The sequence below is a fragment of the Alteromonas sp. 76-1 genome (assembly GCF_900654235.1).
Classification (GTDB): Bacteria; Pseudomonadota; Gammaproteobacteria; order Enterobacterales; family Alteromonadaceae; genus Alteromonas; species Alteromonas naphthalenivorans.
Genome location: NZ_LR136958.1, coordinates 1 through 57671 on the forward strand (window position 1 = coordinate 1; position 57671 = coordinate 57671).

Genomic DNA, 57671 nt, shown 5'->3' on the forward strand with positions numbered 1-57671 from the left:
ATGTCTTTATGGAATCAATGTCTTGAACGTTTGCGTCAAGAATTACCCACGCAACAATTTAGTATGTGGATCAGACCTTTGGTTCCTCAAGAGGAAGAAGGTGTTGTGGCTTTATTTGCCCCTAACCGTTTTATTCTTGATTGGGTAAGAGATAAGTATCTTGACAATATTACCGGGTTACTGCGGGAATTTGCAGGTCCAAACGCACCTCAGTTACGTCTTGATGTTATGAGCAGGGAAAGCTTGAGCCGCAGTAGAGCTGCTGCTTCACCTGCGCCGCAGCAAGCGCAAAACCAAAATCAGGGGCACAACGAAAACCAAGGCCAAGCTGTTAGTCAGTCGTATAACCAAGCACCTAGTCAGTCATTTAGTCAAAGTTCAGGTCAATCGTCTAACCCATATTCAGGGCGATCGTCGGGAAATATGACTGGGCAAGCGGGAACCGATCAGCAATCTATTGATAATAACAGCAATACTGCGCCATCACCTGTTCAGGCGAGTGCCCGCTCTGCCATGCCCCAAACGGGCTACAGTCAGCAAAGCCACTCTGCGTCTAATCATGACAATAGACAGTATGATCAACGAAGTGCTGGATCTAACACAATGCGATCTGCGCCTCAGCAGCCTAAAGTGATCCCGATCCCAGAAGCGGCCAAGCATAAAAGTAATATTAACCCGACTTATCAGTTCGATAATTTCGTAGAAGGTAAATCTAACCAATTGGCTCGTGCCGCTGCTACGCAAGTAGCGAATAACCCGGGTAGTTCTTATAATCCGTTATTTATTTATGGCGGAACTGGTTTAGGTAAAACCCACTTATTGCATGCAGTAGGTAATGGCATTGTCGCGAATAATGAAAATGCCAAAATTGTGTATATGCACTCTGAGCGCTTTGTTCAAGATATGGTTAAGGCACTACAAAATAATGCGATAGAAGACTTCAAACGCTTCTACCGTTCAGTGGATGCGTTATTAATTGATGACATTCAATTCTTTGCTAATAAAGAACGTTCTCAAGAGGAATTCTTTCATACCTTTAATGCGTTACTTGAAGGTAATCAGCAAATCATACTCACGTCTGATAGGTACCCTAAAGAAATTGATGGGGTAGAGGACCGTCTTAAGTCTCGTTTCGGTTGGGGTTTAACCATTGCTATAGAACCCCCTGAATTAGAGACTCGAGTTGCCATCTTAATGCGTAAAGCTGCCGAGAACCGTATTCACTTACCTAATGAAGTTGCTTTCTTTATTGCTAAACGATTGCGTTCGAATGTTCGTGAGTTAGAAGGGGCATTGAATCGAGTGATTGCTAACGCTAACTTCACTGGTCGTCCAATAACCATCGATTTTGTACGTGAAGCCCTAAGAGATTTATTAGCGCTTCAAGAAAAATTAGTTACGGTTGATAATATTCAGAAAACTGTGGCAGATTATTATAAGATTAAAGTTGCTGACATTTTATCTAAGCGAAGAAGTCGAAGTGTTGCACGGCCCAGACAAGTGGCGATGGCATTAGCGAAAGAGCTAACCAATCATAGTTTGCCTGAGTTAGGAAATGCCTTTGGTGGTCGAGACCATACAACGGTACTTCATGCCTGCAGAAAAATAACGCAGCTTAGAGAAGAAAGTCATGATATAAAAGAAGACTATAAGAACCTCATTCGGACTTTGTCTTCCTAAAAATGACCTTTAGAGGCGAGATAGCACAGCAATGAAATTTAGTATAAGCCGCGAACAATTTTTACAACCCCTTCAGCTGGTATCGGGGGCTGTAGAGCGTAGACACACATTACCTATTCTCTCTAACGTGCTCATTAAAGTTAGTGAAGACGCACTATGGCTAACAGGTACAGATTTAGAGGTTGAGCTCATTTCTAGCGTTAAGTTAGAAGGGGAGTTCACCGAAGGCGAAATCACCGTTCCTGCTAAGAAACTCTTCGATATTATTCGAGGTATTTCTGAAGGCACCGATATTCATTTCTCTATAGATGGTAACAAAGCGCTGATAAAAGCAGGGCGTGGTCGTTACACTCTATCTACTTTATCAGCCAACGATTATCCAAATCTAGAAGATTGGGAAGGTGAAGTAGAGTTTGAAATCACCTGTAGTGATATGAAGCGCTTGATTGATTCAACAAGTTTTTCAATGGCGCAACAAGATGTCCGCTATTATTTGAACGGTATGTCTTTAGAGACGGAAGAAAATATTATTCGCACTGTGGCAACTGACGGTCATCGTCTAGCACTATGTCGTTTAAGCTATGAGACCACGCTTCCTGCCCGGCAAGTTATTATTCCTCGTAAAGGTGTGCTTGAGATATCTCGTTTGATCACTGAAGACGATAAGTCATTAAAAGTACAAATAGGCGCAAACCATTTACGTATTTTTTCAAACGACTTCATCTTCACCTCTAAACTTGTAGATGGCCGATTCCCTGATTATCGTCGTGTACTACCTCAAGATGGTGATAAAGAAATTATTGCCAGTAAAGCGGTACTGAAAGACGCGTTTTCACGTGCAGCCATTTTATCTAACGAAAAGTTTCGTGGGGTTCGTTTAAATCTTTCTTCTGGTGAACTGAAAATTACAGCAAATAATCCAGAGCAAGAAGAAGCCGAAGAAATTGTAGATGTAAACTACCAAGGCGACGATTTAGAAATTGGGTTCAATGTCGCTTATCTTATTGATGTATTGAATTCGCTAGGGTCTGACGATGTGAAAATCAGTTTGTCTGATTCTAATGCGAGTGCATTGATTGAAGATGCTGCTGACGATGCTGCACTTTATGTCATTATGCCAATGCGTCTGTAATTATTAATATATTTCATTATCTATCGGCGATGGTGGTTACGATTAATCGTTTTCTTCCATCGCTGCTGTTTATCTCTTATTACCGTCCTTTTTACCGAGTCCTCTTATGAAACTGGACAAAGTCCAGCTTACGAACTTCCGTAACATTTCATCTGCTAACCTTTCACCTTCTCCTGCGTTAACAATTATCCGCGGTGTAAATGGCAGTGGAAAATCATCACTGGTTGAATCCATTTTCTATTTAGGTTTTGGCCGCTCCTTTCGTACTAATAAACACACATCTGTTATTAAGACGGGGGAAGAGGAGTTTAGTGTATTTGCTAGCTGCAAAAACGAAGAAAGTGAAACGTTAAACGTAGGCTTTCAGCGTAGAAGAAACGACACATTCACATGTAGTATTAACGGTGAGCATTCAAATAAACTTTCTGACTTAGTCAGTCTAGTACCCGTTCAACTGTTTACACCCCAAAGTACTGACCTCATTTTAGGTTCGCCTTCTGAACGTAGACGATTTTGTGATTGGGGATTGTTTCACGTGGAACATGACTTCCAAATGCTGTCAGTACAGTTTTCAAAATTCCTTAAGCACCGTAATGCATTATTAAAACAGCAGTCTGATTTGTCGGCACCACAAAACCAGTATTGGGAACAATGTTTTTTAGAGCGGGCAGAAGCGCTGTCGATAAAACGAGAAGACTATATATCAAAACTGACGCCTGTTTTTGAAAAATATGCGACAACATTTCTAGCTGAGTACGAAGTTTCCCTTAATTACTACAAAGGATGGGAAAAAGATGCGTCTTTAGCAGAAAGCTTAGTTAAAAAACGTGAGTATGATGGTAAAATAGGTCATACAACTTCTGGCCCCCATAAGGCTGATATTAAGCTAAAAGTTAATGGGGTTAATGCCCAAGAGTTATTATCACGTGGGCAGCTTAGAATGGCTGTTGCGGCGCTGCAAATGGCGCAAACAGAACTATTTAATACTTTAACTAACAGGAAGAGTATCTTCTTGTTAGATGATGTAGGCGCAGAACTTGACGCCGATAAACGTGAGTTATTTATAGACGGGCTGTTGGATATGGATACGCAGGTTTTCGTTACTGCAATTGAATCTTCGCAGCTTGAATTCATACAAAAATATAACGAAAAGAAAATGTTTCACGTGGAACATGGAAGCGTGAAAGAGGAGTAAAACCTAGTATGTCAGAACAGAATAATTACGACTCGTCCAGTATCAAGGTACTTAAAGGATTAGACGCCGTACGAAAGCGTCCTGGTATGTATATCGGTGACACGGACGATGGTACAGGACTTCACCACATGGTTTTCGAGGTTGTTGATAACTCGATAGATGAAGCTTTGGCTGGACACTGTTCAGAAATCGTTGTGCAAATACACACAGATGGCTCTGTTTCTGTATACGATGACGGTAGAGGAATTCCAACTGCAGTGCACGAAGAAGAAGGTGTGTCTGCGGCTGAAGTTATTATGACAGTTCTGCATGCTGGCGGTAAGTTTGATGATAACTCTTATAAAGTATCTGGCGGACTACACGGCGTTGGTGTTTCAGTAGTAAACGCATTATCGAGCAAGTTGAAGCTTCGTATTCGTCGTGAAGGCAAAACACACGAACAAGAATATCAACATGGTGTTCCTCAAGCGCCTTTAGCTGTAATTGGTGAAACTGATAAAACAGGTACTAGTGTTCGCTTTTGGCCAAGCTCAGATACCTTTACTAACACCTTATTTCATTACGATATTCTAGCTAAACGTTTAAGAGAGTTATCTTTCCTTAACTCTGGTATTTCAATTCGATTGAAAGACGAGCGTGACGGTAAAGAAGATCACTTCATGTACGAAGGTGGAATTAAAGCTTTTGTTGAATACTTGAATCAAAAGAAGACACCTGTTCACCAGAAGGTTTTCCATTTTACGCATGAACAAGAAGATGGTATTTCAGTAGAAGTGTCTATGCAGTGGAATGATGGCTTCCAAGAAAACATTTACTGCTTTACTAACAACATTCCTCAAAGAGACGGTGGTACTCACTTAGCCGGTTTCCGTGGTGCGTTAACAAGAACGCTTAATAACTACATGGAAAAAGAGGGTATGAACAAAAAGGCCAAAACTAACACGAGCGGTGATGATGCGCGTGAAGGTTTAACGGCTGTTGTATCAGTGAAAGTTCCTGACCCTAAATTCTCATCTCAAACTAAAGATAAGCTGGTTTCATCAGAAGTGAAAACAGCAGTTGAATCAGCAATGAACGAAAAACTTGCTGAGTTCTTACTTGAGAACCCTGCCGAAAGTAGAATTATTGCAGGTAAAATTATCGATGCTGCACGAGCTCGTGACGCAGCACGTAAAGCACGTGAAATGACTCGCCGTAAGGGCGCGTTAGACTTAGCTGGTTTACCGGGTAAGCTTGCTGATTGTCAGGAAAAAGATCCTGCACTAAGCGAACTATATATAGTGGAAGGGGACTCTGCTGGCGGTTCAGCCAAGCAGGGACGAAACCGTAAGAACCAAGCTATTCTTCCGCTTAAAGGGAAAATATTAAACGTTGAGAAAGCACGTTTTGACAAAATGCTTTCTTCACAAGAAGTTGCCACGCTAATCACTGCACTAGGCTGCGGTATTGGCCGCGACGAATATAACCCAGAAAAACTACGTTATCACAGCATTATTATTATGACGGATGCTGATGTGGATGGCTCACACATTCGTACATTGCTACTGACATTCTTCTATCGTCAAATGCCAGAAATCATCGAACGTGGTTATATTTATATTGCACAGCCGCCACTTTATAAAGTGAAAAAAGGTAAGCAAGAGCAGTATTTGAAAGATGATGATGCGTTAACGGCATACCTGACTTCTATCGCAATTGATGGTTCATCTCTGCACACCAGTGATGATGACCCAGGTATTAGCGGTGTAGCGTTAGAGCAATTGGTAACCTTATACCAATCAGCAGAGAAGATGATTACGCGCATGAAGCGTCTAATGCCTTCCTCTATTCTTTATAGAATGATTTATACGCCTACATTGAATCTAGAAGATTTAAAAGATGAAAGCACACTCGCAAACGTAGCTGAACACTTTGTTGCACAGCTTACTGAACGTGAAAATGATGGCGCAACATACCGCTATGAAATTCGCAGAGACGTCGAACTTAGCGAGTTCTATATCACCATTATCATGCGTATGCATGGTATCGATTACGAATACGTAATTGGTCACGACTTTATTGAGTCTACTGAATATCAGCGTCTTAAAGAGCTTAATTTGGCGATTAACGACATGATGAGCGCAAATGCGTTTATACAACGTGGTGATCGTAAAATGCCTGTAGAGTCATTTAAAGAAGCACTAGATTGGTTAATGAGTGAAGCTAAACGTGGTCAGTACATTCAGCGCTATAAAGGACTAGGTGAGATGAACCCAAGCCAGCTTTGGGAAACCACCATGGATCCTGAAGGTCGTAGAATGCTTCAAGTTAAAATTGAAGATGCTATAGCGTGTGACCAGTTGTTTACTACGCTAATGGGTGACCAAGTAGAACCAAGAAGAAACTTCATTGAAGCTAACGCGTTAAGAGTAGAAAACTTAGACGTGTAAGAGGTCAATGACCCCACACGTTAGATTAGTGTGAAAAGATAAAGAAAAAGCCTGGCTTCTTTAAAAAGAATCCGGGCTTTTTTATTGTTAAATCACGCATAGTATAAGCAAAATCTACATCTAGACTTGTGGCCTTAGAATGTCTGCCTACAACAGATTACCTGCTGTTTCGCTTTAGACCATTTAAGCCATAAGAAAACCTCTGTAGTACTCACAGAGACGCCCCTGAGGTGTATAGGAGAGGCAAAGTTAATGTGAGGTGGAAATATATGCCTTATAGAAAAGGAAGATATTCCATCGGGTCATGATGCTCATGATGATTTAATGACGCCGCGTTAAGTCTAATTAATTGATAATGAAGCCATCGCGGCAGGTGTGATTAAGCAAAGACAATAAGACAACGTAGTGACGATTGAGAGCGTTAATTAAAAAATAGTACGTTAATGCAAAAAGGCTAGGTCAAAAAAAAGAGTAGGGTTTAATACCTACTCTTTTTTTATTTTAGCGCTATGTATAAGCGATATATAAGCGACTAGGAATCGAACCTTACTGCGTTCGAGTTATCACTAAACTCACTTCATTGTCATCTGCAGGTGCAACCTGAAAACGGTATATCCCCGTATTAGAGGGTGTAAACTGAAGGTTTTCAGAACCTTGTTTACAGGCTAAGAATATCTTAGTGCTTACCATAACAGGCTGACCTTTATAATTACCCCCACAACTTTGACTCGGTGTCCAAATAGCATCAGACAAACGAAAATCATAGGGCTGACCATCAGCGATAAGTTCTACATTTACGAACCAACCCTTACTATCTTTTTTAAATTGATAGGCCGATGTGGCTTCCCACCAATTAAATACGCCTCGAAGATACAAGTTTTCGAACTGAATTTTTGGCGTGGGCTGGGCTACTTCTGGAATAGAAAAACCACTTCTGCTTGAACAGGCAGAAACAAAGAGCGAAAAAATAATGACTAAAAGGGTTTTATTCACACTAACTCCAATAAAAAAACGCTCAACAGATGTTGAGCGTTTGTAGTCTATAGCTTACTTACCAAACTAATTTAAGACTTCGCCAACAGGGAAATATCTGCGGTAGTAAGGAAAAGTTGCCTTAAAAGCGATAACAACGCAAGTCTGTTTTGTTTAACCGCGTCATCTTCTGCCATTACCATCACATCATCGAAGAAACTATCAATGGCACTACGTAGTGTAGCCATAGTAGAAAGTATCTTAGTGTAATCTTGAGTAGTAACAGCGGAAGTTACCACAGATTCAGCAGACATTAGCGCGCTATAAAGTGCCTTTTCAGCGTCTTCACTTAACAAAGATTCATCAATAGATGCATTAGCGCTGCTATCAACACCTTGCTTCGCTAGAATGTTCGCAACACGCTTATTAGCTGCTGCTAATGCTTGGGCTTCTTCAAGTTGTTTAAACTCGGCTACGGCGTTTACACGGGCCACATAATCGCTTGGCTGAGTAGGGCGTCTTGCTGAAACCGCTTGAATGACATCAATAGCGATACCTTGGTCTTGCAACACCGCGACAAACCTTGCTAGTACAAAGTCGACAACCTGTGCTTGGAAGTCTTGATTAGAAAGCTTATCTCCGTAAACTTCACCCGCTTTAGCAACAAGCACTTCAAGATCGAGAGGCAGTGAAAGCTCGGTAATAATACGTAGCACACCAATAGCGGCACGGCGTAACGCGAACGGGTCTTTGTCACCTTTCGGTAATTGACCTATACCAAAAATTCCAACCAGCGTATCTAGCTTGTCAGCAAGCGCTACTGCAGCACTAACGCCTGGTGAAGGCAAAGCGTCGCCAGCAAATCTAGGCATATACTGTTCGTACAGGGCTTCAGCAACCGCAGCATCTTCACCATCATTTAACGCATAGTATTTACCCATAACGCCTTGTACGTCTGGGAATTCCATTACCATGTTGGTCATTAAATCAGTTTTAGCAAGTAAACCTGCACGAGCCGCGAGCGCCTCATTTGCGTCTATTTGTGACGCAATAAAACCAGATAGCGCAGAAATACGTTCAGATTTTTCTTTAAGTGTTCCTAATTGCTTTTGGAAAAGCACGCTCTCAAGGCTTGCAAGTCTGCTTTCAAGTGATGTCTTTTTATCACTGTTAAAGAAGAACTCAGCATCAGCTAGGCGAGGGCGAATAACTTTTTCATTTCCGCTTATTACCTGAATAGGATCTTGGCTTTCAATATTACTGACAAATAAGAACGTGTTAGAAAGTTGACCATCACTATCAAGTAGTGGAACGTATTTTTGGTCATCTTTCATGGTGTAAATAAGCGCTTCTTTAGGCACCGCTAAGAAGCCTTCTTCAAAGCTTGCTTGCATCACTACCGGCCATTCCACCAATGAAGCAATTTCTTCAAGCAGGTCTTCGTTAAAATCAGGTGTAAGCGAAAGCGCATCAGCAGCAGTTTGTAGTTGCTGACGTACCTTGTCTTTACGCGCGGTAAAATCAGCTACCACGTAATGGGCTTCCAAGGCACTGGCGTAGTTGTCAGCATGGTCTAGCTCAAAGCGCGGTTCACCGTGGAAACGATGGCCTTGAATAGTCCTTCCGCTTGCCAAGCCTAACGCGGTTAAGTTCACTACTTCACTGCCATACAACGCCGTAAGGGTATGAACTGGGCGAATAAACTGCGTAGTGTAATTGCCCCAACGCATCGCTTTAGGGATAGGAAGCTTAGCAATAGCCTGGTTAAGTAAAGACTCTAGTAACTCACCAATCTGTTTGCCTGGCACGTGCGCTTTGTGCAACAGCCATTCACCTTTGTCGGTAACAAGGCGTTCAGCATCTTCTACACTAATACCATTACCACGGGCCCAACCTTGAGCGGCCTTAGTAGGGTTGCCATCTGTATCAAAAGCGGCACTTACAGCAGGGCCGCGTTTTTCTACCGTTTTATCAGCTTGGCTTTCAGCCAACGAAGAAACATAAACAGCTAAGCGACGTGGAGCAGCAAACCAACTTACACTAGTAAAACTAAGCTCAGCCGCAGTAAGCGCTGCCTCAAATTGCTGTGCAAAGGCTTCGCCAAGAGACTTAAGCGCTTTAGGTGGAAGCTCTTCTGTTCCAAGCTCTATCAAACAATTCTCTGTTCGCACCCTTAAGACTCCTTATTACAAAGTGGGAAACCAAGCGCTTCACGCTTCTGGAAATAGCTTTCAGCACATGCTTTTGCGAGAGTACGAACGCGTAAAATATAGCGTTGACGCTCTGTCACTGAAATAGCATGGCGAGCATCTAGCATATTAAATGCGTGAGATGCCTTCATAACTTGCTCGTAGGCAGGTAGTGGTAAATTCTTTTCGATAAGTAATTGGCTAGCTGATTCGCATTCATCGAATGTACGAAATAGGGCATCAACGTTGGCATATTCAAAGTTATAGGTAGATTGCTCTACTTCATTTTGATGGAATACATCGCCATAGGTTACTTTACCCATAGGGCCGTCTGCCCATACTAAGTCGTAAATGCTATCTACGCCTTGTACATACATGGCTAAACGTTCTAGGCCGTAAGTAATTTCGCCCGTAACTGGCTTACATTCAATACCGCCAACCTGTTGGAAGTAAGTGAACTGCGTCACTTCCATACCATTAAGCCATACTTCCCAGCCAAGACCCCAAGCGCCAAGAGTAGGCGACTCCCAGTTGTCTTCAACGAAGCGAATGTCATGCACCAAGGGATCGAAACCTAATTCTTTCAAAGAACCCAGATACAACTCTTGAATATTGTCAGGAGAAGGCTTCAACATTACTTGGAATTGATAGTAATGTTGTAAGCGGTTTGGGTTTTCACCGTATCGACCATCAGTAGGGCGACGGCAAGTTTGAACATAGGCACTGCTCATAGGCTCTGGGCCTAATGAACGAAGAAATGTCATTGGGTGAAAGGTACCCGCACCTACTTCCATATCAAGGGGCTGAATGATTACGCACCCCTGACGCGCCCAATAATCTTGAAGCGCAAGGATCAAACCTTGAAAGGTATTAATATCGTATTTCTGCATACATCCGCTGCTTATTGGTTATCTGTATCTTTAAAGGTGGGATAGTATACAATTTGTGACGCATAGTATGTAGGTGTAAAGCGTTAAAAAGCGCCATGAAACCCGTTAAAAGATGACTTAAACGTGGATTAACAAGGCTATTTAAGATTATGGCATCAACTAAATTAAATCGGTGTGGCTGGGTGAGCGATGACCTTCTATATCAAAAATACCACGATGAACAGTGGGGACGGCCTGTTTTAGATAGCAAAGAGTTGTTCGCTAAACTTTGTTTGGACGGTCAACAGGCTGGATTGTCGTGGATAACCATTTTAAAAAAACAAGAAAATTATGAAGCTGCTTTCCATGACTTTGAACCGACAAAAATAATTCAAATGGATGAGCAAGAAATAGCGGCATGCTTGCAAAACCCTGGCATTGTGCGCAACAAGCTAAAAGTCGCGTCTATTATTAAGAATGCCCATGGCTATTTAAACATCGAAAAACGGCAAGGTTTTTCTGACTTTATTTGGCAGTTTACCGACGGTAAAACTATTATTAATGAATGGAAAGACTTTAAAGAGGCGCCTACCTTTACTGCTGAATCCAAAGCAATGTCGAAAGCGCTGAAAAAAGAGGGCTTTTCCTTTGTAGGCGAAACCATTTGTTATGCCTTCATGCAAGCGGTAGGCATAGTGAATGACCATGTTACAGGCTGTCATTGTTACGAAGAAACCTGTCAACTAGCAAGACGTTAACCCTACATAAAACCCAATAAAAAAGCGCTTCATACGAAGCGCCTTTAAAGGGGGTACTGAAATTACAGCAACCGGCTAGGTAATAGACTGACAATACGCCTTTATTGCTGGCATTTCACTTAACACTTTAGATTCATAATCTGACTCAATCTGCTCTCTAGCTATGTCTTGCTTACGCTTTTCTTGTTTAGACAGTTTCTGCCTATCTTCTAGCACGGCAAAACCGCTCACTTCTACGAATAACGCATAAGTATGAGGGTAGGACGCTTTATGATCTGGAGGAGACAAAATAGGTAATGCTCCCAACAAATTAACTATCCGAATAACCCCTTCAGATAAGTCGCACTGTTGTTGTTCCATTGCCTTAGCGATAGTATAAATACTTTCGCTAATCGTTTTTATACGCTCGTCTCTTACTTTCTGCTGGCGTTGGTTTTGTTGCTTAAGCTGGAACAATAACCTACCGGCATAAAAACCAAGTGCGACTATAACTAATAGCGCCACAATAACTAACACTGTCCACAGCATAAAACAGAGCCCGCCTTACTATTTCTTAAAGTCGTTAATATCTATAGCGTCCAAATCATCTAATGGATCCATTTCGTCGTCATCCTCATCATCGTCTTCAACGATGCCAAGCAAATCACAAAGAATGCGGTGGCGTGCCATTTTTTCATCAACGTAAGATTGTTGCTCTTTAGTCAGTTGCTTGTCGTCATCAAGCTTGTCTAACAATGACGCTAAACGCTGATCTGCTTCAAGTGCCGCTAGCTCTTCGCTAGGAGTGGCAAATTTTTGCTTTTGAGTCGGCGTAGTAATTGTCGTTTTCTTAACAACTAAAGGAATAGGTTTCTTGCTGCCTAAACGAGGGTCTTGGTTCTCACGACGTTTAGAAATACCGTTCTCACCTTGCTCAACGTTATGACGGCTGCCAGCAGGTTTACCTTTATGCTTCTTTGGACGAGGGGTACTCTCCAGACGTTTTTGCCCAGGTTTACGATCAGGATCTTTCCTGACGCCAATGAGTCCAACTTTACGAGACTTTTTTGATCTTGCCATATATAAAAGGTATCAAATTTTTAGTGATTGAAAGGGCGTATTATAGCGCGAATTGCTCAAAGCTTCTTCATCAAAACAGCATGATTCATCGGAAAGTGAATATGCGGTTGGATCTGTTCGCGATAATACAACTGAAGGTCTACGAAAAAGTAGGCGTTTGCCGAATAACGAGTAATACAAAAGCTGGGTATCAACTAGAATTTAGGCAAGAAAAAAGGCGATGGCTTTCACCATCACCTTACATTGTTTGAGTGTCAGATGACACCTCTCCCGTTACTTACACTTCTATGTGTAGTTGTGCTTCCCAGCTTGGCTCCCCTTTTTATTGATTTTAGCAGAGCTCGTTTTGTTCTTGGCCTTCTTGGCGCTTTATCCAATCATCCGTGTTGTATTTTTATTATTATTCTTGTTATTTAGCCTGTAAAGTTTCAGACAAACCTACAAACTATTGCGATAGACTACACGAATAATTATGAAATACAACTTTATACGCAACAATTAATTAACAAATGCGCATATATTTACAGAGTCTTAGTGTAAGCCCGCGATATAGTTAGATAAAATTTCGATATCTTCATCGGTTAATTTCATCGCAATATCACGCATCATGCCATTCATATCGTTATGGCGCTCGCCTGCACGGAAAGATTTCAATTGTGATGCGGTATAGGTTACATGCTGGCCACTGATATCAGGGAAACCTGCTAAGCCCATTCCGTTACCTTTAGGACCGTGACATGCTATACATGCGGTCACGCCACGAGACTCATCGCCACCTTGGTATAAAGCGCGACCAGCTTCAATGTATTGCTCTGCCGTTTCACCTTCTTTAGGTGTTTGGCTAGAAAAGTAAGCGGCTAAGTCTTTCATGTCTTGTTCTGAAAGAGGGGCAGCCATACCGTTCATTACGGCATTATTACGTCCTTCTTCGCCACCTGTCTGTGACGCAAGCTTGAACTCCATTAATTGCTTAACGAGGTACTTTTCGTGTTGTCCTGCTATTTTGGGGTTCATGTCTATCATGCTGTTACCATCAGGACCATGACATGCTGCACATACTGCAGATTTTGCTTTACCGGCTTCAGCATCACCTTCTGCCATCGCAGAAACTGAAATACCTAAAGACACACACAATAACAAACACAGTTTTTTCATAATAAATCTCTTAAATGGATCCAACGGCTCGCGTAACATACGTGATATCATGCGTATTTTACACATTTAACGCGTCAGAAAAACCTATTCCATGATAAAACTATGGTTTTTAGCAGGTTTAGATCATTAATAGAGTTTAATTCTAGGGTTATGACGCATTTGAGGTAAGTCTAGATGTCGTATTACACCAAAGCAAAGTTCTTTACCAGTGCACCTGATATTCGTCATTTAAAAGATGATAGCGGTATTGAGGTAGCGTTTGCTGGCCGTTCAAACGCGGGCAAGTCGAGCGCGTTGAATACACTCACTCGTCAAAAGAACCTGGCAAGAACCAGTAAAACACCAGGTCGTACACAGCTCATCAATGTTTTTAATCTTGAAGAAGATCGTCGTTTAGTCGATTTGCCTGGTTATGGATTTGCCCAAGTACCGCTTGCGATGAAAAATAAGTGGCAACAAGCATTAGGTGAATACCTTCAAAAGCGTAAATCGCTTAAAGGTTTAGTGGTGCTTATGGATATTCGTCATCCGTTTAAAGATCTTGATCAAGATTTGATTCACTGGGCAGTAGATTCCAATATCCCTGTATTAGCCTTACTGACTAAGTCAGATAAGCTTAAATCAGGAAAGCGAAAGGCTCAGCTGCTTATGGCGCAGGAAGCTGCACTGGCGTTTATGGGTGATGTGACGGTAAATACCTTCTCATCTTTAAATCGTCAGGGGTTGCCAGAACTCGAAAAAGTGTTGAATAAGTGGTTGGCACTTGATGTAGAAAAACCTGACGCAGAATAAAATAAACCGTTTGAACGACTAAGCTAAATAAAAGGCCAGATAAAAGAAAGCCCCGCTAAAAAGCAGGGCCAAAATACTGAGAGAAAACACATAAAAACCGAGTATATAGAGTGTGCAGATTTCGGTTAGTTCATTTTAAACGACAAAAAGATTCTTTCTTTGTTTTAAGTTTAAGATTTTAATAGATTTTTTCTTTCTGAATATTTGGAAACTTTATTGCAGACATAAAAAAACCCCGACAAATCTGTCGGGGTTAAAGCAAAGGTTTGAAAACAGATTTCTCACCTCTGTACCCTACACGCATTAGGGTACAATAATGGTGAAAAAAGGCAAGTAAGAGTGTAATAAAATTACCAAACTTGCCCAATTTTGAGCTATTGCCCACTATTTTCTGTAATCTAATTACCTCTTAGTGTGCTTCATCCCAGTTATCGCCCACGCCCGCTTCAACCACCAGCGGCACATTTAATACTGCAGCTTGCTCCATTAAGCTGACGATATTTTTAACTTGTTCCTCTAGATGTTCTTCTCTAATCTCAAACACCAATTCATCGTGTACCTGCATCATCATGAGTACATCGTCACTTTCAAGTGAGGTGATCCAATCATCAACCTTTATCATGGCCATTTTAATGATGTCGGCAGCTGTACCTTGCATAGGCGCGTTAATTGCTGCGCGCTCTGCCCCTTTACGGCGAGCGCCATTACTGGCTTTTATGTCGGGTAGGTACAAGCGTCGACCAAACACAGTTTCCACGTAGCCTTTTTCTTTAGCGCCTTCTCTGGTGCTGTCCATGTACTCAAGTACGCCTGGGTAGCGTTCAAAATACAAGTCCATGTATTTTTGTGCTTCGTGACGTGGAATATTAAGTTGTTTAGCAAGGCCAAAGGCACTCATTCCATAGATCAAACCAAAGTTTATAGCTTTAGCACTACGACGTTGTTCAGTCGTCACTTCATCAAGGTTTACCCCAAACACTTCTGCCGCGGTCGCTTTGTGGATGTCTCTGCCGTGAGCAAATGCATCAAGCAGGCCTTCATCGCCCGACAAATGGGCCATTATTCTAAGTTCGATTTGAGAATAATCGGCAGCAACAATCTTGTAACCTTCACGTGGAACAAATGCTTGTCTTACCTTACGGCCTTCTTCATTTCGAATGGGAATATTTTGAAGGTTTGGATCCGTTGACGATAACCGACCCGTTGCTGTAATAGCTTGATGGTAAGAAGTATGAACTCGACCCGTACGATGATTAATCATTTTAGGGAGTTTGTCGGTATACGTATTTTTAAGTTTGGTTAACCCTCTATACTCCATTAACTTTTTAGGTAACGGGAACTCAAGGGCGAGTTCTTGTAATACTTCTTCAGAAGTAGAAGGGGCGCCTTTGGGGGTTTTCTTAATAACCGGTAACGACATTTTCTCAAACAAAATGTGTTGAAGCTGTTTTGGCGAACCTAAGTTAAACACCTCGCCGGCTTCTTCATGCACTTCTTTTTCTAGTTCAGCAATACGCGTAGCTAAGTCTTGGCTCTGCTGGCGTAACCGTTGGCTCTCAATTAATACGCCTTGCTGTTCCATACGAGATAAAACGCAAGCAACCGGCACTTCAACATCAACCAATAGTGCTTTAAGTTTGGGTTCGTTTTCTAGTTTTGCCCATATTGCTTGATGAAGGCGCATAGTAATATCAGCATCTTCGGCGGCGTAAGGACCTGCTTCTTCTAATCCAATTTGATTAAAAGTAAGCTGTTTGGCACCTTTGCCTGCAATTTCTTCAAAATGAATTGTTTTATGACCTAAATAGGCAAGGGCTAGCGAGTCCATGTCATGGCGCTGTGCGGTACTGTTTAACACATAGCTTTCCAACATAGTGTCAAAGCCGATGCCATTTAATGTTATGTCATAATGGGCGAGTACATTCTTGTCATATTTAATGTGCTGGCCCACTTTGATGATGGTTTCAGACTCTAAAATAGGCTTCAATGCTGAAAGCACGTAATCTCGTGATAACTGCGTGGGTGCATCGGGATAATCATGAGCGACAGGCACGTAAGCCGCAGCTCCAGGTTCGATACAAAAAGAAACACCAACAAGTTCAGCTTCCATGTAGTTAACACTGGTCGTTTCAGTATCAACAGCAATAAGCGGCGCTGCTTTTAGCTTTTCTATCCAAGCCTCAAATGTAGCTTCATCAAGCACCACATCATAGCCTGACTTATCGATATTACTTTCTGGCTGTGCTACGTCAGTATCGTTAGATTCAGAATCGCTAGCGTCAGACGTACTTTTTCCGTTTTCTGCTTTTGAAGGTTCATTACCATCACTTGCGAGCAATGCGCTAATTTCTGTATGCCAGCGCTTGAATTCGTACTCTGCGAACATCGACTGTAAGGTTTCGTTATCTGGTGATGTAGGGCAAAGCTCATCTATTTTGTATTGTAGATCTAAATCTATGGCAATCGTGGCAAGGGTGTATGACAGGCGAGCTTGTTCTTCATACTCTTGCATTTTAGTTGCCATGGTTTTGCTCCCTCTAAACGAGAGATCGGCAATTTTATCAAGGTTGTCATAGATAGCACTGATGCCACCAATACCATTTAGCAGTGCTTGTGCACTTTTATCACCCACACCAGGTACGCCAGGAATGTTATCGACTTTGTCACCTTTAAGGGCTAAGAAATCGATAACCAGTTCTGGTGGAACACCGAATTTCGTATTTACCCCTTCAATGTCCATAATCTGATTTGTCATGGTATTGATCAAGGTGACATTTTCGTTGACCAGTTGTGCCATGTCTTTATCGCCAGTACTGATCAAGGTATCAATACCATGTTCTGTGGCACGACAGGCTAGGGTACCAATAACATCATCGGCTTCAACGCCAGACTCAACGATGACAGGTAAGCCCATGGCTTTAATGATGGTGTGCAATGGTTCTATTTGACTACGTAACTCTTCCGGCATAGGTGGGCGATTCGCTTTATATTCTTCATAAATATCGTCGCGAAACGTTTTACCTTTGGCATCGAAGATGACTGCCATGTGTGTAGGATTGTATTGTCTAATCAAGCTTTTCAGCATGTTGACAACACCATAGATCGCACCGGTATCCTGACCTTTTGAGTTCGTCAGGGGCGGCAATCCGTGAAATGCTCTAAATAGATAAGATGATCCATCTACTAGAATAAAAGGGGGCTTTTTCGAATCTGTCATAGCTATGCATTAACCAAGCTTAGAATAAGGCGCAAGCATGCCATAGGCGCTGGTGGATCGCCATAGAGCATAGCAACATAAATAAAGGGATCATCTGTGGATAAGATTGTGATCTAATAAAATAAGCACAACAAAACTAACGATCTTTGTTAATAGAAAGATCGTCCTGTAAAGCAATAAAAATAAGGGAATGAAAAATAAGAGTGTGGACTGCGTACCTGCAACTCATCATTCCTTTTTATGTGGATAACTTGGTGAACTTATTTTTTCGTTTAACCAAATTGGTCAGATAATGTAGCATAAGAAATTAGCAATCCAATACTGGTTATTAAGACTTTTTTTTGAACAGTTGATGGTTTTATAGCCAAAAATAGAATAAGTCGGCTCGGCAAGGTCTAGGAGGACATTATGAAGCAAGTTGCAGTGATTTTAAGTGGTTGTGGTGTATTTGATGGCGCTGAAATTCATGAGTCAGTATTAACGCTTTTAGCTATTGAACAAGCCGGAGCAGGTTACCAATGTTTTGCGCCAGATAAGGCTCAAATGCATGTAGTGAATCATTTAACGGGAGACGTTTCAGAAGATGAAACTCGAAATGTATTGGTTGAGTCTGCACGCATTGCCCGAGGCAATGTAAAGCCTATTACAGAATGTAGGGTATCAGACTTCGATTATCTTATTGTACCTGGTGGTTTTGGTGCTGCTAAGAATTTATGTTCATTTGCCGTTGATGGTGAAAAAAGTAAGGTAGATAAAGATGTGCTTGCGGTATGCAATGACTTTGCGAAAGCAAAGAAACCTGTGGCTTATGCATGCATTGCCCCTGCTATTGCAGCCAGTGTATATGGAAACAATGTTAAACTGACCATTGGTAGCGATGAAGATACCGCAAATGCCTTGAATGCGTTAGGGGCATGCCATGTAAACTGTGAAGTAGATGAAGTGGTGGTAGATGTTGAAAATAAACTGGTTACTACGCCAGCCTACATGACGGCCCAAAATATCTTACAAGCCCATGCTAGTATTAATAAAATGGTAGAAACGGTACTAGCAATGAAATAATTTGCTTATAGCCCTATAATCGCGTCAATGTAGTAGAAACCTTGTATCCTCTAAAAACCGCGAACACTGTTAATCGCGAGTTTACTAATAACGAAAGGCATAACGAAGCATGCACTACCGTGCCATTGTACGAATTCTAGGGCTCCTTATTGCGCTATTTAGCGTAACCATGATCCCACCTGCTGTGGTATCTCTGATTTATCAAGACGGTAGTGGTTTGCCTTTTACCCTTGCGTTCTTTATTTGCGTAGGTGGCGGTATGGTGCTTTGGTACCCAAACCGCCAGCAAAAAAACGATTTACGAGCGCGAGAAGGCTTTTTAATCGTTGCCCTGTTCTGGTCGGTACTAGCCAGTGTGGGTGCCATTCCTCTTATGTTGCTAGAACAGCCTAGCATGACCGTAACGGATGCTTTTTTTGAATCATTCTCAGGGCTAACCACAACCGGTGCAACGGTAATCGAAGGCATTGATTTCTTACCCCATTCGGTACAGTTTTATCGACAACAACTACAATGGCTAGGCGGCATGGGTATCATTGTACTCGCCGTCGCTATACTGCCTATTTTAGGGGTTGGGGGTATGCAGCTGTACCGTGCAGAAACTCCAGGGCCTGTGAAAGATAATAAAATGACACCGCGTATTGCCGATACAGCAAAACACCTTTGGTATATTTATCTTTCTATCACTATTGCATGCGCCGCTGCGTATTGGTTGGCTGGCATGGATATATTTGATGCCATTTGTCACGCGTTTTCAACGGTTGCCATTGGGGGCTTCTCAACACACGATGCTAGCCTTGGCTACTTTAATAGCCCTATGGTGAATGTGGTTTGTACGGTTTTTCTGTTAATTGCTGCACTTAACTTTTCTCTCCATTACGCAGCAGTGAGTACCCGTTCGGTAAAAGGCTATTTTAACGACCCAGAGTTTAAAGCCTTTTTCTTTATTCAAGCCACACTTATCATGCTGTGCTTCTTAGTACTCACGCTATCAGGTTTCTACGACTCGGCTGAAACCGCGCTCGATCAAGCTATGATTCAAGCCGTATCAATCAGTACTACTGCGGGGTTTGCGACTACAGACTTCTCAATTTGGCCCACGTTTTTGCCCATACTACTCATCTTTTCAAGTTTCATTGGAGGTTGTGCAAGTTCAACCGGAGGCGGCTTAAAAGTGGTTCGTGTGTGTTTACTGTTCCTTCAAGGTAAGCGTGAAGTAGACAGGCTTATTCACCCTAAGGCAGTGTATTCTGTTAAGTTAGGTGAACGAGCAATGCCCGATAAGGTAGTAGAGGCGGTATGGGGCTTCTTCTCTGCTTACGCGGTGGTGTTTGTTGTACTCATGATAGGGCTAATTGCGACAGGGCTAGATAACTTAAGCGCGTTTACCGCTACCGCAGCCATGCTAAATAACCTTGGTCCTGGATTGGGCAGTGTTGCATCTAACTATGCGGGTGTAACCGATGCTGGAAAGTGGATTTTAGTGGTGGGAATGGTATTTGGGCGATTGGAAGTCTTTTCGTTGTTGGTACTATTTTCACCTACGTTCTGGCGAAGTTAATACAGCAACGACTGCTCAGTCAGTCATTGCTGTACATCGTAAGGCAAGTTTAGAAGAACGAGGCCATTGCATAAGCCGTTTTATCAAACATGAGTGGTTGTGCTTCTTCTAACGCTAGGTTGGCTTTGTTAGCCGTCGTCACAACGCGAGTGCGGTATTCTTTTTGGTTTGAAACTTCAGATACAGTCTGAGTTGATGCGCCGTCATCTGAAATTTTCGTATTCACCTTAGAATCTTTTCTCACAATCACGCCCTTCGCAGCACGTTCTTTAATTTGAATATCAGCCACGAGAAGGTAGGTTACATCTTTAACCATGGCGTTTGCCGCAGTAGAAACTAATCCACCAATGATGCCACCCGCAGCAGCTTGCTTGTAATTTCCACCACCCGCATAAGCTGCTGCTGAGCCCAAAGCGACGCCCTGAAATCCTGATGACAGATAATTCTCTGCCGCGGAAGGAGAAGCCTTTTCTAAATTGCGCACGAAAACACTCATCGTATATTGAGCTCCAGCAGGGCTATCAACAAACGAATAGCCGTTTCCGCTACTCGATATTTGAGCGTTGAGTGCTTCTCTAAATGCATTTCGATCAAATTCCATCACTGCTGAGCGAACTTCTAAATAGATTTTTCGTTTTTCAGGCGGCACAGGCTCAACAAAAATTGAGGTGCTAAGTTTGGTCTGTACATCTAAATCTTTTTTAGCAATGGAGGTATGCACGGCAGCACAGCCGCTAAAAAAAATAACTACAAATGCAAGTACAACAATCCTGACATGCTGATTCCGTAACGTCATGGTAATTCCTTATTAAAAATTGAACTGTGAATTATCGTTAGTGATTTATTAGTAGTAGCGACCGTAATAACGGTGGTAGTAGCGACAATTGCGATATTCTCGCCAGTTATATCGTAGTAAGTCTCGGCAGGTATAACCCGGACGCCAATTCGTACCTTGATATTCTTTCGGTTTCACCCCTTTATCCAGCATGCTTTTAATATAGGCGTCTACTTCCTCAGGCTTTTCGGCTAAAAACGGTTTTGACATAACTTCTGCATTTAATTGAGCTTGCATACGCGCAAGTTCATCGTCTTCATCTGATTGGCTGACTGCGGAAAAAGAAAGTAATAAACTAGAAAATAACAAAGCTAGTGTGGGTATTGGGAGTGAGGTAAATCCGTTTTGGTACATTTGCGTTAATCCTATAACGACCTGAGAAGTCAATTATTGATCATTTTTTGTACATTTCGCAACGGGTAATTTAGGATTATTTCCAGTAGCTATTTCACTACTTTTACGGCTTGGCGTATGTATTTGTTATCCAAAGAAGAATGCGCTGGGTTGGAACAGCTTTTCTACATCGCCAATGTATTTTTTGTCGACTAAGAACAGAATAACGTGGTCATTTGCCTCAATAAGCGTATCGCTATGGGCAATGATCACTTGGTCGTCTCTTACTACCGCGCCTATGGTAGTACCAGGAGGAAGCTTAATTTTACCGATTTCTTTACCCACAACTTTAGAGGTATTTTCATCACCATGTGCAATCGCTTCTATCGCCTCTGCTGCACCACGGCGCAAAGAATATACGTTTACAATATCTCCGCGTCTAACATGGGTAAGTAGGGCCGAAATCGTCGCTTGTTGTGGTGAGAAAGCAATGTCTATTTCACCACCTTGTACTAAGTCTACATAAGCACTACGTTGAATCAGTACCATGGCTTTTTGTGCGCCCATGCGCTTGGCCAACATGGCAGACATAATGTTAGCTTCATCATCATTGGTCACCGCAATGAATGCATCAACTTGCTCGACATTCTCTTCACTGAGCAACTCTGGATCTGATGCATCACCGCTAAAGACAATCGTCTTGTCTAAGTGGGCAGAAAGGTATTTTGCTCTTTCGTGACTAAACTCAATCAGCTTCACGTTATGTTTGTGTTCAAGTTTTTTCGCTAGCCCTGCACCAATTAAGCCGCCACCGGCTATCATAATGCGTTTATAGCTAGACTCTAATTTTTGAAGTTCACTCATTACCGCACGAATATGCTTAGTTGCAGCAATAAAGAATACTTCATCATCGGCTTCGATAACGGTAGTACCCAGTGGTCGAATAGGGCGACCACGGCGATAGATTGCTGCCACCCGTGTTTCCACATTGGGCATGTGGTCTTTTAACGCAGATAACGCGTGACCTACCAGTAAACCACCATAATAGGCTTTTACCGCCACTAAGCTGGCTTTGCCATCAGCAAATTCAACAACCTGTAATGCGCCAGGGTAATCTATAAGCCGTTTAATAGCTTTAGTCACTAGCTGTTCAGGAGCAATAATGTGGTCTACAGGTATGTCCTGCTGCTTATAGAGCTGTTCTTGGTAAATAATGTATTGTTCTGAGCGAACGCGAGCAATCTTGGTCGGGGTCTTGAATAAACTAAAGGCAACTTGGCAAGCGAGCATATTGCTTTCATCACTGTTCGTTACCGCGATAAGCATGTCGGCATCTTCTGCACCGGCTTTTCGTAATACGTCAGGGTGAGAGCCCACGCCATTAACCACCTGTAAATCTAATCGGTCTTGAAGCGCACGCAAGGTATTGGGATCAGAATCGATAACGGTAATATCGTTCTTCTCTCCTACAAGGTTTTCAGCAAGTGTTCCGCCAACCTGACCTGCGCCTAGAATGATGATTTTCATCGGTGTTTATGTGCCTTATTGCTTTTATTTGCTCAACGACTTTACCAGTCTCGCATAGTAGAAACCATCCATTTGTTGCTCGCCAGGTAGGATTTGTCTACCGGGCTTGCTCGGTGTTTCGGTTTTTATAACAGGTACTAATGTGGCATCTGCATTGCGTTCTAAAAATGCGCTAATCTGTTGGCTATTTTCTTGTGGCAGAATAGAGCAGGTGGCGTAAAGCAATGTGCCACCAGGCTTAAGTGTTTGCCATAAGCTAGTTAGTATTTCAGCTTGAAGTGCTGCAAGTGCATCAATATCACTAGACTTTCTTAGCCAGCGAATATCAGGGTGGCGGCGTATAACACCAGTGGCAGAGCAGGGTGCATCAAGCAAAATTCGGTCGAAGTGTTGTCCATCCCACCATGTTTCAGGCTTAGCCGCATCGCCTTGCTTTATAACGGGCAAATTGGTTTGCGTATGCTGCAGGCGAGTCATGTTTTCTTCAACGCGCTTTAAGCGGTTCTCGTCAGCATCAAGGGCTAGGCAATACGCTAATTCAGGGGTACGCTCAATAATATGACCCGTTTTACCACCAGGTGCAGCGCAACAATCTAATACGCGCTCGTGTGGTTGTGCGTCTAAATAATGGGCTGCAAGCTGAGCGGCACCATCTTGTACAGCAAAGTGGCCTTTTTCAAACCCTGGAAGCCCGGTAATGTCCTCTCGGCCTTCTAGTCTGATTGCATCTGGGTGTTCAGCACTTAATGAATAATTAACCTCAACAGCATCCAATGCAGCAGCGTAATCGGTAATCGATATTTTTTTGGTATTAACCCTTAGCCAAATAGGCGCCATGGCATTGGTAGCTTCGCGTACGGCATCAGCATCTTGACCATAGGCATCTTCTAGAGCTTTATATAACCACTTGGGTAACCCACTGGCAATAATAGGGTTATCGATAGGCTTGTTAACCAGTTCTTGGCGCATAAAGTTACGCAGTACTGCGTTAACTAAGCCTTTTAATGCCGTTCCGCCTAAATAAGACGAGGCATTAACGGTTTCGCCCACTGCAGCATGCTGGCTTACGCGAGAAAATGCTAACTGGTATAGCCCCAACAGAATAAGGTGCTCGATTACTTTTTTATTCCCTTTTAAAGGCCGGTCGAGTAACTCGCGCAACCAGTGCTGTAATATAGGGAGTTTACGCATGACGCCCAAAGACATTTCTTGGATCCATGCGTTGTCTCTAGGATGATGGCGACGTTGAACACGCTCTAGGCAATCTCTTGACGATTTACCTTGTTCTAGAATTTGGTATATCACCCATGCACAATCGGCACGCAGGTTTTTTTGTTTCGGTAATGGAGTGGGTTTCACTATTCTTCCGTACTGGCAATGCAGTTACCTGGTGCGAACCAGTCTTTGCGAGCATTAACGACATCTGCAGCGGGCAATGCTTTTTTCCCAGGTATTTGCAGGGTGTTGATTCGAAGGGCACTTGAACCCGTGGTTACCACAATGCCGTGCTTGTCAGCTTGAATGATAGTACCTGGGGCATCTGAAGTCGGTAAGCCATCAATCACATCCACCGACCAAATTTTAATATTTTGCGACTCAATTTTAGTCCACGCTACAGGCCATGGATTAAAAGCGCGTACGTTTCGTGCAATTTGCTCTGCGCTATCGTGCCAATTAATAAAGGCTTCTTCTTTGGAAAGCTTTTTAGCGTATGTTGCTTCGCTATCATCTTGCTTCACAGGTGAAAGGGTATCAATACTGTTTACTACATCTAGTAGTGCAGTAGGGCCAAGTTCAGCAAGCTTTTCGTAAAGCGAGGCGCTAGTATCATCTTCACTAATGGGCAAGGTTGCTATATGCAACATGTCACCAGTATCTAGCCCTTCATCCATCTGCATGATGGTAACACCAGTCTCGCTATCGCCGGCCCATATCGCCCGTTGGATAGGCGCAGCTCCACGCCATTTAGGCAAAATTGAACCATGCACATTAAGACAACCCAATTTGGGCGCATCAAGCACGGCTTTGGGTAATATCAAGCCATAGGCGACCACAATCATTAAATCGGCGTTGATGTCCGTCAATGTTTGCTGTGCTTCGTCATTTTTTAAACTGGCTGGCTGATAGACTGGAATCTCATATTCCTGAGCAAGCACTTTTACGGGGCTTGGCGTAAGCTTTTTACCTCGTCCAGCAGGACGGTCTGGTTGGGTATACACAGCAACAACGTCATGAGTGCTTGATAATAAAGCACGTAAATGCTGAGCTGCAAAATCCGGCGTGCCGGCAAAAATGATGCGTAATGGTTTTATCAAAACTAACCTCAGTCGCGTGCAGCTAAACGTGCTTCTTTTTCAAGCTTTTTACGAATTCGCTGGCGTTTAAGCGGAGACAAGTAATCAATAAACAGTTTGCCCTTTAGATGATCCAATTCATGTTGAATACAAATAGCCAATAGACCGTCTGCTTCCAACTCAAATGCTTCACCGTTTTCATTCAGTGCTTTTACCGTAATTTCTTCTGCGCGCTCTACTTTGGCGTAGTTACCTGGAACAGAAAGACAACCTTCTTCACTAATAGTGCTGCCGTCTTTTTTGGTGATTTCCGGGTTGATAAAAACACGAGGCTCGTCTTGATCTTCCGCTACGTTCATTACAACAACTTGAACATGTCTGTCGACTTGAGTAGCAGCCAAACCAATTCCATTCTCGTCTTTCATGGTTTCGAACATATCCGAAACCAATTGTTTAATGTCGTCGTTCACTTCTTCTACCGGTTTTGCTACGGTACGAAGTCGTTCATCGGGAAAACTTAATACGTCTAAAATTGCCATGTGTCGCTTATTTAACCTTTTCGCTGTATAAATTCATATACGATCTAGTCGCTCGTACACTTTACAGTGCCTTTTGAGTTACTATTCTAACGTATATCGAGTTATATCGTGCAGTTTTTTGCTGCCGCGCCACAGTATTGAGGCACAATATCGATATAGTAGTATTGTCTGAAATTTCAACAGTAAATGGCAGTGGAAAAATTGCGGAAGGTTAATTTGAAAAATCGATTGAAGAAAGCAGTATGTACAATGGTATTGGCTATGGCGTGTTTTGCCGCATTTTCAGCAATGGCCAAACCCTTAAAAGAAACTGCACCGCAAACTTATACTGTGAAGCAAGGTGATACCTTATGGGGCATCGCTAATCTTTTTTTAAATCAGCCATGGCTGTGGCCTGAACTTTGGCGTCACAACACCCAAATAGATAACCCGCATTTAATATACCCCGGTGATATCATCTCGGTGTCTTACATCAATGGTGAACCCGTATTTTCGATAAATCGAGCTAAGCCAAGCCTAGTGCTTTCGCCTGGTTCTGCCCGAAGAGTAAAGAGTGCGCCTATAGAGACCTTATCATGGTCGGTATTAGCTCCCTATATTAAACAACACACCCTACTTTCTGAGGAAGAGTATGAATTGCTCCCTCATTTATTGGGAAATCACGATGGTAATGTGAGTTTTGTGTCTAACGACTTAGTGGTAAGCCAAAAAGAAAACCGCACTGAAGATCAGTATCAGGTGGTAAGAAAGCAATCTATTATACGTGATATGCAAGGTAAGGTGCTTGGTGTGCAGCTCACCCATGTAGCAAAAGCTAGCTTAGAGACTGACGTGTCATTACCAAAGGCTAGAATGGTAAAACTTTCAGATTCAAATCAAGAAGCGAAACGTGGAGATAAGTTACTTACTGGTGACTTCACGTTAGACGATGACTTAGTTCTGCAAGAAGCAACGTCACAACGAGGTTTTGTGATTGGCGACTTACACGATCACGACTTACTCGGCCGCTACGATGTGGTGGTACTAGATTTAGGCGCACATGAGCTAACGGCGGGTACCGTGATGGGCATCTACGCTGGTGGCCCTGACATTATAGACGGCGAAGAACCTCAATACGCTAGCAATAGTGATGTCATAAAAGGAAACGGACTCTTTACAGATAAAGTACAGCAACCTGCACTTAAAATTGGTGAAGTCATTGTGTTTAAAACTTTTGAGTCAGCTAGCTACGGCATTATAACTCGAGCAAAAGAAGGCGTAAGACGCGGCTTCATTGTGGCAAAACCCTAACACGTTATTGCCGCTTATTATTTAGGAGCGGCTATGACAACTTTCCAGCCACATGAAGCAAGCAGTAATGCTGTTAAAGCATTGGATAAAGCCCTAGGCAAAGAACAGATAGCATGGCTGACAATGGCTTCAGCAATAAATATCGCAACAGGGAAGTGGCTTAAGGCGCTTGAAGCAGAATCGCTTAGCGCACTAGCATTACTGGATGGTATTCATAAAACCGCTTTCACTTCGGGTGCTCTTCATACCCTTACACAAGCAATTTCTCCTAACTTACTTGAAAAAGCGATACGCTGGCATGCTTCACATGCAAAGCATCATATTGTCACCCTAGGGTGCACACACTACCCTGAGCGATTAAGGACCCTGCCAAATCCTCCGTTGGTGTTATTTGTTATAGGTAACATTAATACGTTAGTTATGCCTCAAATAGCGATTGTAGGGAGTAGACGGGCGAGTCATCAAGGTAAGCAAATTGCCACTGATTTTGCCGAAGCGTTAGCAAATAACGGCGTAGCAGTAACCAGCGGGTTAGCAGCAGGAATAGATTCAGCTGCGCACAAAGGTGGTTTGGTGTGCGAAGGCGGCACCCTTGCGGTAATGGGGACGGGGCCTGATATTGTGTACCCTCCTAAAAATGTATCACTACACCGGGACATCGTGAATGCAGGGGGCGCTTGTATTACCGAGTTCTTTCCAGGTGTATCTGCTAAGCCTTGGCATTTTCCCCGAAGAAACCGAATAATTGCTGCGATGTCGCTTGGAACCCTAGTTATAGAGGCAAAAATAAAGAGTGGCACCTTGATAACTGCGAATTTGGCCGCAGATATGGGGCGTGAAGTATTTGCAGTTCCTGGAAGTATCTTCCATGCTTACTCCGAAGGATGTCATTGGTTAATTCAGCAAGGCGCTAAGCTGGTAACCTGTGTTGATGACATTTTCGATGAAATTGTAGTGTCGACTGGTGAGAGAGAATGCCAGAACGAAGCGTTAAGTAAAAAAAGTGAAGTGAATAACTTGGCAACCGATAAATTATTAGATAGTGTGGATTACGACATCACCGCTATTGATGTTATAGCGCAGCGCTGTACCTCTCCTGTTAATGAGGTTATGGCATCATTATTAGAATATGAGTTGCGTGGTTTAGTAGCCGCTGTCCCTGGTGGCTACATTAAATTGAGGGGAAAATAATATGTTCGATATCCTCATGTACCTGTTTGAAAACTTCATTCACAGTGAAACTGAAATTCGAGTCGATCAAGACGAGCTTACCGAGGAGTTGGTACGCGCGGGTTTCCATCATGATGAAATCTACAAAGCATTAGCGTGGCTTGAAAAGCTAGCGGCTTTGCAAGAAACAGATATTAAGCCTTATTTTTGTAAAGGGATTAGTACCAGCCTCAGTCGTATTTATACGCATGAAGAGCAGATGCGATTAGACGTAGAGTGCCGTGGCTTCTTGTTATTTTTAGAGCAAGTGGGCGTGGTAGATGCGTCAACGCGAGAAATGGTAATAGACAGAGTAATGGAAATAGATTCTTCTGAATTCTGTTTAGAAGACCTAAAGTGGGTAGTGCTAATGGTACTGTTCAATGTGCCAGGTAAAGAAAAAGCCTACGCACAAATGGAAGATTTATTATTTGATGAACCTGACGGCGTGTTGCACTAATGTGCTTCATGTCGTGCTAGTTGCTGGTTTATGTCGAAAATTGATCATTCACTTTTCTCTGCGCACGAACATGCCTTAGAAGACGCTTTCGGTGATTGTCCCGATTGCGGTAAACCACTGCATATAAAAAATAGCAAATCAGGCCCTTTTATTGGCTGCACCGGTTACCCAGATTGCCACTTCAGCAAGCCATTACACGATAAGCAAACCACCTTATTAAAACTACTGGATGGAGTTACCTGCCCAGAGTGTGATTCTACCTTGGCTATTAAGAAAGGGCGTTTTGGTATGTTTATAGGCTGTACCAATTTTCCTGAATGCCACTATATCTCGCCAATTAAACAGCAAGAAGACACCCACGTTACTTGCCCTAAGTGTAAAAAAGGACAACTTGCGTCCCGCACCAATAAATACGGTAAGCAGTTTTTTGCGTGTGACCATTATCCCCAGTGTCGTTATGTGCTAAATTTCACGCCAGTAAATGAAGCATGCCCCGATTGTGGCTGGGCCGTTCTGATAAAAAAGAAAGGCCAAATTTGTTGCCCTCAGCCAGGGTGTGGCTTCAAAAAAGACGATAAATAACACCTACAGAGAAAAGCACTAATGAGTATCCCGACCAAGGGGCAAGTAGACACTAGCGACCCCATTGTATCCGCGTTTAAAAATGGTGACTTATTGGTTTACCCTACTGAAGCGGTTATGGGCATAGGCTGTGACCCAGACAACGAAGCGAGTGTGTTAGCGCTCTTAGCATTGAAGCAGCGCCCCATCGAAAAAGGGGTAATTTTGATTGCCGCTAACTATTCTCAGCTATTACCTTATATAAATGATGAAGCCATACTTCAGCACAGACGTACTGAAATTGTGTCCAGTTGGCCTGGGCCAAATACTTGGCTGCTACCCAAGTCGGCGTCGACGCCACAGTGGTTAACTGGCAAGCATGAAAAAATAGCGGTTCGAGTAAGCAACCATCCAGTGGTTAAAGCTTTATGTGAAAAGCTAGAAAAGCCACTTGTATCTACAAGTGCCAACCTAACTGGCCAACAACCCGCAATCACCCAGCAGGACGCAATCAATATATTTGGTGATAGTGTTTTCTATATTGATGGAGAAGTAGGTGGCCACGCTAAACCCAGTACCATCCGTGACGGCGATACCGGAGAGATAATAAGATCATGATTGACCCCCAAAACGTAAATCAACAGTTAGACGGTAAAGACGCCGGTGAAGTAATAGAACAAGTAAAAGCATACTTACTATCATTGCAGGACAACATTTGCCAAACCTTAGAACTTGCCGACGGCAAAGGACAGTTTAAAGAAGACTCTTGGATTCGCGAGGAAGGCGGTGGCGGGCGTTCACGGGTTATTAAAAACGGCGCAGTAATAGAGCAAGGTGGGGTTAACTTTTCTCATGTATTTGGAAGTCAGATGCCGGCGTCTGCCACGGCTAACCGCCCAGAACTTGCGGGTAGAAACTTTCAGGCCATGGGGGTCTCGTTGGTTATTCACCCACACAACCCCTATATTCCGACGTCTCATGCAAATGTACGCTTTTTTATTGCCGAAAAAGAAGGTGAAGCGCCTATTTGGTGGTTTGGCGGTGGGTTTGATTTAACCCCGTTTTACCCCTTTAAAGACGACGTAGTGCATTGGCACAATACCGCAAAGAAATTGTGTGCTCCCTTTGGTGAAGACGTGTATGGGAAATATAAGACGTGGTGTGATGACTACTTCTTCTTAAAGCATCGTAATGAAACACGTGGGGTAGGCGGTTTATTCTTTGACGATTTAAATGATTGGGGGTTTGAAACTTCATTCAACTTTATGCAGGCAGTGGGTAATGGTTTTGTTGATGCTTACGTACCTATCGTAGAAAAGCGAAAAAGCACCTCATACGGTGAAAGAGAGCGTGACTTTCAGCTCTATCGACGTGGTCGCTATGTAGAATTCAACTTGGTATTCGATAGAGGCACTTTGTTTGGGTTACAAACTGGTGGTAGAACCGAATCAATTTTAATGTCTATGCCACCACTTGCGCGATGGGAGTATTGCTATACTCCAGCTCCAGGTAGCGCGGAAGCAAAGCTAACTGACTGGCTTCAGCCTACAAACTGGTAATATTTTGCACCATGGGTTCTTCCTGTGGTGCCATTCCCTTGATCCACATCAAATTCCCTCATTACCAAGGTATGTAGCTAGATTGCACCTTGCGCTGGATCAAATTATTTTCTTTTTAAACGTTTACAGTGTCGTCATTATCATTAAACACATGAGAGACACACAATGCGTACACACACACTTTCAGCCATATGTATTTCTTTAGCGCTTGCCGCTCCTTTTGCTTCAGCTCATGAAAAGGGTGATTGGATAGTTCGTGGTGGATTAACAACCGTTGCGCCCGACGAATCAACCTCTAACATCATTGCAGGTGGTAGCGATTTAGGTGTAGCACTGACTATCGATAACGATACCCAGTTAGGATTAAACGTTGCTTATTTCATCACCGACAATATTAATGTTGAATTGTTGGCCGCAACGCCGTTTACTCACGATGTGAATTTTTCAGTCAACGATCCACTAGGAACAGGCAATACATTGGGAGAAGTCACGCACTTACCCCCAACTGTTACTGTTAACTACTACTTCAACGATGCTAATGCTGCTTTTCAACCTTATATTGGTGCAGGTTTAAACTATACCTTTATCTTTGATGAGTCATTTACGGATGCAAATAAAGAAGCAGGCCTTGAAGATTTGTCTTTAGATAATTCTGTAGGTATTTCTGCACAAGTGGGAATGGACTATCAAATAGATAAAGAGTGGCATGTTAATGCGTCAGTACGTTACATCGATATTAATACCGAAGCGTCATTTACCGTAGGTGGTGCAGAAGGTAGCGTAAACGACATTGATATTGACCCTTGGGTTTATACATTGTCTGTAGGCTATACATTCTAAGATTCATCTAATGAGGTAAGTTACGTTTATATAAGTGGCCTCTTAAGCTTGGATAACCTTGAATCTTAATCTGAAGCGTTCCGTATCTCACGGAGCGCTTTTTATTTAGTATTAATCATATGCGTGGCAAGTTGATCTAGCGCGTTAAGAAGTTGCTGCGCCAACGGAAGGTCATCAACCGTCTCGTGCATGGCTTTTCGCATACAGTACATCCACTGGTCTTTTAATTCTGGTGTAGCACTAAAAGAAAGATGTCGTGAACGTAGCCGTGGGTGACCATATTGCTGCTGATAGGTATCAGGCCCGCCTAACCATAAACTTAAATAAAGAAAAAACACTTCTCTGATTCTATCTGTTGGCTGAGGATGAATAGCGTAAAGCTCTTTTGCAATAGGATCATCACGCATAATGTCATAAAAACGGTTTGCCAAAAGGCGTACCTTATCCTCTCCACCTATTCGGTAATATGGTGTAGTCTCTGACACAGCAGGTTTTTCCTTTCGTATCGATTTAAAGAAGTTAGACATTCCCATGACAGACAGCCTTATTAATAACAATTCAATGAAAAAGTTTGCCGTTTTCGGTAACCCTATAGTTCAGAGTCTATCACCAACTATTCATCAAATGTTCGCTAAGCAATGCGGCGAGCAAATTAGTTACGAAAAAATCCTCGCCCCAGAAGATGGTTTTACGCCTGCAGCGAACACATTCTTATCGCAACCTGGCGCGGTAGGCTGCAATGTCACTATGCCTTTCAAACAAGATGCCTTTGCGCTTGCCAGTGTAGACGACCAAGCTGCGTTAGATGCAAAAGCGGTTAATACATTAATGAAGCGTAGCGATGGCACCGTTGCAGGTTTTAATACCGATGGCGTAGGGTTAGTTAATGACTTACTTAATCATGGTGTACAACTGCAAGGTAAACGCGTGCTATTAATAGGTGCAGGTGGAGCGGCAAGAGGCGTAATAGCACCGCTTATTGCTTCAGGTATTGCATCGCTACATCTTACTAATAGGACAAACGCGAAAGCTGAAACAGTAGCAAGTGAAACGGGTGGAGGTAAGGTGAAGGTAGTAGGTATAGAAGACTGCGATAAAGTAGCTCCACATATCATTATTAACTCAACCGCAGCGAGCTTAAGCGAAACTCTGCCTTTTGATATGAGCGCAACGTTATTTAAAGAATGCGAAACAGCGTATGACATGGTTTATCGCGCAGATCCGACTTACTTTATGCAACAAGCATTATCGTTAGGTGCGTTACAGGTACTTGATGGTTTAGGTATGCTGGTGGAACAGGCTGCCGCGTCATTTACAATATGGACAGGCTACAAACCAAAGACCAGTGCGGTAATTGATGTATTACGTAGCCAGTTAAAGGCAAAGTAATCGAGAATGGTATAAGCAAGCAGGCTGTTAAGCCTGCTCCTCTCTATATTCATCTTTTAATTTTACGTAGTTCAACGCTGACTGTTTTAGGAAGGCTGTCTCGCTTTCCTTTAATGGGCGTTTCTTCACAGCTGGGTTCCCAACATAAAGGTAACCACTTTCGAGTCGCTTATTTGGTGGTATTAAAGCACCAGCTCCAATAAAGACATCATCCTCTACAATAACACCGTCCATTACGATGGCGCCCATTCCTACCAAGATACGATTTCTAAGCACACAGCCATGAAGCATACATTTATGCCCTACGGTAACGTCATCGCCAATAATAAGGGGGAAACCATTAGGGTTAGAAACGGATTTACGAGAAACATGCAACACACTGCCATCCTGAATATTACTTCGTGCTCCAATTGCAATGTGATTTACGTCACCTCGGGCAGCGACTAAAGGCCAGATACTTGCGTCTTCGCCTAAGGTAACGTCGCCAACAATAACAGCTGACTCATCTATATAGCAGCGTTCGCCGAGTGTGGGAGAAGTTGTTTGATAGTTTCTGATTGTCAAAACTGCACCTTTATATATAAATTCATCTGTTGAAAACGCATTAAAACAGAGAATAGGGGTGAAGAACCAATCTTATTCAACCATTGCCTAAGTAAAAATAGGCAGTGAGACTAATAGGAAATCAGTGAAAATCCGAATTTATGTGTGATTTATAAGCTGTGTGGTTGGTATTTTAAGCACTTAAACGAAATGTGACACTTTTTTGAAATCAGAGGTTGACGCAGGCTCAGAAATCTCTAGAATGCGCATCCGCTTCGACAGGAAAGTGAAACAACTTACACTGACAAAGCAAGTCACTACTTACCTTTAAGGTCAAGTGTGACGGGGTTTTAAAGAAAACGCTTCAGAAAATAAATTTTCAAAAAGTGTTGACACTGAAAACTTCAAGCGTATAATACGCACCTCGCTCAAACAGAGTGAGTCACCAAAAAGCAACGGCTTACGGTGAGGTTACGTTAAGTAACCATGTTCTTTAACAATTTAGACAAGACAATCTGTGTGGGCACTCATTAAGAGTGTCACACAACGACGATTCATATTCGATATATTTAATTGAAGAGTTTGATCATGGCTCAGATTGAACGCTGGCGGCAGGCCTAACACATGCAAGTCGAACGGAAACATATCTAGCTTGCTAGATGATGTCGAGTGGCGGACGGGTGAGTAATGCTTGGGAACTTGCCTTTGCGAGGGGGATAACAGTTGGAAACGACTGCTAATACCGCATAATGTCTTCGGACCAAACGGGGCTTAGGCTCCGGCGCAAAGAGAGGCCCAAGTGAGATTAGCTAGTTGGTGAGGTAAAGGCTCACCAAGGCAACGATCTCTAGCTGTTCTGAGAGGAAGATCAGCCACACTGGGACTGAGACACGGCCCAGACTCCTACGGGAGGCAGCAGTGGGGAATATTGCACAATGGGGGAAACCCTGATGCAGCCATGCCGCGTGTGTGAAGAAGGCCTTCGGGTTGTAAAGCACTTTCAGTTGTGAGGAAAAGTTAGTAGTTAATACCTGCTAGCCGTGACGTTAACAACAGAAGAAGCACCGGCTAACTCCGTGCCAGCAGCCGCGGTAATACGGAGGGTGCGAGCGTTAATCGGAATTACTGGGCGTAAAGCGCACGCAGGCGGTTTGTTAAGCTAGATGTGAAAGCCCCGGGCTCAACCTGGGACGGTCATTTAGAACTGGCAGACTAGAGTCTTGGAGAGGGGAGTGGAATTCCAGGTGTAGCGGTGAAATGCGTAGATATCTGGAGGAACATCAGTGGCGAAGGCGACTCCCTGGCCAAAGACTGACGCTCATGTGCGAAAGTGTGGGTAGCGAACAGGATTAGATACCCTGGTAGTCCACACCGTAAACGCTGTCTACTAGCTGTTTGTGACTTTAAGTCGTGAGTAGCGAAGCTAACGCGATAAGTAGACCGCCTGGGGAGTACGGCCGCAAGGTTAAAACTCAAATGAATTGACGGGGGCCCGCACAAGCGGTGGAGCATGTGGTTTAATTCGATGCAACGCGAAGAACCTTACCTACACTTGACATGTTGAGAAGTTACCAGAGATGGTTTCGTGCCTTCGGGAACTCAAACACAGGTGCTGCATGGCTGTCGTCAGCTCGTGTCGTGAGATGTTGGGTTAAGTCCCGCAACGAGCGCAACCCTTGTCCTTAGTTGCCAGCATTCAGTTGGGCACTCTAAGGAGACTGCCGGTGACAAACCGGAGGAAGGTGGGGACGACGTCAAGTCATCATGGCCCTTACGTGTAGGGCTACACACGTGCTACAATGGCATATACAGAGGGATGCGAGACAGTGATGTGGAGCGGACCCCTTAAAGTATGTCGTAGTCCGGATTGGAGTCTGCAACTCGACTCCATGAAGTCGGAATCGCTAGTAATCGCAGGTCAGAATACTGCGGTGAATACGTTCCCGGGCCTTGTACACACCGCCCGTCACACCATGGGAGTGGGATGCAAAAGAAGTAGTTAGTTTAACCTTCGGGAGAACGATTACCACTTTGTGTTTCATGACTGGGGTGAAGTCGTAACAAGGTAACCCTAGGGGAACCTGGGGTTGGATCACCTCCTTACCAAAATGTCGATGGTGACATTGTTAGTGTAGTGCCTACACAAATTGTCTTGTTTAATAGTTTAAAGATGTGCCTTAGAGCGCTTAATTTTGATTGTGAAATCAAACTTAAGTGCTTTCTTTGAAAGCATTATGTTCTTTAACAATTTGGAAAGCTGATATTTAATTAGTAAATCAATCAAAATTTGAGTAATTGAGAAGTCGAAAGACGTACTTACTACTCTACTTGACTTGAATTGCTTGTTATCAATCTTTATTTGATAGCAAGGCAATTTCACGATTAGCTTGTCATGCATACAACACTACCCATACTCGGATTCAAAAGGCGAGTATGACTGCAAGGTCTTTTGGGGTTGTATGGTTAAGTGACTAAGCGTATACGGTGGATGCCTTGGCAGTTAGAGGCGATGAAGGACGTGTAAGTCTGCGAAAAGCTGTGGTGAGCCGACAAAATGCATTTGAGCCACAGATGTCCGAATGGGGAAACCCACCTATTTATAGGTATCGTTGTATGAATATATAGTACAACGAGGCGAACGAGGGGAACTGAAACATCTAAGTACCCTTAGGAAAAGAAATCAACCGAGATTCCCCTAGTAGCGGCGAGCGAACGGGGATTAGCCCTTAAGCAATTATGAACGTAGTGGAAGCCTCTGGGAAGTGGCGCGATACAAGGTGATAGCCCTGTACACGAAGTGTTTGTTTTTGTGAAATCGAGTAGGTCGGGACACGTGTTATCTTGACTGAATATGGGGGGACCATCCTCCAAGGCTAAATACTCCTAACTGACCGATAGTGAACCAGTACCGTGAGGGAAAGGCGAAAAGAACCCCTGTGAGGGGAGTGAAATAGAACCTGAAACCGTATACGTACAAGCAGTGGGAGCAGACTTGTTCTGTGACTGCGTACCTTTTGTATAATGGGTCAGCGACTTATATTTAGTAGCAAGGTTAAGCGAATAGCGGAGCCGTAGCGAAAGCGAGTGTTAACTGCGCGTTTAGTTGCTAGGTATAGACCCGAAACCCGGTGATCTAGCCATGGGCAGGTTGAAGGTTGAGTAACATCAACTGGAGGACCGAACCCACTAACGTTGAAAAGTTAGGGGATGACTTGTGGCTGGGGGTGAAAGGCCAATCAAACCGGGAGATAGCTGGTTCTCCCCGAAATCTATTTAGGTAGAGCCTCGGACGAATTCCATTGGGGGTAGAGCACTGTTAAGGCTAGGGGGTCATCCCGACTTACCAACCCTTTGCAAACTCCGAATACCAATGAGAACTATCCGGGAGACACACGGCGGGTGCTAACGTCCGTCGTGAAGAGGGAAACAACCCAGACCGCCAGCTAAGGTCCCAAAATATTGCTAAGTGGGAAACGATGTGGGAAGGCATAGACAGCTAGGAGGTTGGCTTAGAAGCAGCCACCCTTTAAAGAAAGCGTAATAGCTCACTAGTCGAGTCGGCCTGCGCGGAAGATGTAACGGGGCTAAGCAATATACCGAAGCTGCGGATACGTGTTTACACGTATGGTAGGGGAGCGTTGTGTAAGTGGATGAAGGTGGATTGAGAAGTCTGCTGGACATATCACAAGTGCGAATGCTGACATGAGTAACGATAATGGGAGTGAAAAACTCCCACGCCGGAAGACCAAGGTTTCCTGTCCCATGCTAATCAGGGCAGGGTAAGTCGGCCCCTAAGGCGAGGCAGAAATGCGTAGTCGATGGGAAACGGATTAATATTTCCGTACTTATATAATCAGTGATGGAGGGACGGAGAAGGCTAAGCAAGCTTGGCGTTGGTTGTCCAAGTGAAAGCAAGTAGGCCGAGAATTTAGGTAAATCCGGATTCTTAAAGCTGAGATGCGAGACGAGCTACTACGGTAGTGAAGTTGTTGATGCCCTGCTTCCAGGAAAAGCTTCTAAACTTATGATTATATGAACCGTACCCCAAACCGACACAGGTGGTCAGGTAGAGAATACTAAGGCGCTTGAGAGAACTCGGGTGAAGGAACTCGGCAAAATTGTACCGTAACTTCGGGAGAAGGTACGCCCTTGTTTGTGATAGGACTTGCTCCTTGAGCAGATGAGGGCCGCAGTGACCAGGTGGCTGGGACTGTTTATTAAAAACACAGCACTCTGCTAACTCGCAAGAGGACGTATAGGGTGTGACACCTGCCCGGTGCCGGAAGGTTAATTGATGGGGTTATCTTCGGAGAAGCTCTTGATCGAAGCCCCGGTAAACGGCGGCCGTAACTATAACGGTCCTAAGGTAGCGAAATTCCTTGTCGGGTAAGTTCCGACCTGCACGAATGGTGTAACCATGGCCACGCTGTCTCCACCCGAGACTCAGTGAAATTGAAATCGCAGTGAAGATGCTGTGTACCCGCACCTAGACGGAAAGACCCCGTGAACCTTTACTACAGCTTGGCACTGAACATTGAACCTACATGTGTAGGATAGGTGGGAGGCTTCGAAGCACAGTCGCTAGATTGTGTGGAGCCGTCCTTGAAATACCACCCTTGTATGTTTGATGTTCTAACATTGGTCCCTTATCGGGATTATGGACAGTGTCTGGTGGGTAGTTTGACTGGGGCGGTCTCCTCCCAAATAGTAACGGAGGAGCACGAAGGTTAGCTAATCACGGTCGGACATCGTGAGGTTAGTGCAATGGCATAAGCTAGCTTAACTGCGAGACAGACACGTCGAGCAGGTACGAAAGTAGGTCATAGTGATCCGGTGGTTCTGTATGGAAGGGCCATCGCTCAACGGATAAAAGGTACTCCGGGGATAACAGGCTGATACCGCCCAAGAGTTCATATCGACGGCGGTGTTTGGCACCTCGATGTCGGCTCATCACATCCTGGGGCTGAAGTCGGTCCCAAGGGTATGGCTGTTCGCCATTTAAAGTGGTACGCGAGCTGGGTTTAGAACGTCGTGAGACAGTTCGGTCCCTATCTGGTGTGGGCGTTGGATGATTGATGGGAGCTGCTCCTAGTACGAGAGGACCGGAGTGGACGAACCGCTGGTGTTCGGGTTGTCATGCCAATGGCATTGCCCGGTAGCTACGTTCGGAACGGATAACCGCTGAAAGCATCTAAGCGGGAAGCCGGCCCAAAGATGAGTCATCCCTGACTTTTAAAGTCCGGAAGGGTTGTTATAGACGATGACGTTGATAGGCAGGATGTGGAAGCGTTGTAAGGCGTTAAGCTAACCTGTACTAATTGCCCGAGAGGCTTAACCATACAACGCCCAAGAGGCTTTATATCTTGAGTGTTGTAAGACAAAGCTAATAGCAACTAGAGTAGTAGTACTCAGTGCTCAAAGATTGATTACGTGAATATCAGAATTCCTAAATTGTTAATTATTAAAGTAATATGGACTGAATAAGTCGGTATTACGCAAACAAACGTTTGCAAAAAGTTTATGCTTGGCAGCCATAGCGATACGGTACCACCTGATCCCATTCCGAACTCAGAAGTGAAACGTATTAGCGGCGATGGTAGTGTGGGGTTTCCCCATGTGAGAGTAGCACACTGCCAAGCTCCCATTCGAAGAAAGGGCTATCCTAACGGATAGCCCTTTTTTTATGCGTGATTGAAAGTGAAACGTATTAGCGCATACTAGGTCCCATTCGAAGAAATTGCTTCACAACGATTGCTTCACAACGAAAACTAGCCTATCGCATAGCCCTTTTTTTATGCCTGTAAAAAGTCAAACTTAGTGTTACACCTTTAAATCAAAGCACGTCAATCACAAGGTTACTAAGCTCTCTCTAAGAAAGCGGTAAAAGGCTCTCGTTGCTTGACTATAAAAAGCAAAGTACTGGGAAGATCTTAATAAAAGAAGATCTACTGATCATAATATCAGGGCAAGAAAACGCCATCATATACACTGTATAAATTCGCAAACCAGAATAAATTACTTATAAGTCTATTAAACGACTAATTGATATTGCTCTATATGATAATAATGCAGTGTTAATAGCTTACAGATTGAGGTATTGAACCGCGGTAAATCAGAACTGACTTCCTTACAGCAAGAAACGTAATACAAACGCTATCGGCCAGAACCAACGTTATTTTATCAATATGTTGAACGACATTACCCTGAACATCGCAATAAAAAAGCCTATCATGATGATAGGCTTTTGTGGTTTCGCGATGAGAGCGCAGTTGCGCACGCTTTATCTAAATTGGCTTATGCCTAATCTTATTTTTCGATGACTGCGAACTTACCATCGGTGTGCACAAATCCCCAAATAGTGTTGCTATCTTTCACATAACCCCAGTAGCGTTGTTGGCAATTAGCCACTTGGTAACCACCTTCTGGGTGCTGATCGGTCAGTCTGTAATAGGTTGAATAGTGGTCAGAGTAACCGCTTTCGACGTAACACTCATCAGCAAAAGCCGGTACCCATGACTGTGTTGCTTCGTCATAGCGACCAACGGTTAAATCAGTCAAGACATACCCTTCAGGAGCGGTCATTACTAGCGTCATGGCGTCAGCAAAATCTAGACTATCCGCTAAATAGCGACCATTCCAGTTGGCGTCATTACCACTCGGATTACCATTGACTAGGTCTGGATTCAATGATGCTTCAATATCGGTACCTTTCACAAATTTTCCATCACGTGTTGTGTGAGTTGGATTATTCACTTCTTCACCGTTTTGGTTAACATAGGTTAGTGATGCAGACTCTCCTTCAGCTAAAACACCAGTATCTACGTCGATAATTGGCGCAATTAAATCGCCATATTGGTTGAAGTGCGAACCTTCTTGGGTTTGATTTCCACTAAGGTATAACACATCAGATAAGGTGGTAGCGTTGTTATCCACAAACCAACTCATGGAAAATAACTCACGTAGACGTTCCACTTCCCCCACAGTAGCGGCATATGAGCTATTATAGGTAAGGTTATAGCCATCGATAATGGTTGCTTGCGATCCTATGTAACCCTCATCCGCTGGCGTTTCGGAATGGGCATAATAGTTTTGGTCGGGCGCAACCACTCTAATGGTTGCATCTGTGGTACGGGTGTTTTCATCTAACACTTGCCACTCAACTTCGTTACAAGTTTGGGTCGTGACCGCACCCTCTACCATATAGTCGCCTGAGTATGTACACCACGCATTTGTATCGTAATCATAGTGAGCGCCCAAGTTCATATCCACTTCAGTCAGTGTATGATCAGCGTAGTAAGCTTTGCTAGTAATCTGACGACCGTTAACTTCAACAACTACAAATGAAATACCATTTCCTAAATCAGACGTAATACTTGCGTACTTGGTCCCTTCGCTGTTGGTTAAATCTCCCCCAGTGATGGAGTCATAAAAGTTGTTAATGAACAACCCCGTTTCATGCTCATCATGCATACCGTATAAATCTTCGTAAGCTTTCCATGATGCATTGCCACCGATGATTTGTGTGAAGCCATTAGCGGTATCTTTGTCATCGGAGGTAGGGTGAATTAAGCTACGTGAGTACTGATGATCATGCCCTGCAATATAGGTAACTTGATAACTATTGAACAAGTTTAATATGTCAGCAGCTAGGCCAGGCTCAGCTTCATCTTGCAACTGTAAATAGCCCAATTGGCCGATATCGTAGCCATTTAAACTTGGTTCTTCTAGCTCTTCGTATGCACTAGTTGCAGTTTCTAGAGCATTACTATAAAACGCAATTTCTTCAGCTGATGCATTATTTTCAATGGCATCGTCTAACGTTGCTTGCGCTGCATCTTTAGCTTCTTGTAAAGCAATTCTTTCAGCTACATATGCATCGTAAATTTCAACTTGATAGGTTTGAGGACGCTTCTTAGTTGATAGCGGCTCATGTCCAAACGCCACAACATGATCTACGTCTTCGGCATTAGCGATAATAATTTCTTTCAACCAGTCTCTTAAAATTGTCCATGTTCCTCTGTATGCGCTGCTATATAGCTCTGCAAAATAGAAATCTAAAGCAATAAACATGGTTTTATCTTCAATGAAATAATAAACCAAGTCTTCTGCACCAGGAAAACCTATGGCTTTACCATTATCTAAATGTTCGCGAACTAATGCACCTGTATATGCTTGATACAATTTATAGCCCTGGTCAAAGTCAACCTGCTCATAACCTTCATAAGGGTTAATATCGTTAAAAACATTGTTGACTGACTGACGTTCCCATTCTTGTTCGTTGGTAAACCATGCTGGCCAGTTTCTCCCATTAACAATTTCGTGATTGCCTCGCGCAGGAAATACACCGATCCCTGCATCGGTTAATGGGCCGGCAACTTTCTCCATCCACTGTACATAGTCAGACTCCGCACGGTATTCAGTGATATCACCTGTTGCCAAAACTAAATCAACATCTAGCTCTATCATTTTATCAGTTACGGCTTCAACTAAAGGTAAAGGGAGAACTTTCCAGTCAGGGCCAAAATCTTTGCGATCTTCAGGTGCAATTACAATAGGCTCGCCGGCACTATCTACTTCAATATAAGGGTGGAATGGGTCTTCAACGTTAACTAAGTAGCTAACACCATCTTCATCCCAATCGTTGGCTTTAACCGCGTCATTTTGACTTTCAGTGCCGGCATCGTAAAAACCATCACCGTTGTAGTCTACGCCTACGTATTCTTTGATGGACAAGGTGTTACCGTCTTTATCAACGTCCACGTACAACGACATATTGTCATCATCTCGACCTTGGGTATCTGGAAAAATAGCAAAACGTAAGATTTTATCTGAATCTTCGAAGAGAATGTTTGCCCCAGAGGTGGCATTACTACCTAGAACCGGCGCTTGTGCTGTTAAAGCATCTAGGGTTGCCTGAAGGGCTTCGATTTCGGCTTGTAACCTAGCAATATCTTCAATTGTGGTAGCATTGTTGGATGCTTCTTGTAAGGCTACCAACTCTGCAGTCATTGCATCAATCTGTGCTTGCATTGCAACAATAGTGGCGTTCAATGTAGCAACTTCTGATCCATTTGAAGTATCTATGTTGTCGAGTTCGCTTTGTAACTGTTCAACTTGCGCTTGCAGTGCACTCACTTCGGCGTCGTTGTCGTCACCAATACTACAAGCGCTAAGTACGCCTACAGCGACTAACGTTAGCGTAAAATATTTCAACTTCATGGCTGTTCCCTCATTAATAAAAATAATTTCAAAGCTAATATCGCGTTTCAAATTGGCGATATTAATCAAGTTTCACTGCCTATAAGACGGCGTTAAAATTAATAAGGGGACAGGTTTTTTTATATATTTTCCCGAGGCTAATTTGTCATTAAGTTGTCACAATAAAGCCTTATTGAAACGCTCAGGTGTAGTGGTAATGCTGAGTGTTATTCATTGTGACTAACAAGTTTGCACTGACTGGTTTTATGTAGATTTGAAAGTGAATTTCACGGTGTCATTGGTATCGCAAAACGAAGTGTTAGGATTTCCTTGTATTCCGACTATATAAGTACGAGCGGATATGGATATGAAAAAATGACCCTTTGGATAAGCTGATGGATGGAATATTGGAGGCAGAGCCAAATTAAACCAGTAATATCATGTTTCACTTCGATACAGACAATACCTACAAATACCATTATGGTAATGGCAACAAACTCAAATTAGATATAGTGATAAGAAGAGAGAAAAGGATGTCTGAGAAAATTGTATTAGAAGCAACCTTCAATCCGTCAGTCAAAACCTATTGGTTGGTAAGCTTGTTATTATTTTCAACGCTTATAGTCATTGGCATTCCATTACTTGTTTTATCCATTCCGATATTTTATCTAATCAGCAGTAAAATGATTGCTGCAATGTCCGCAATCATCACCGAACGAAAACTTATAGTAAAAAAAGGTATTTTCAACAAGGAAGAGAAAACAATTCCGCTTGAGAAGATAACAGATGTAGCTATGACCCAAGGCCCGTTAATGCGCATGTTTAATTTATACAGGTTGTCTTTTGAGACTGCAGGACAATCAGCTCAGGGCGCACTTGTTTCGCTTATAGGAATTGAAGATGCTATCAATTTTAGAGAAACCATTTTAAGCCAAAAAGATAAGGCTGTTCAGGGAAATAGATATACAGCAGAACTCGAGACAAATACTAAAGACGACTTCGCCTTACTACTGCAAAGTACACAGCGGATAGAAGCATTATTAGAGAAGCTGGTTAATTCAAAGTAAAAATTACTGTAATGAGAAGAGGTAGTAACAGGCTTTAAGTACTAATACCCTCTTAGTCAGACAATCTTCCGCTCGTACTCTAGATGATAATTTATCTCTATTAAGTCACCCGCCAAATCATGTGTCTTCGTTGTCGACACTAAACTGTGCTGGTGAAATATTGCCAAGCAAGATAATAGAGTAGATAAATTACACCTGACTAATGACCATTACTTACAAATGGCAGCAATTCAAGATCGCAGCTACAAGTGCCTAGTAAGCTAGCAAAGTCAAACTGAAGTTATAAACACAGTAAGTACAGTGGCTGTCTTAGCGATTACTTGTGGGTAATGGCGTACATAGCATACATAGGGTGAACCAAGTCCATACAATTGATTATGAGCTACGACGGTTTATGACGACATAGAGAAGTGAGTAGTGTGCTGCTAACAATATATGTGTGGTTAGCAATACAGTAAGAAAGCGTAATCAGCCTTAAACCTGTGTAAAAGAGGGCGAATAGCTCGTTTGGAAAACTTTATAAAATTATTTTAAGAAAAGTGTTGATCCAAAAGCTGATTCGCGTAGAATGCGCGCCTCGCTTCAAGGAGTTGGCAACAATAACAAGAAGCGGTTTTCATTAGCTCTACGGAGTTAACAACGGTTCGAAAAGAAATTTACGAAAAACGTTGACACTGAAAACAAGAAGCGTATTATACGCCTCCCGCTTCGAGAGAAGCGAAGCAAGAAAGACGCTAGCAACTATATGTAGCCTGAGTCCTCCTTGCGCAGAAGTCACGACAAAAAAGCGTCATGATTCTGCACCATGTTCTTTAACAATTTAGACAAGACAATCTGTGTGGGCACTCATTAAGAGTGTCACACAACGACGATTCATATTCGATATATTTAATTGAAGAGTTTGATCATGGCTCAGATTGAACGCTGGCGGCAGGCCTAACACATGCAAGTCGAACGGAAACATGTCTAGCTTGCTAGATGATGTCGAGTGGCGGACGGGTGAGTAATGCTTGGGAACTTGCCTTTGCGAGGGGGATAACAGTTGGAAACGACTGCTAATACCGCATAATGTCTCCGGACCAAACGGGGCTTAGGCTCCGGCGCAAAGAGAGGCCCAAGTGAGATTAGCTAGTTGGTGAGGTAAAGGCTCACCAAGGCAACGATCTCTAGCTGTTCTGAGAGGAAGATCAGCCACACTGGGACTGAGACACGGCCCAGACTCCTACGGGAGGCAGCAGTGGGGAATATTGCACAATGGGGGAAACCCTGATGCAGCCATGCCGCGTGTGTGAAGAAGGCCTTCGGGTTGTAAAGCACTTTCAGTTGTGAGGAAAAGTTAGTAGTTAATACCTGCTAGCCGTGACGTTAACAACAGAAGAAGCACCGGCTAACTCCGTGCCAGCAGCCGCGGTAATACGGAGGGTGCGAGCGTTAATCGGAATTACTGGGCGTAAAGCGCACGCAGGCGGTTTGTTAAGCTAGATGTGAAAGCCCCGGGCTCAACCTGGGACGGTCATTTAGAACTGGCAGACTAGAGTCTTGGAGAGGGGAGTGGAATTCCAGGTGTAGCGGTGAAATGCGTAGATATCTGGAGGAACATCAGTGGCGAAGGCGACTCCCTGGCCAAAGACTGACGCTCATGTGCGAAAGTGTGGGTAGCGAACAGGATTAGATACCCTGGTAGTCCACACCGTAAACGCTGTCTACTAGCTGTTTGTGGCTTTAAGCCGTGAGTAGCGAAGCTAACGCGATAAGTAGACCGCCTGGGGAGTACGGCCGCAAGGTTAAAACTCAAATGAATTGACGGGGGCCCGCACAAGCGGTGGAGCATGTGGTTTAATTCGATGCAACGCGAAGAACCTTACCTACACTTGACATGTTGAGAAGTTACCAGAGATGGTTTCGTGCCTTCGGGAACTCAAACACAGGTGCTGCATGGCTGTCGTCAGCTCGTGTCGTGAGATGTTGGGTTAAGTCCCGCAACGAGCGCAACCCTTGTCCTTAGTTGCCAGCATTCAGTTGGGCACTCTAAGGAGACTGCCGGTGACAAACCGGAGGAAGGTGGGGACGACGTCAAGTCATCATGGCCCTTACGTGTAGGGCTACACACGTGCTACAATGGCATATACAGAGGGATGCGAGACAGTGATGTGGAGCGGACCCCTTAAAGTATGTCGTAGTCCGGATTGGAGTCTGCAACTCGACTCCATGAAGTCGGAATCGCTAGTAATCGCAGGTCAGAATACTGCGGTGAATACGTTCCCGGGCCTTGTACACACCGCCCGTCACACCATGGGAGTGGGATGCAAAAGAAGTAGTTAGTTTAACCTTCGGGAGAACGATTACCACTTTGTGTTTCATGACTGGGGTGAAGTCGTAACAAGGTAACCCTAGGGGAACCTGGGGTTGGATCACCTCCTTACCAAAATGTCGATGGTGACATTGTTAGTGTAGTGCCTACACAAATTGTCTTGTTTAATAGTTTAAAGATGTGCCTTAGAGCGCTTAATTTTGATTGTGAAATCAAACTTAAGTGCTTTCTTTGAAAGCATTATGTTCTTTAACAATTTGGAAAGCTGATATTTAATTAGTAAATCAATCAAAATTTGAGTAATTGAGAAGTCGAAAGACGTACTTACTACTCTACTTGACTTGAATTGCTTGTTATCAATCTTTATTTGATAGCAAGGCAATTTCACGATTAGCTTGTCATGCATACAACACTACCCATACTCGGATTCAAAAGGCGAGTATGACTGCAAGGTCTTTTGGGGTTGTATGGTTAAGTGACTAAGCGTATACGGTGGATGCCTTGGCAGTTAGAGGCGATGAAGGACGTGTAAGTCTGCGAAAAGCTGTGGTGAGCCGACAAAATGCATTTGAGCCACAGATGTCCGAATGGGGAAACCCACCTATTTATAGGTATCGTTGTATGAATATATAGTACAACGAGGCGAACGAGGGGAACTGAAACATCTAAGTACCCTTAGGAAAAGAAATCAACCGAGATTCCCCTAGTAGCGGCGAGCGAACGGGGATTAGCCCTTAAGCAATTATGAACGTAGTGGAAGCCTCTGGGAAGTGGCGCGATACAAGGTGATAGCCCTGTACACGAAGTGTTTGTTTTTGTGAAATCGAGTAGGTCGGGACACGTGTTATCTTGACTGAATATGGGGGGACCATCCTCCAAGGCTAAATACTCCTAACTGACCGATAGTGAACCAGTACCGTGAGGGAAAGGCGAAAAGAACCCCTGTGAGGGGAGTGAAATAGAACCTGAAACCGTATACGTACAAGCAGTGGGAGCAGACTTGTTCTGTGACTGCGTACCTTTTGTATAATGGGTCAGCGACTTATATTTAGTAGCAAGGTTAAGCGAATAGCGGAGCCGTAGCGAAAGCGAGTGTTAACTGCGCGTTTAGTTGCTAGGTATAGACCCGAAACCCGGTGATCTAGCCATGGGCAGGTTGAAGGTTGAGTAACATCAACTGGAGGACCGAACCCACTAACGTTGAAAAGTTAGGGGATGACTTGTGGCTGGGGGTGAAAGGCCAATCAAACCGGGAGATAGCTGGTTCTCCCCGAAATCTATTTAGGTAGAGCCTCGGACGAATTCCATTGGGGGTAGAGCACTGTTAAGGCTAGGGGGTCATCCCGACTTACCAACCCTTTGCAAACTCCGAATACCAATGAGAACTATCCGGGAGACACACGGCGGGTGCTAACGTCCGTCGTGAAGAGGGAAACAACCCAGACCGCCAGCTAAGGTCCCAAAATATTGCTAAGTGGGAAACGATGTGGGAAGGCATAGACAGCTAGGAGGTTGGCTTAGAAGCAGCCACCCTTTAAAGAAAGCGTAATAGCTCACTAGTCGAGTCGGCCTGCGCGGAAGATGTAACGGGGCTAAGCAATATACCGAAGCTGCGGATACGTGTTTACACGTATGGTAGGGGAGCGTTGTGTAAGTGGATGAAGGTGGATTGAGAAGTCTGCTGGACATATCACAAGTGCGAATGCTGACATGAGTAACGATAATGGGAGTGAAAAACTCCCACGCCGGAAGACCAAGGTTTCCTGTCCCATGCTAATCAGGGCAGGGTAAGTCGGCCCCTAAGGCGAGGCAGAAATGCGTAGTCGATGGGAAACGGATTAATATTTCCGTACTTATATAATCAGTGATGGAGGGACGGAGAAGGCTAAGCAAGCTTGGCGTTGGTTGTCCAAGTGAAAGCAAGTAGGCCGAGAATTTAGGTAAATCCGGATTCTTAAAGCTGAGATGCGAGACGAGCTACTACGGTAGTGAAGTTGTTGATGCCCTGCTTCCAGGAAAAGCTTCTAAACTTATGATTATATGAACCGTACCCCAAACCGACACAGGTGGTCAGGTAGAGAATACTAAGGCGCTTGAGAGAACTCGGGTGAAGGAACTCGGCAAAATTGTACCGTAACTTCGGGAGAAGGTACGCCCTTGTTTGTGATAGGACTTGCTCCTTGAGCAGATGAGGGCCGCAGTGACCAGGTGGCTGGGACTGTTTATTAAAAACACAGCACTCTGCTAACTCGCAAGAGGACGTATAGGGTGTGACACCTGCCCGGTGCCGGAAGGTTAATTGATGGGGTTATCTTCGGAGAAGCTCTTGATCGAAGCCCCGGTAAACGGCGGCCGTAACTATAACGGTCCTAAGGTAGCGAAATTCCTTGTCGGGTAAGTTCCGACCTGCACGAATGGTGTAACCATGGCCACGCTGTCTCCACCCGAGACTCAGTGAAATTGAAATCGCAGTGAAGATGCTGTGTACCCGCACCTAGACGGAAAGACCCCGTGAACCTTTACTACAGCTTGGCACTGAACATTGAACCTACATGTGTAGGATAGGTGGGAGGCTTCGAAGCACAGTCGCTAGATTGTGTGGAGCCGTCCTTGAAATACCACCCTTGTATGTTTGATGTTCTAACATTGGTCCCTTATCGGGATTATGGACAGTGTCTGGTGGGTAGTTTGACTGGGGCGGTCTCCTCCCAAATAGTAACGGAGGAGCACGAAGGTTAGCTAATCACGGTCGGACATCGTGAGGTTAGTGCAATGGCATAAGCTAGCTTAACTGCGAGACAGACACGTCGAGCAGGTACGAAAGTAGGTCATAGTGATCCGGTGGTTCTGTATGGAAGGGCCATCGCTCAACGGATAAAAGGTACTCCGGGGATAACAGGCTGATACCGCCCAAGAGTTCATATCGACGGCGGTGTTTGGCACCTCGATGTCGGCTCATCACATCCTGGGGCTGAAGTCGGTCCCAAGGGTATGGCTGTTCGCCATTTAAAGTGGTACGCGAGCTGGGTTTAGAACGTCGTGAGACAGTTCGGTCCCTATCTGGTGTGGGCGTTGGATGATTGATGGGAGCTGCTCCTAGTACGAGAGGACCGGAGTGGACGAACCGCTGGTGTTCGGGTTGTCATGCCAATGGCATTGCCCGGTAGCTACGTTCGGAACGGATAACCGCTGAAAGCATCTAAGCGGGAAGCCGGCCCAAAGATGAGTCATCCCTGACTTTTAAAGTCCGGAAGGGTTGTTATAGACGATGACGTTGATAGGCAGGATGTGGAAGCGTTGTAAGGCGTTAAGCTAACCTGTACTAATTGCCCGAGAGGCTTAACCATACAACGCCCAAGAGGCTTTATAATCTTGAGTGTTGTAAGACAAAGCTAATTAAAGCAACTAGAGTAGTAGTACTCAGTGCTCAAAAGATTGATTACGTGAATATCAGAATTCCTAAATTGTTAATTATTAAAGTGATATGGACTGAATAAGTCGGTATTACGCAAACTAACGTTTGCAAAAGTTTATGCTTGGCAGCCATAGCGATACGGTACCACCTGATCCCATTCCGAACTCAGAAGTGAAACGTATTAGCGGCGATGGTAGTGTGGGGTTTCCCCATGTGAGAGTAGCACACTGCCAAGCTCCCATTCGAAGAAAGGGCTATCCTAACGGATAGCCCTTTTTTTATGCCTTTAGAAAAGTGGGAATTAGCGCGAAGCCCGTTGCTAGAAGTTACCACGTAGCTTACTTATGCCGTTTGACTGACTTCCAGCTGTATCTAGATCTGCAAAACAGTATGTTAATACACAACTACTGAAAACTATGGTTAAAGTGAGTCTCTTAATAACGTACCCATAGTAAGTTATACAGAAGAAAATAATAAAATCATGTGAGCTAGTAGGTTAAGCTACATATTTCATGCCATAGCTTATCTGTCTGCTTTAAGACATAAGCTTTCAATTTAAGTAATTTAGTTATTCCCATAAGCCTCACCAGGTAAATTATGAACATGAAAGTATATGTGGGCATAAAGCCCACTTAAGTTGAAGCAATGACTATTAGAAACTATATGCGTACGACAGGTTCATGAAATCCAATCCAGGGTTATTACTGTTAAATCCCCCATTAGAGAAGTGCATGTAGCGCAAGGCGACGTGTTGGCTTTCATCAAGTTCAAGCACTAAACCTAGCCTGTCTTCAAATTGGTAGTTAGAACCTATATCTTTGCCTGCTACTTTCTCATCATTGATGAAACTTGCCCCTATACCTGCTTCAACAAACAGAGGGTAGTCATACACGGTGCTAATTTGCTTCATAAAAATTGGCGTTATTGATAGCGCGTAGCTTGTGCTATGGTTATTGTCTTCACCGTATTCCCAATGGTAAGCGCTAAGCTCCCAGTACAGTTTGATATCACCAAACCATCCAGTGCTTAAGTTGTGTTCTAATGGTCGATAGGCAAAACGAATACCGTCGATATTGTCAAAGCCATTCATATAATCAACGCTGACGGTTTGTTTGGCTTGCGCTAAGTTAGGTAGTAAAAGCAAAGCTAGGACGGTAAGTTTGAATGTATTTTTGAACATGTTGTCTCCTTAATATAGAAGGAGAAAGCAAAATCACTACCAGAAATGAAAATCTATAATTTTCAGTGGGTTAAAGTCAATTGGAATGCTTATGTGTTTTTAGTTACTTAAGAATTTTCTTGAAATAAGTAATTATTACAGGGGCTTCCACACTTCGTCTTTCTCAATATTTTGTTCTGTTCGAAACCTTTCTACCAGCTCTTCAGGTAGAGCAATATCGTATTTTTCGTAGATGTTAGATATTAAGCTTTGGTTATTTATTAAGAATACGTTTAGCTCTTTAATTATTTCGGGGTGGCGTAAAGTGGATAATAGAAAAGGGACATCAATAAAAGGAAGTGTAACATCAACGGAAAAGGGACCCAGTTGAGGGTAACTCTGCATAAAATACTTTCCAACGTGATATTCAACATCTACAGCATCGACTTCTTTATGTTGAAGTAGTGAAAGCGCATTATAAGTTTCTTCAATGGGAACTAAAGATAAAAGGTTGTCATCAATTCTGCTTTGCCATTTAACCGGTGTAAACCCTTGTGGAATAGCTAACTTCTTAATGAAATTTATCCCTTTTCCAATATCTTCTGACCTAACAAGTGTTCCAGATAACGTATGAGTAATAGGCTTCGAATAGGTCTTCTTGAAAGCGGTAGTATCTGCGCTATTCCAACGTGGGTTATCAGGATAGACGAAATCTACATTCCCTTTATTTAATTCAATTTGTAACCTTCGAACAGGCATGTCTAAATAAACGAATTCATGCCCTGAGGCATCAGAAAAGGCTTCTAAAATTGCCCACCCTACGCCTTTATCAACTTTAGAAGTGAAATCATAGTGAGGAAAGTACTCAATATTTTGAGCACCAATAATGTACTGTTCTGCTTGAGCTAAGTTGCCGCCGAAAATAAAGAGAAGGCAGTAGAAAGTCCGTTTTATATAGCCCACTGGTGTTACCTTATTAATGAATACTATTTTTTAACACAGAGATTAATAATAGCCCATAAACGGTTATTCAGGCTGCCAAATGTCTTTATCTTCAATACTAAATTCAGTTTGAACCTGTTGTGTCAGTGCTTCTAATGTAGTCATACCATAGCGTGCTTTGATCGAATCAATAATTGCTGGGTTATTATTTATAAATGCATTGAGTTCCTCAATGACTTCCTGGTGTCTTAAAGCAGAAAGCATAAAGGGGATCTCGTTATGGGGTAGAGTAATATCTAATATGAAAGGGCCTATTTGCGGCGACTGATTAGAGTAGTAATTTCCCACATGGTATTCGAAATCTAAGGCGTCTACACGCTCTAATTGTAGTAACGACAAGCCTGCAAAAGTATCAGAGATAGACACTATTTTAATGAGGTTTTGATCTAATCTTGCTTGCCAATTCACTGGAGTAAATCCAAGGGGCATAGCAATTCTCTTAATAGCGTTGATACCTTTATTCACATTTTTTGGTTTTACAAAAGTACCTGTAACGGCACGGGTAAGTGCAACCGAAAAATATTTTTCTTTGGTGTCAGTGACATCGTTATACCAGCCCGGGTTATCGGGATATACAAAATCCACATGCCCTTTGAGCATTTCCATTTGAAGACGCCGAACAGGCATAGTTAAATACGAAAATTCGTGACCAGATGCTTCGGAAAAGGCTTCAAGTATTGCCCAGCCAACACCCTTATCAATAGGTGAAGAAAAATTATAATGGGGGTAATATTCTATATTTTGTGAGCCTACAATAAATTTTTCAGCAGTTGCCGCTGTACTAATCCATATCAGTAATAGGCAAAACAACCCCTGTTTCATATCGAACTCCTTGTCATGTTGATACTACAATACCTGAGACTATAAAACGCGTATATACGCAATTGGACTTAATGAAAGTCTCTTGATGGCATACTGATATCCTCAAGCCATGGTGTTCGGTCTATTAATTTTCCCGCAATAATATGAATAACCCCCTCCTTCGAGCGTTCAATAATTCCATCAACTTGCATAAGCTTAGCCTTTAAAAAGCTCTTATGCTGGGCGCGAGAGGTAGCCTGCCATACTACAACGTTAATATTTCCAGTATGGTCTTCTAACGTTAAAAATGTAACCCCAGCTGCACTGCCTGGTGCTTGTCGCCCAGTCACGCATCCAAGTATTTTTACAATAGATTTATGAGGCTTTTGAAGTAAAGCTTTAGCTGGGGTAATAAAGCCTAGCTCTCGCTCTCTGTGCAACAGTGCTACAGGGTGGTCGTTAACCGAAAGCCCTATAGAAGCATAATCTTCAATTAAGGTTTCTGCTACGCTTGGGGTAGTATTGAAAGTGTCCTCGTTATTAGTATGTTCAAACAACGGCAAATTGGCTTGCTTGTCCATTAGCCGCCAACGTGTTTGATAGCGATTACCTGCAATACTTCTAAATGCATCTGCACTCGCTAATGCTTCTAGTTCATCAGGACGTATTGCGAGGGTTCGCACACCCTCTATATTTTTATAGCCAGTTGACGGCCTGCAGCTAACAATAAGGTTTGCACTCTTTTCACTTAAGCCTTTTACAAGCGTTAGGCCAAGCTGGATTTGCTTATCGCCTTTACATTCAACAATTAAGTGTTCGTAATTTGATGCATTCACACAAGGCGCATGTACCGTAACATGATGGCGCTTTGCATCTAGTACCAGCTGTGAGGGCGTATAAAAACCCATTGGCCAGCTGTTTAACAAGGCAACATAAAACTCAACAGGAAAATAATATTTTAACCAACATGATACATAAGCTAACACGGCGAACGATGCTGAGTGGGACTCTGGAAAACCATAGCCAGCAAAGCCTTTAATTTGTTCGAATAGATTATTTGAAAAACAGGCATCGTAGCCTCTCGATACCATGCCTTTTATCAGCTTTTCTTTAAACTCAAAAATTCGGCCGTCTTTTTTCCAGCTAGCCATAGCGCGACGTAATTGATCTGCTTCACCGCCACTAAAGTCAGCCGCAACCATGGCCAGTTTTATCACTTGTTCCTGAAAAATTGGAACACCCATAGTACGCGATAACACTTCTTTTACTTCTTCAGAAGGGTAGGTTATGGCTTCTTTTCCATGCCGCCGTAGAAGATAAGGATGCACCATATCCCCTTGAATAGGGCCGGGTCTAACAATAGCTATTTGTACCACTAAGTCATAATAACGGCGAGGCTTTAAACGAGGAAGCATCGACATTTGTGCGCGAGATTCAATTTGAAATACGCCGACGGTATCAGCTTGGCAAATCATATCGTAAACCTGTTTGTCATCGCCTAATTTGGTAATGAAAGGAATATCTATATTGATAGGGAATTGCTTGTTAAGTAAGTCAAAGGTACGGCGAATGGCGCTTAGCATGCCCAAAGCTAATACATCAACTTTAAGTAGTCCTAGCGTTTCAATATCATCTTTATCCCACTGAATAATAGTGCGCTCTTGCATAGCTGCATTCTCAACAGGGACCAACTCATACAGTGGCCCTGAACTAATAACAAAACCACCAACGTGCTGAGAAAGATGCCGAGGCGTGCCGAGAAGTTGCTCGGTGATACTAATTAGAAGTTTTACCCTTTCATTTGCCGGGTCGAGCCCTAAATTCGCAAGCTGAGACTGCCAAGGAATGACACTATCTCGGCGATTAATTTGCTTCATCACGAAGCTTAATTGCGACTCACTGAAGCCCAAGGCTTTACCTACATCTTTAAACGCTGATTTAAAGCGATAGCAGATAACCGTAGAAGCAATGGCAGTTCTTTCTCTGCCATATTTTTCATAGATATATTGAATAATTTCTTCACGACGTTGGTGCTCGAAATCTACGTCGATGTCAGGCGGTTCGTTTCGTTCTTTAGAGATAAAGCGTTCAAAAAGCACATTGATTTGCCGTGGATCAACGGCGGTAATCTCTAGGCAATAGCACACAATAGAGTTAGCCGCCGAACCTCTGCCTTGATAGAGGATTTTGCGCGCTTTGGCGAATTGAACAATGTCGTAAATGGTAAGAAAAAAGTACTCGTACTCTTGTTCGTGAATAAGTGAGAGTTCTTTTTCAATAAGTGCCCTAAGCGCATCGGTCAGGCCATCTGGGAAACGCACTTTTATGCCGGCTTCTACACGCTCTCTCAAATACGTGGTGGGCGATGCACCTTTGGGTATAAGTTCAGAAGGATATTGATAGCGTAGCTCTGTTAACGAAAATAGACAGCCTCTCGCCACGTCAATAGCATTGGCAATCCACTTTTCAGGGAAGAGCTTTTTTAATTTTGAAACGGTACGCAAGCTACGCTCGGCATTGCTTAATGCTGCTCGCCCCAATTTACTTACTTGCGTATGTGCTTGGGTGGCATGAAGAACATGTTGAAGTGGAAGGTTATCCACATGGTGCATAAGCACGCCAGTACAAGCAAGAATAGGAAACTCAAATCTTTCCTGTAGTTGTGTGTAAGTCGCAAATCGATGATGATCATACCCATCAAGTAAACGTTGTGCGCCTATGTATGTTTTTATATTGGGTTGGCTGGTTAGCCAAGTCGCCCAGTAATTATCTTTTTCTTCCTGAGTACTAGGGATCCATATTAGCGTGCAATGACGTATCGTACGCAAATCCCACTCTGCAAGTTGATACTCACCTTTTTGGCTGCGCCTTCTGGCATTAGTAATAATGCGGCAAAGTTCGGTATATGCTGCTTTATCAGGGCAGAGTAATACAAAAGAGAATGCATTATCGAAACGAAAGTAGCTGCCGATAATGAGCTTAATAGGAAGTTTTTGCTGTGTGATTTCAGCATAAGCTCGCACCACACCGGCCACGGAACATTCATCGGTAATCGCTAACGCTTCGTACCCAAGAAAAGAGGCGGTAGTCACTAACTGGGCAGGAGAAGATGCCCCTGTTAAAAAGCTATAGTGGCTTTGACAAAAAAGCTCACTATACATTAACTGTAAACGCCTTGTGTCCACCAACTGGCTTTTGCATCTTTAAAAACTAACAAGCGCACACCGTGACTAGTTTCGGCTATAAAATAATCTTTTTGGCTAGCAGCGCTACTCCACCACTGTGTCTGAAGTCGAATAGGACCAAAGCAAATACGTGTCGCTAGGTTTAGGGGCATAGGGTGTTGAAACAAGAAGGCAGGTGCTATATCAGTGGTATAAGCAGGTGTAGTTTCTACGACTTGATTTACTGTCATGCCTTCAAACGTGTGGCTGTTTCCCGCTTTAGGATGAAGCGTACTGGCATTGCCTAATTTAGCTTTTAATCTTCCAATAAGTTGTTTTTGTGCCACGGTGGTAAATCGATGTGAAAAGAAATCGTTTCCATCGTTCTCAATGGACTCGAATTGCTGGCAAGTTAGGGATATAGCAACGGCGGGTTCCGGCAATAGAAGCGTCTCAATTTTAAGTTCAACCAGTGCCAACCAGTCCTTTTGTGCAGCAAAAGGCATAGCCCCATTAACCTCTATTAATAAGGGCTCTTCTTCTCTAAAGTGCACGCGAAAAATAATAGATGAGGTGAGTAAGTTTCGTGCGCGTAAGTAGTGTTCTAGCGTAACTAGTAGGGACTTAATACTCGGCAATAAGTGTTGAGTGTTCTCCACTTCAAACGATAGCGTTTTTGTTCGCTGAAATTTTTCCGAAGGCCTGAATAAAGCATATTTTGGGAAGGTTTCTCCCCTTAGGGCGGTTAAATAACGAATAGTATCGTTTGAAAAGCGCTGTCCAAGTTCATGAACAGGAAGTTTAAGTAGTTGGCCTACCTGTCTGACACCTACTTTAGCAAGTGTGGCAATGGTTTTTGAATCAAGCGAGGTCTGCTCTAGCTTACACCGTGACAATAGTAATATTATGCTTTCTTTATTATCGGTATAGCGGTTTGTTTTATTGTGAGCGAGAAGGCGAGCTGCCTCCACCCCCCATGCTGTGGCGAAGTAATAATGAATACCCGCAGAATGTAGTTCGTTTATAAGTACATGCCATAAAGCGTCAAGGCCACCGTAATACTGCAGTAAATTATCAAGTCGAATAGCGATGGCGTTGTGATCATCAATTACAATATCTGATGCGAGTGGGTATAACCGATGTGCAAGAAACAGAAGCGTTTCCTTTTCGGTATTACGGTTAAATTCCAGAATGTGCACTTGAGGGCAAAGCGCAGCAGCTTGTGCAAGCCCTTGGCCGCATTCAATTCCTTTTTTAATGGCGTGCGAATTAGCTTGTACTACTTGGTTGCCTTGTTCGTGATAAACCACAACAGGAATTTCACCGTCGGTGGCGCCGCCATCGTTTTTATAGGCATCAAGGGTTAACTGATAGCAGTAAAAATAAGCCCATAGCATGATTAAATCACCGAGTGTAATGTTGGCTCGGTTTTCTTATTATTCTGCATAGCCGATTGAATGGCGTGGTTGTTAGGGGTCCATGAGTGGGGGACCACAATATTCGATACGGGCCATCCATGACGCTGCTTAATGATATTAACAACCAATTGCGCATCACGAATATGCAGACTTAAATCGAGAGCAATGGGAAAAGAAGCCCCTTGTTGATGAGGGGAAGTAAAAAGTAAGCAAAGGGTATCGTTATGCGATGCAGCCACTTGTAAACGCCGAGCTGCTTTTGCATCCATAGTATTATTCCAAAGCAATACACAATGACAAGCTGCACTTTTTAAGCATTGCTCTGCTGCCCACAAGGCTTCTTTATCTGTTTTTGCAAGCACGACAATGACTTGTTCTAAGTCTACGCCTAAGCTGCTTAACCAAGGTGCTTGAAGCTGTGCGGGTGGTTTTATAAATACACGCAGTTTGTGCGCCCGATGCATCGTTAAAACTTGTTTAAAAAGCGTGATTTCCCCAATACCGGTTAATGACGCAATTCTGACTACTCCGGAAGTCGCGATACCACCATGCAGGGCCTCATCTAAAACACGAGGACCCAGCAAAAACTTGTTTTCACTTACAGGCTTCTCTCGAGCTCGCCATATATGAGGGTGCTTATCAAAAAGCGCCGCTTTTGAACGAGTTTCATTAATGGGTGATATAGGA

Annotated in this window: 39 protein-coding genes and 6 rRNA genes (1 of these 45 running past the window's edge); 23 read left to right on the top strand and 22 right to left on the bottom strand. The window is 43.4% G+C overall.

What is annotated here, in order from left to right; translation table 11 throughout:
- The 4 genes from dnaA to gyrB all read left to right on the top strand — a co-directional run bounded on the left by dnaA (position 1) and on the right by gyrB (position 6436).
- Positions 1 to 1680 carry a chromosomal replication initiator protein DnaA gene (dnaA, locus tag ALT761_RS00005; protein WP_129735586.1) on the top strand — a complete coding sequence of 560 codons (1680 nt, stop codon included), beginning with the start codon at positions 1 to 3 and terminating at the stop codon, positions 1678 to 1680.
- A gap of 31 nt (positions 1681 to 1711) precedes the next feature.
- Complete coding sequence (gene dnaN, locus ALT761_RS00010; protein WP_013782507.1) at positions 1712 to 2812, top strand: DNA polymerase III subunit beta; 1101 nt, start codon at positions 1712 to 1714, stop codon at positions 2810 to 2812.
- Between the two features lie 106 nt (positions 2813 to 2918).
- Positions 2919 to 4007: a DNA replication/repair protein RecF gene (recF, locus tag ALT761_RS00015; RefSeq protein ID WP_129735587.1), complete on the top strand. Its 1089-nt coding sequence runs from the start codon at positions 2919 to 2921 to the stop codon at positions 4005 to 4007.
- 8 nt (positions 4008 to 4015) lie between these two features.
- On the top strand, positions 4016 to 6436 hold the full coding sequence (gene gyrB / locus ALT761_RS00020; RefSeq protein WP_129735588.1) for a DNA topoisomerase (ATP-hydrolyzing) subunit B: 2421 nt from the start codon (positions 4016 to 4018) through the stop codon (positions 6434 to 6436).
- 546 nt (positions 6437 to 6982) lie between these two features.
- Here gyrB and ALT761_RS00025 read toward each other — a convergent pair.
- From ALT761_RS00025 to glyQ, 3 genes are all read right to left on the bottom strand, one after another.
- Positions 6983 to 7429 (bottom strand): hypothetical protein, encoded by a 447-nt coding sequence (locus ALT761_RS00025; RefSeq protein WP_129735589.1) that lies wholly within the window; start codon positions 7427 to 7429, stop codon positions 6983 to 6985.
- A 71-nt stretch (positions 7430 to 7500) separates the two neighbouring features.
- Positions 7501 to 9579, bottom strand: a complete 2079-nt coding sequence (gene glyS / locus ALT761_RS00030; RefSeq protein WP_129735590.1) for a glycine--tRNA ligase subunit beta — start codon at positions 9577 to 9579, stop codon at positions 7501 to 7503.
- A 2-nt stretch (positions 9580 to 9581) separates the two neighbouring features.
- The gene (glyQ, locus tag ALT761_RS00035; RefSeq protein ID WP_129735591.1) at positions 9582 to 10487 is read right to left on the bottom strand and encodes a glycine--tRNA ligase subunit alpha; all 906 of its coding nucleotides are present in this window, start codon (positions 10485 to 10487) and stop codon (positions 9582 to 9584) included.
- Between the two features lie 149 nt (positions 10488 to 10636).
- On the opposite strand from glyQ, the gene ALT761_RS00040 reads away from it, so the two are divergent.
- Positions 10637 to 11224 (top strand): DNA-3-methyladenine glycosylase I, encoded by a 588-nt coding sequence (locus ALT761_RS00040; RefSeq protein WP_129735592.1) that lies wholly within the window; start codon positions 10637 to 10639, stop codon positions 11222 to 11224.
- A gap of 75 nt (positions 11225 to 11299) precedes the next feature.
- Here the strand turns inward: ALT761_RS00040 and ALT761_RS00045 are convergent, their stop codons facing one another.
- From ALT761_RS00045 to ALT761_RS00055, 3 genes are all read right to left on the bottom strand, one after another.
- Entirely contained in the window at positions 11300 to 11752 is a 453-nt protein-coding gene (locus ALT761_RS00045; protein ID WP_129735593.1) for a DUF2489 domain-containing protein, read from the bottom strand.
- 18 nt (positions 11753 to 11770) lie between these two features.
- Positions 11771 to 12283 carry a Der GTPase-activating protein YihI gene (yihI, locus tag ALT761_RS00050; RefSeq protein ID WP_129735594.1) on the bottom strand — a complete coding sequence of 171 codons (513 nt, stop codon included), beginning with the start codon at positions 12281 to 12283 and terminating at the stop codon, positions 11771 to 11773.
- Positions 12284 to 12814: 531 nt separating this feature from the next.
- Positions 12815 to 13438 carry a c-type cytochrome gene (locus ALT761_RS00055; RefSeq protein WP_129735595.1) on the bottom strand — a complete coding sequence of 208 codons (624 nt, stop codon included), beginning with the start codon at positions 13436 to 13438 and terminating at the stop codon, positions 12815 to 12817.
- A 174-nt stretch (positions 13439 to 13612) separates the two neighbouring features.
- On the opposite strand from ALT761_RS00055, the gene yihA reads away from it, so the two are divergent.
- Complete coding sequence (yihA, locus tag ALT761_RS00060; protein WP_013782517.1) at positions 13613 to 14230, top strand: ribosome biogenesis GTP-binding protein YihA/YsxC; 618 nt, start codon at positions 13613 to 13615, stop codon at positions 14228 to 14230.
- A 409-nt stretch (positions 14231 to 14639) separates the two neighbouring features.
- Here the strand turns inward: yihA and polA are convergent, their stop codons facing one another.
- Positions 14640 to 17447, bottom strand: a complete 2808-nt coding sequence (polA, locus tag ALT761_RS00065; protein WP_129735596.1) for a DNA polymerase I — start codon at positions 17445 to 17447, stop codon at positions 14640 to 14642.
- 408 nt (positions 17448 to 17855) lie between these two features.
- On the opposite strand from polA, the gene elbB reads away from it, so the two are divergent.
- On the top strand, positions 17856 to 18509 hold the full coding sequence (gene elbB, locus ALT761_RS00070; protein WP_129735597.1) for an isoprenoid biosynthesis glyoxalase ElbB: 654 nt from the start codon (positions 17856 to 17858) through the stop codon (positions 18507 to 18509).
- Between the two features lie 109 nt (positions 18510 to 18618).
- The gene (locus ALT761_RS00075) at positions 18619 to 20070 is read left to right on the top strand and encodes a TrkH family potassium uptake protein (RefSeq protein WP_129735598.1); all 1452 of its coding nucleotides are present in this window, start codon (positions 18619 to 18621) and stop codon (positions 20068 to 20070) included.
- A gap of 49 nt (positions 20071 to 20119) precedes the next feature.
- On the opposite strand, the gene ALT761_RS00080 is transcribed toward ALT761_RS00075, so the two are convergent.
- The 6 genes from ALT761_RS00080 to def all read right to left on the bottom strand — a co-directional run bounded on the left by ALT761_RS00080 (position 20120) and on the right by def (position 25598).
- Complete coding sequence (locus tag ALT761_RS00080) at positions 20120 to 20866, bottom strand: complement resistance protein TraT (protein WP_013782521.1); 747 nt, start codon at positions 20864 to 20866, stop codon at positions 20120 to 20122.
- 48 nt (positions 20867 to 20914) lie between these two features.
- Positions 20915 to 21259, bottom strand: coding sequence for a hypothetical protein (locus tag ALT761_RS00085; protein WP_172602826.1), 345 nt, complete (start codon positions 21257 to 21259; stop codon positions 20915 to 20917).
- 126 nt (positions 21260 to 21385) lie between these two features.
- Positions 21386 to 22765, bottom strand: a complete 1380-nt coding sequence (trkA, locus tag ALT761_RS00090) for a Trk system potassium transporter TrkA (protein ID WP_013782523.1) — start codon at positions 22763 to 22765, stop codon at positions 21386 to 21388.
- Between the two features lie 24 nt (positions 22766 to 22789).
- Positions 22790 to 24124 (bottom strand): 16S rRNA (cytosine(967)-C(5))-methyltransferase RsmB, encoded by a 1335-nt coding sequence (gene rsmB / locus ALT761_RS00095; protein ID WP_129735599.1) that lies wholly within the window; start codon positions 24122 to 24124, stop codon positions 22790 to 22792.
- The gene (gene fmt, locus ALT761_RS00100; RefSeq protein ID WP_129735600.1) at positions 24124 to 25080 is read right to left on the bottom strand and encodes a methionyl-tRNA formyltransferase; all 957 of its coding nucleotides are present in this window, start codon (positions 25078 to 25080) and stop codon (positions 24124 to 24126) included. The genes rsmB and fmt overlap by 1 nt, the downstream gene beginning before the upstream one ends.
- A gap of 8 nt (positions 25081 to 25088) precedes the next feature.
- Positions 25089 to 25598, bottom strand: coding sequence for a peptide deformylase (gene def, locus ALT761_RS00105; protein ID WP_013782526.1), 510 nt, complete (start codon positions 25596 to 25598; stop codon positions 25089 to 25091).
- Positions 25599 to 25814: 216 nt separating this feature from the next.
- Here def and ALT761_RS00110 point away from each other — a divergent pair, with 216 nt between their 5' ends.
- The 7 genes from ALT761_RS00110 to ALT761_RS00140 all read left to right on the top strand — a co-directional run bounded on the left by ALT761_RS00110 (position 25815) and on the right by ALT761_RS00140 (position 31517).
- Positions 25815 to 26888, top strand: a complete 1074-nt coding sequence (locus ALT761_RS00110) for a LysM peptidoglycan-binding domain-containing protein (RefSeq protein WP_232043505.1) — start codon at positions 25815 to 25817, stop codon at positions 26886 to 26888.
- 33 nt (positions 26889 to 26921) lie between these two features.
- The gene (gene dprA, locus ALT761_RS00115; protein WP_129735601.1) at positions 26922 to 28079 is read left to right on the top strand and encodes a DNA-processing protein DprA; all 1158 of its coding nucleotides are present in this window, start codon (positions 26922 to 26924) and stop codon (positions 28077 to 28079) included.
- Between the two features lies 1 nt (position 28080).
- Positions 28081 to 28557, top strand: coding sequence for a DUF494 family protein (locus tag ALT761_RS00120; protein ID WP_013782529.1), 477 nt, complete (start codon positions 28081 to 28083; stop codon positions 28555 to 28557).
- Between the two features lie 30 nt (positions 28558 to 28587).
- Positions 28588 to 29139: a DNA topoisomerase family protein gene (locus ALT761_RS00125; protein ID WP_129735602.1), complete on the top strand. Its 552-nt coding sequence runs from the start codon at positions 28588 to 28590 to the stop codon at positions 29137 to 29139.
- Between the two features lie 21 nt (positions 29140 to 29160).
- Complete coding sequence (locus tag ALT761_RS00130) at positions 29161 to 29736, top strand: Sua5/YciO/YrdC/YwlC family protein (protein ID WP_129735603.1); 576 nt, start codon at positions 29161 to 29163, stop codon at positions 29734 to 29736.
- Positions 29733 to 30677 (top strand): oxygen-dependent coproporphyrinogen oxidase, encoded by a 945-nt coding sequence (gene hemF, locus ALT761_RS00135; RefSeq protein WP_129735604.1) that lies wholly within the window; start codon positions 29733 to 29735, stop codon positions 30675 to 30677. Before ALT761_RS00130 ends, hemF begins: the two co-directional genes overlap by 4 nt.
- A gap of 165 nt (positions 30678 to 30842) precedes the next feature.
- A complete protein-coding gene (locus ALT761_RS00140; protein ID WP_129735605.1) occupies positions 30843 to 31517 on the top strand; it encodes an OmpW family outer membrane protein in 675 nt (224 codons plus the stop codon).
- 101 nt (positions 31518 to 31618) lie between these two features.
- Here the strand turns inward: ALT761_RS00140 and ALT761_RS00145 are convergent, their stop codons facing one another.
- Complete coding sequence (locus ALT761_RS00145; RefSeq protein ID WP_129735606.1) at positions 31619 to 32050, bottom strand: group II truncated hemoglobin; 432 nt, start codon at positions 32048 to 32050, stop codon at positions 31619 to 31621.
- Positions 32051 to 32078: 28 nt separating this feature from the next.
- Between ALT761_RS00145 and aroE the strand changes: the two genes are divergently transcribed.
- Positions 32079 to 32906, top strand: a complete 828-nt coding sequence (gene aroE, locus ALT761_RS00150) for a shikimate dehydrogenase (RefSeq protein WP_129740527.1) — start codon at positions 32079 to 32081, stop codon at positions 32904 to 32906.
- A 27-nt stretch (positions 32907 to 32933) separates the two neighbouring features.
- Here aroE and ALT761_RS00155 read toward each other — a convergent pair whose 3' ends face one another.
- Positions 32934 to 33470: a gamma carbonic anhydrase family protein gene (locus ALT761_RS00155; RefSeq protein WP_129735607.1), complete on the bottom strand. Its 537-nt coding sequence runs from the start codon at positions 33468 to 33470 to the stop codon at positions 32934 to 32936.
- A 549-nt stretch (positions 33471 to 34019) separates the two neighbouring features.
- On the opposite strand from ALT761_RS00155, the gene ALT761_RS00160 reads away from it, so the two are divergent.
- The 3 genes from ALT761_RS00160 to rrf (ALT761_RS00170) all read left to right on the top strand — a co-directional run bounded on the left by ALT761_RS00160 (position 34020) and on the right by rrf (ALT761_RS00170) (position 39088).
- Positions 34020 to 35552, top strand: a 16S ribosomal RNA gene (locus ALT761_RS00160).
- Between the two features lie 358 nt (positions 35553 to 35910).
- Positions 35911 to 38788 (top strand): 23S ribosomal RNA (locus ALT761_RS00165).
- Between the two features lie 184 nt (positions 38789 to 38972).
- A 5S ribosomal RNA gene (gene rrf / locus ALT761_RS00170) occupies positions 38973 to 39088 on the top strand.
- The 16S, 23S and 5S rRNA genes sit together here, the layout of an rRNA operon.
- Before the next feature lie 667 nt (positions 39089 to 39755).
- Here rrf (ALT761_RS00170) and ALT761_RS00175 read toward each other — a convergent pair.
- Complete coding sequence (locus tag ALT761_RS00175; RefSeq protein ID WP_129735608.1) at positions 39756 to 42668, bottom strand: metallophosphoesterase; 2913 nt, start codon at positions 42666 to 42668, stop codon at positions 39756 to 39758.
- A 512-nt stretch (positions 42669 to 43180) separates the two neighbouring features.
- Here ALT761_RS00175 and ALT761_RS00180 point away from each other — a divergent pair.
- The 4 genes from ALT761_RS00180 to rrf (ALT761_RS00195) all read left to right on the top strand — a co-directional run bounded on the left by ALT761_RS00180 (position 43181) and on the right by rrf (ALT761_RS00195) (position 49676).
- Positions 43181 to 43714 carry a PH domain-containing protein gene (locus ALT761_RS00180; RefSeq protein WP_172602827.1) on the top strand — a complete coding sequence of 178 codons (534 nt, stop codon included), beginning with the start codon at positions 43181 to 43183 and terminating at the stop codon, positions 43712 to 43714.
- A gap of 889 nt (positions 43715 to 44603) precedes the next feature.
- Positions 44604 to 46136, top strand: a 16S ribosomal RNA gene (locus ALT761_RS00185).
- A gap of 358 nt (positions 46137 to 46494) precedes the next feature.
- Positions 46495 to 49372, top strand: a 23S ribosomal RNA gene (locus ALT761_RS00190).
- 188 nt (positions 49373 to 49560) lie between these two features.
- Positions 49561 to 49676, top strand: a 5S ribosomal RNA gene (gene rrf, locus ALT761_RS00195).
- 416 nt (positions 49677 to 50092) lie between these two features.
- Here the strand turns inward: rrf (ALT761_RS00195) and ALT761_RS00200 are convergent.
- The 6 genes from ALT761_RS00200 to imuA form a co-directional block, all read right to left on the bottom strand.
- Entirely contained in the window at positions 50093 to 50620 is a 528-nt protein-coding gene (locus ALT761_RS00200; protein ID WP_129735610.1) for an acyloxyacyl hydrolase, read from the bottom strand.
- 135 nt (positions 50621 to 50755) lie between these two features.
- Positions 50756 to 51562: a hypothetical protein gene (locus ALT761_RS00205; RefSeq protein WP_129735611.1), complete on the bottom strand. Its 807-nt coding sequence runs from the start codon at positions 51560 to 51562 to the stop codon at positions 50756 to 50758.
- Positions 51563 to 51625: 63 nt separating this feature from the next.
- A complete protein-coding gene (locus tag ALT761_RS00210) occupies positions 51626 to 52423 on the bottom strand; it encodes a hypothetical protein (protein ID WP_129735612.1) in 798 nt (265 codons plus the stop codon).
- 68 nt (positions 52424 to 52491) lie between these two features.
- Positions 52492 to 55563 carry an error-prone DNA polymerase gene (locus ALT761_RS00215; protein ID WP_129735613.1) on the bottom strand — a complete coding sequence of 1024 codons (3072 nt, stop codon included), beginning with the start codon at positions 55561 to 55563 and terminating at the stop codon, positions 52492 to 52494.
- Positions 55563 to 56963 carry a Y-family DNA polymerase gene (locus ALT761_RS00220; protein WP_129735614.1) on the bottom strand — a complete coding sequence of 467 codons (1401 nt, stop codon included), beginning with the start codon at positions 56961 to 56963 and terminating at the stop codon, positions 55563 to 55565. Before ALT761_RS00220 ends, ALT761_RS00215 begins: the two co-directional genes overlap by 1 nt.
- Positions 56964 to 56965: 2 nt before the next feature.
- On the bottom strand, positions 56966 to 57671 hold the 3' portion of the coding sequence (gene imuA, locus ALT761_RS00225) for a translesion DNA synthesis-associated protein ImuA (RefSeq protein WP_129735615.1). 8 nt of this gene lie beyond the right edge of the window; the window shows 706 of its 714 coding nt (coding positions 9-714); the start codon falls outside the window, past its right edge; it ends in the stop codon at positions 56966 to 56968.

Excerpts from the sequence above, each read along its gene's own strand:
- dnaA (WP_129735586.1), top strand. The coding sequence starts at position 1 with ATGTCTTTATGGAATCAATGTCTTGAACGTTTGCGTCAAGAATTACCC.
- dnaN (WP_013782507.1), top strand. The coding sequence starts at position 1,712 with ATGAAATTTAGTATAAGCCGCGAACAATTTTTACAACCCCTTCAGCTG.
- recF (WP_129735587.1), top strand. The coding sequence starts at position 2,919 with ATGAAACTGGACAAAGTCCAGCTTACGAACTTCCGTAACATTTCATCT.
- gyrB (WP_129735588.1), top strand. The coding sequence starts at position 4,016 with ATGTCAGAACAGAATAATTACGACTCGTCCAGTATCAAGGTACTTAAA.
- glyQ (WP_129735591.1), bottom strand. The coding sequence starts at position 10,487 with ATGCAGAAATACGATATTAATACCTTTCAAGGTTTGATCCTTGCGCTT.
- ALT761_RS00040 (WP_129735592.1), top strand. The coding sequence starts at position 10,637 with ATGGCATCAACTAAATTAAATCGGTGTGGCTGGGTGAGCGATGACCTT.
- ALT761_RS00045 (WP_129735593.1), bottom strand. The coding sequence starts at position 11,752 with ATGCTGTGGACAGTGTTAGTTATTGTGGCGCTATTAGTTATAGTCGCA.
- yihI (WP_129735594.1), bottom strand. The coding sequence starts at position 12,283 with ATGGCAAGATCAAAAAAGTCTCGTAAAGTTGGACTCATTGGCGTCAGG.
- ALT761_RS00055 (WP_129735595.1), bottom strand. The coding sequence starts at position 13,438 with ATGAAAAAACTGTGTTTGTTATTGTGTGTGTCTTTAGGTATTTCAGTT.
- yihA (WP_013782517.1), top strand. The coding sequence starts at position 13,613 with ATGTCGTATTACACCAAAGCAAAGTTCTTTACCAGTGCACCTGATATT.
- polA (WP_129735596.1), bottom strand. The coding sequence starts at position 17,447 with ATGACAGATTCGAAAAAGCCCCCTTTTATTCTAGTAGATGGATCATCT.
- elbB (WP_129735597.1), top strand. The coding sequence starts at position 17,856 with ATGAAGCAAGTTGCAGTGATTTTAAGTGGTTGTGGTGTATTTGATGGC.
- ALT761_RS00075 (WP_129735598.1), top strand. The coding sequence starts at position 18,619 with ATGCACTACCGTGCCATTGTACGAATTCTAGGGCTCCTTATTGCGCTA.
- ALT761_RS00080 (WP_013782521.1), bottom strand. The coding sequence starts at position 20,866 with ATGACGTTACGGAATCAGCATGTCAGGATTGTTGTACTTGCATTTGTA.
- ALT761_RS00085 (WP_172602826.1), bottom strand. The coding sequence starts at position 21,259 with ATGTACCAAAACGGATTTACCTCACTCCCAATACCCACACTAGCTTTG.
- trkA (WP_013782523.1), bottom strand. The coding sequence starts at position 22,765 with ATGAAAATCATCATTCTAGGCGCAGGTCAGGTTGGCGGAACACTTGCT.
- def (WP_013782526.1), bottom strand. The coding sequence starts at position 25,598 with ATGGCAATTTTAGACGTATTAAGTTTTCCCGATGAACGACTTCGTACC.
- dprA (WP_129735601.1), top strand. The coding sequence starts at position 26,922 with ATGACAACTTTCCAGCCACATGAAGCAAGCAGTAATGCTGTTAAAGCA.
- ALT761_RS00120 (WP_013782529.1), top strand. The coding sequence starts at position 28,081 with ATGTTCGATATCCTCATGTACCTGTTTGAAAACTTCATTCACAGTGAA.
- ALT761_RS00125 (WP_129735602.1), top strand. The coding sequence starts at position 28,588 with ATGTCGAAAATTGATCATTCACTTTTCTCTGCGCACGAACATGCCTTA.
- ALT761_RS00130 (WP_129735603.1), top strand. The coding sequence starts at position 29,161 with ATGAGTATCCCGACCAAGGGGCAAGTAGACACTAGCGACCCCATTGTA.
- hemF (WP_129735604.1), top strand. The coding sequence starts at position 29,733 with ATGATTGACCCCCAAAACGTAAATCAACAGTTAGACGGTAAAGACGCC.
- ALT761_RS00140 (WP_129735605.1), top strand. The coding sequence starts at position 30,843 with ATGCGTACACACACACTTTCAGCCATATGTATTTCTTTAGCGCTTGCC.
- ALT761_RS00145 (WP_129735606.1), bottom strand. The coding sequence starts at position 32,050 with ATGGGAATGTCTAACTTCTTTAAATCGATACGAAAGGAAAAACCTGCT.
- aroE (WP_129740527.1), top strand. The coding sequence starts at position 32,079 with ATGAAAAAGTTTGCCGTTTTCGGTAACCCTATAGTTCAGAGTCTATCA.
- ALT761_RS00175 (WP_129735608.1), bottom strand. The coding sequence starts at position 42,668 with ATGAAGTTGAAATATTTTACGCTAACGTTAGTCGCTGTAGGCGTACTT.
- ALT761_RS00180 (WP_172602827.1), top strand. The coding sequence starts at position 43,181 with ATGTCTGAGAAAATTGTATTAGAAGCAACCTTCAATCCGTCAGTCAAA.
- ALT761_RS00200 (WP_129735610.1), bottom strand. The coding sequence starts at position 50,620 with ATGTTCAAAAATACATTCAAACTTACCGTCCTAGCTTTGCTTTTACTA.
- ALT761_RS00210 (WP_129735612.1), bottom strand. The coding sequence starts at position 52,423 with ATGAAACAGGGGTTGTTTTGCCTATTACTGATATGGATTAGTACAGCG.
- ALT761_RS00215 (WP_129735613.1), bottom strand. The coding sequence starts at position 55,563 with ATGTATAGTGAGCTTTTTTGTCAAAGCCACTATAGCTTTTTAACAGGG.
- ALT761_RS00220 (WP_129735614.1), bottom strand. The coding sequence starts at position 56,963 with ATGCTATGGGCTTATTTTTACTGCTATCAGTTAACCCTTGATGCCTAT.